56 protein-coding genes (1 of these 56 only partly in view) are annotated in these 55,221 nt (G+C 65.5%); 17 read left to right on the forward strand and 39 right to left on the reverse strand.

Features of this window, described 5'->3' with window-relative positions; all coding sequences use genetic code 11:
* Window positions 1–98: 98 nt before the first annotated feature.
* The 4 genes from QMX79_RS00650 to QMX79_RS00665 form a co-directional block, all read right to left on the reverse strand.
* Entirely contained in the window at window positions 99–1,904 is a 1,806-nt protein-coding gene (locus QMX79_RS00650; RefSeq protein ID WP_282243351.1) for a DUF885 domain-containing protein, read from the reverse strand.
* 81 nt (window positions 1,905–1,985) lie between these two features.
* On the reverse strand, window positions 1,986–2,504 hold the full coding sequence (locus QMX79_RS00655; protein WP_282243353.1) for a cytochrome c oxidase assembly factor Coa1 family protein: 519 nt from the start codon (window positions 2,502–2,504) through the stop codon (window positions 1,986–1,988).
* 37 nt (window positions 2,505–2,541) lie between these two features.
* Window positions 2,542–4,770, reverse strand: coding sequence for a S9 family peptidase (locus QMX79_RS00660; RefSeq protein ID WP_282243354.1), 2,229 nt, complete (start codon window positions 4,768–4,770; stop codon window positions 2,542–2,544).
* A 111-nt stretch (window positions 4,771–4,881) separates the two neighbouring features.
* A complete protein-coding gene (locus QMX79_RS00665) occupies window positions 4,882–5,571 on the reverse strand; it encodes a glutathione S-transferase N-terminal domain-containing protein (RefSeq protein WP_282243355.1) in 690 nt (229 codons plus the stop codon).
* A gap of 107 nt (window positions 5,572–5,678) precedes the next feature.
* Between QMX79_RS00665 and QMX79_RS00670 the strand changes: the two genes are divergently transcribed.
* Both QMX79_RS00670 and QMX79_RS00675 read left to right on the forward strand, forming a co-directional pair.
* Window positions 5,679–6,314, forward strand: coding sequence for a TIGR00645 family protein (locus QMX79_RS00670; RefSeq protein ID WP_282243356.1), 636 nt, complete (start codon window positions 5,679–5,681; stop codon window positions 6,312–6,314).
* A gap of 157 nt (window positions 6,315–6,471) precedes the next feature.
* A complete protein-coding gene (locus tag QMX79_RS00675; protein WP_282243358.1) occupies window positions 6,472–7,488 on the forward strand; it encodes an energy transducer TonB in 1,017 nt (338 codons plus the stop codon).
* A 56-nt stretch (window positions 7,489–7,544) separates the two neighbouring features.
* Here QMX79_RS00675 and QMX79_RS00680 read toward each other — a convergent pair whose 3' ends face one another.
* The 14 genes from QMX79_RS00680 to QMX79_RS00745 all read right to left on the reverse strand — a co-directional run bounded on the left by QMX79_RS00680 (window position 7,545) and on the right by QMX79_RS00745 (window position 17,527).
* Window positions 7,545–8,729, reverse strand: a complete 1,185-nt coding sequence (locus tag QMX79_RS00680; protein WP_282243360.1) for an ABC transporter permease — start codon at window positions 8,727–8,729, stop codon at window positions 7,545–7,547.
* A complete protein-coding gene (locus tag QMX79_RS00685; RefSeq protein WP_282243362.1) occupies window positions 8,726–9,472 on the reverse strand; it encodes an ATP-binding cassette domain-containing protein in 747 nt (248 codons plus the stop codon). Before QMX79_RS00685 ends, QMX79_RS00680 begins: the two co-directional genes overlap by 4 nt.
* Window positions 9,469–10,980 carry an alpha/beta hydrolase gene (locus tag QMX79_RS00690; protein WP_282243363.1) on the reverse strand — a complete coding sequence of 504 codons (1,512 nt, stop codon included), beginning with the start codon at window positions 10,978–10,980 and terminating at the stop codon, window positions 9,469–9,471. The genes QMX79_RS00685 and QMX79_RS00690 overlap by 4 nt, the downstream gene beginning before the upstream one ends.
* Before the next feature lie 262 nt (window positions 10,981–11,242).
* Entirely contained in the window at window positions 11,243–11,596 is a 354-nt protein-coding gene (locus QMX79_RS00695; RefSeq protein WP_282243365.1) for a hypothetical protein, read from the reverse strand.
* Window positions 11,597–11,897: 301 nt separating this feature from the next.
* Window positions 11,898–12,239, reverse strand: a complete 342-nt coding sequence (locus QMX79_RS00700) for a hypothetical protein (protein WP_282243367.1) — start codon at window positions 12,237–12,239, stop codon at window positions 11,898–11,900.
* Between the two features lie 552 nt (window positions 12,240–12,791).
* Window positions 12,792–13,202, reverse strand: coding sequence for a hypothetical protein (locus QMX79_RS00705; protein WP_282243369.1), 411 nt, complete (start codon window positions 13,200–13,202; stop codon window positions 12,792–12,794).
* Window positions 13,203–13,386: 184 nt separating this feature from the next.
* On the reverse strand, window positions 13,387–13,674 hold the full coding sequence (locus tag QMX79_RS00710; RefSeq protein ID WP_282243371.1) for a hypothetical protein: 288 nt from the start codon (window positions 13,672–13,674) through the stop codon (window positions 13,387–13,389).
* Between the two features lie 729 nt (window positions 13,675–14,403).
* Window positions 14,404–14,709 (reverse strand): hypothetical protein, encoded by a 306-nt coding sequence (locus QMX79_RS00715; RefSeq protein WP_282243372.1) that lies wholly within the window; start codon window positions 14,707–14,709, stop codon window positions 14,404–14,406.
* A 300-nt stretch (window positions 14,710–15,009) separates the two neighbouring features.
* Window positions 15,010–15,540 (reverse strand): hypothetical protein, encoded by a 531-nt coding sequence (locus QMX79_RS00720; RefSeq protein WP_282243374.1) that lies wholly within the window; start codon window positions 15,538–15,540, stop codon window positions 15,010–15,012.
* A gap of 1 nt (window position 15,541) precedes the next feature.
* Window positions 15,542–15,856 (reverse strand): hypothetical protein, encoded by a 315-nt coding sequence (locus QMX79_RS00725; protein ID WP_282243376.1) that lies wholly within the window; start codon window positions 15,854–15,856, stop codon window positions 15,542–15,544.
* 101 nt (window positions 15,857–15,957) lie between these two features.
* Window positions 15,958–16,446 (reverse strand): DUF3990 domain-containing protein, encoded by a 489-nt coding sequence (locus tag QMX79_RS00730; RefSeq protein ID WP_282243378.1) that lies wholly within the window; start codon window positions 16,444–16,446, stop codon window positions 15,958–15,960.
* A gap of 136 nt (window positions 16,447–16,582) precedes the next feature.
* The gene (locus QMX79_RS00735) at window positions 16,583–16,792 is read right to left on the reverse strand and encodes a hypothetical protein (RefSeq protein WP_282243380.1); all 210 of its coding nucleotides are present in this window, start codon (window positions 16,790–16,792) and stop codon (window positions 16,583–16,585) included.
* Between the two features lie 154 nt (window positions 16,793–16,946).
* Window positions 16,947–17,177 (reverse strand): hypothetical protein, encoded by a 231-nt coding sequence (locus tag QMX79_RS00740; protein ID WP_282243382.1) that lies wholly within the window; start codon window positions 17,175–17,177, stop codon window positions 16,947–16,949.
* Window positions 17,174–17,527: a SymE family type I addiction module toxin gene (locus QMX79_RS00745; RefSeq protein WP_282243383.1), complete on the reverse strand. Its 354-nt coding sequence runs from the start codon at window positions 17,525–17,527 to the stop codon at window positions 17,174–17,176. Before QMX79_RS00745 ends, QMX79_RS00740 begins: the two co-directional genes overlap by 4 nt.
* Before the next feature lie 177 nt (window positions 17,528–17,704).
* Between QMX79_RS00745 and QMX79_RS00750 the strand changes: the two genes are divergently transcribed.
* Window positions 17,705–17,989 (forward strand): hypothetical protein, encoded by a 285-nt coding sequence (locus QMX79_RS00750; RefSeq protein ID WP_282243384.1) that lies wholly within the window; start codon window positions 17,705–17,707, stop codon window positions 17,987–17,989.
* Window positions 17,990–18,433: 444 nt separating this feature from the next.
* Here QMX79_RS00750 and QMX79_RS00755 read toward each other — a convergent pair whose 3' ends face one another.
* The 5 genes from QMX79_RS00755 to QMX79_RS00775 all read right to left on the reverse strand — a co-directional run bounded on the left by QMX79_RS00755 (window position 18,434) and on the right by QMX79_RS00775 (window position 21,873).
* A complete protein-coding gene (locus QMX79_RS00755; RefSeq protein WP_282243386.1) occupies window positions 18,434–18,724 on the reverse strand; it encodes a barstar family protein in 291 nt (96 codons plus the stop codon).
* A gap of 99 nt (window positions 18,725–18,823) precedes the next feature.
* Complete coding sequence (locus QMX79_RS00760) at window positions 18,824–19,666, reverse strand: hypothetical protein (RefSeq protein ID WP_282243388.1); 843 nt, start codon at window positions 19,664–19,666, stop codon at window positions 18,824–18,826.
* Window positions 19,667–19,874: 208 nt separating this feature from the next.
* Window positions 19,875–20,189: a hypothetical protein gene (locus QMX79_RS00765; protein ID WP_282243390.1), complete on the reverse strand. Its 315-nt coding sequence runs from the start codon at window positions 20,187–20,189 to the stop codon at window positions 19,875–19,877.
* Between the two features lie 570 nt (window positions 20,190–20,759).
* Window positions 20,760–21,074 carry a hypothetical protein gene (locus QMX79_RS00770; protein ID WP_282243392.1) on the reverse strand — a complete coding sequence of 105 codons (315 nt, stop codon included), beginning with the start codon at window positions 21,072–21,074 and terminating at the stop codon, window positions 20,760–20,762.
* Window positions 21,075–21,453: 379 nt separating this feature from the next.
* A complete protein-coding gene (locus QMX79_RS00775; protein WP_282243394.1) occupies window positions 21,454–21,873 on the reverse strand; it encodes a hypothetical protein in 420 nt (139 codons plus the stop codon).
* 193 nt (window positions 21,874–22,066) lie between these two features.
* Here QMX79_RS00775 and QMX79_RS00780 point away from each other — a divergent pair, with 193 nt between their 5' ends.
* A complete protein-coding gene (locus tag QMX79_RS00780; RefSeq protein ID WP_282243396.1) occupies window positions 22,067–22,642 on the forward strand; it encodes a DUF4291 domain-containing protein in 576 nt (191 codons plus the stop codon).
* A gap of 12 nt (window positions 22,643–22,654) precedes the next feature.
* Window positions 22,655–23,212, forward strand: a complete 558-nt coding sequence (locus QMX79_RS00785) for an RNA 2'-phosphotransferase (protein ID WP_282243398.1) — start codon at window positions 22,655–22,657, stop codon at window positions 23,210–23,212.
* 359 nt (window positions 23,213–23,571) lie between these two features.
* Here the strand turns inward: QMX79_RS00785 and QMX79_RS00790 are convergent, their stop codons facing one another.
* The gene (locus QMX79_RS00790; protein ID WP_282243400.1) at window positions 23,572–23,883 is read right to left on the reverse strand and encodes a hypothetical protein; all 312 of its coding nucleotides are present in this window, start codon (window positions 23,881–23,883) and stop codon (window positions 23,572–23,574) included.
* A 407-nt stretch (window positions 23,884–24,290) separates the two neighbouring features.
* Complete coding sequence (locus QMX79_RS00795) at window positions 24,291–24,578, reverse strand: hypothetical protein (protein WP_282243401.1); 288 nt, start codon at window positions 24,576–24,578, stop codon at window positions 24,291–24,293.
* A gap of 325 nt (window positions 24,579–24,903) precedes the next feature.
* On the opposite strand from QMX79_RS00795, the gene QMX79_RS00800 reads away from it, so the two are divergent.
* Window positions 24,904–26,019: a hypothetical protein gene (locus QMX79_RS00800; protein WP_282243404.1), complete on the forward strand. Its 1,116-nt coding sequence runs from the start codon at window positions 24,904–24,906 to the stop codon at window positions 26,017–26,019.
* Window positions 26,020–26,075: 56 nt separating this feature from the next.
* On the opposite strand, the gene QMX79_RS00805 is transcribed toward QMX79_RS00800, so the two are convergent.
* On the reverse strand, window positions 26,076–26,825 hold the full coding sequence (locus QMX79_RS00805) for a ferredoxin--NADP reductase (RefSeq protein ID WP_282243406.1): 750 nt from the start codon (window positions 26,823–26,825) through the stop codon (window positions 26,076–26,078).
* 105 nt (window positions 26,826–26,930) lie between these two features.
* On the opposite strand from QMX79_RS00805, the gene QMX79_RS00810 reads away from it, so the two are divergent.
* Genes QMX79_RS00810 through QMX79_RS00825 form a run of 4 tightly spaced genes read left to right on the forward strand, consistent with a single transcriptional unit; the run spans window position 26,931 to window position 30,552 of the window.
* Window positions 26,931–27,890, forward strand: coding sequence for an ABC transporter ATP-binding protein (locus QMX79_RS00810; RefSeq protein ID WP_068854421.1), 960 nt, complete (start codon window positions 26,931–26,933; stop codon window positions 27,888–27,890).
* Complete coding sequence (locus QMX79_RS00815) at window positions 27,887–28,687, forward strand: ABC transporter permease (RefSeq protein ID WP_282243417.1); 801 nt, start codon at window positions 27,887–27,889, stop codon at window positions 28,685–28,687. Before QMX79_RS00810 ends, QMX79_RS00815 begins: the two co-directional genes overlap by 4 nt.
* 54 nt (window positions 28,688–28,741) lie before the next feature.
* Window positions 28,742–29,680, forward strand: coding sequence for a 2-dehydropantoate 2-reductase (panE, locus tag QMX79_RS00820; RefSeq protein ID WP_282243419.1), 939 nt, complete (start codon window positions 28,742–28,744; stop codon window positions 29,678–29,680).
* Window positions 29,681–29,682: 2 nt separating this feature from the next.
* A complete protein-coding gene (locus QMX79_RS00825; RefSeq protein WP_282243421.1) occupies window positions 29,683–30,552 on the forward strand; it encodes an epimerase in 870 nt (289 codons plus the stop codon).
* Window positions 30,553–30,717: 165 nt separating this feature from the next.
* Here QMX79_RS00825 and QMX79_RS00830 read toward each other — a convergent pair whose 3' ends face one another.
* Window positions 30,718–31,533: a TatD family hydrolase gene (locus tag QMX79_RS00830; protein ID WP_282243423.1), complete on the reverse strand. Its 816-nt coding sequence runs from the start codon at window positions 31,531–31,533 to the stop codon at window positions 30,718–30,720.
* Window positions 31,534–31,614: 81 nt separating this feature from the next.
* Between QMX79_RS00830 and hrpB the strand changes: the two genes are divergently transcribed.
* On the forward strand, window positions 31,615–34,119 hold the full coding sequence (gene hrpB / locus QMX79_RS00835; RefSeq protein ID WP_282243425.1) for an ATP-dependent helicase HrpB: 2,505 nt from the start codon (window positions 31,615–31,617) through the stop codon (window positions 34,117–34,119).
* A 144-nt stretch (window positions 34,120–34,263) separates the two neighbouring features.
* Window positions 34,264–34,653 carry a hypothetical protein gene (locus QMX79_RS00840; protein WP_068854427.1) on the forward strand — a complete coding sequence of 130 codons (390 nt, stop codon included), beginning with the start codon at window positions 34,264–34,266 and terminating at the stop codon, window positions 34,651–34,653.
* A 60-nt stretch (window positions 34,654–34,713) separates the two neighbouring features.
* Here the strand turns inward: QMX79_RS00840 and QMX79_RS00845 are convergent, their stop codons facing one another.
* Complete coding sequence (locus QMX79_RS00845; protein ID WP_282243429.1) at window positions 34,714–35,250, reverse strand: pseudouridine synthase; 537 nt, start codon at window positions 35,248–35,250, stop codon at window positions 34,714–34,716.
* A gap of 128 nt (window positions 35,251–35,378) precedes the next feature.
* Window positions 35,379–36,230, reverse strand: coding sequence for a methyltransferase (locus QMX79_RS00850; RefSeq protein ID WP_282243431.1), 852 nt, complete (start codon window positions 36,228–36,230; stop codon window positions 35,379–35,381).
* Between the two features lie 172 nt (window positions 36,231–36,402).
* Between QMX79_RS00850 and QMX79_RS00855 the strand changes: the two genes are divergently transcribed.
* Entirely contained in the window at window positions 36,403–37,356 is a 954-nt protein-coding gene (locus QMX79_RS00855) for an aldo/keto reductase (protein ID WP_282243433.1), read from the forward strand.
* 51 nt (window positions 37,357–37,407) lie between these two features.
* On the opposite strand, the gene QMX79_RS00860 is transcribed toward QMX79_RS00855, so the two are convergent.
* The 3 genes from QMX79_RS00860 to QMX79_RS00870 form a co-directional block, all read right to left on the reverse strand.
* A complete protein-coding gene (locus tag QMX79_RS00860; protein ID WP_282243435.1) occupies window positions 37,408–38,316 on the reverse strand; it encodes an NAD(P)/FAD-dependent oxidoreductase in 909 nt (302 codons plus the stop codon).
* Entirely contained in the window at window positions 38,306–38,758 is a 453-nt protein-coding gene (locus tag QMX79_RS00865; RefSeq protein ID WP_282243437.1) for an Rrf2 family transcriptional regulator, read from the reverse strand. The genes QMX79_RS00860 and QMX79_RS00865 overlap by 11 nt, the downstream gene beginning before the upstream one ends.
* 70 nt (window positions 38,759–38,828) lie before the next feature.
* Window positions 38,829–39,731 carry a LysR family transcriptional regulator gene (locus tag QMX79_RS00870; RefSeq protein WP_282243438.1) on the reverse strand — a complete coding sequence of 301 codons (903 nt, stop codon included), beginning with the start codon at window positions 39,729–39,731 and terminating at the stop codon, window positions 38,829–38,831.
* Between the two features lie 106 nt (window positions 39,732–39,837).
* On the opposite strand from QMX79_RS00870, the gene QMX79_RS00875 reads away from it, so the two are divergent.
* Together QMX79_RS00875 and dkgB are read left to right on the forward strand one after the other, a co-directional pair.
* Window positions 39,838–41,052: an MFS transporter gene (locus tag QMX79_RS00875; RefSeq protein ID WP_282243439.1), complete on the forward strand. Its 1,215-nt coding sequence runs from the start codon at window positions 39,838–39,840 to the stop codon at window positions 41,050–41,052.
* A 69-nt stretch (window positions 41,053–41,121) separates the two neighbouring features.
* On the forward strand, window positions 41,122–41,925 hold the full coding sequence (dkgB, locus tag QMX79_RS00880; RefSeq protein WP_282243441.1) for a 2,5-didehydrogluconate reductase DkgB: 804 nt from the start codon (window positions 41,122–41,124) through the stop codon (window positions 41,923–41,925).
* A gap of 249 nt (window positions 41,926–42,174) precedes the next feature.
* Here the strand turns inward: dkgB and QMX79_RS00885 are convergent, their stop codons facing one another.
* Window positions 42,175–42,873: an alpha/beta hydrolase gene (locus QMX79_RS00885; RefSeq protein ID WP_282243444.1), complete on the reverse strand. Its 699-nt coding sequence runs from the start codon at window positions 42,871–42,873 to the stop codon at window positions 42,175–42,177.
* Between the two features lie 178 nt (window positions 42,874–43,051).
* Here QMX79_RS00885 and QMX79_RS00890 point away from each other — a divergent pair, with 178 nt between their 5' ends.
* Window positions 43,052–43,537 (forward strand): hypothetical protein, encoded by a 486-nt coding sequence (locus tag QMX79_RS00890; protein ID WP_282243446.1) that lies wholly within the window; start codon window positions 43,052–43,054, stop codon window positions 43,535–43,537.
* Between the two features lie 233 nt (window positions 43,538–43,770).
* Here the strand turns inward: QMX79_RS00890 and QMX79_RS00895 are convergent, their stop codons facing one another.
* Entirely contained in the window at window positions 43,771–46,500 is a 2,730-nt protein-coding gene (locus QMX79_RS00895; protein WP_282243448.1) for a bifunctional acetate--CoA ligase family protein/GNAT family N-acetyltransferase, read from the reverse strand.
* A gap of 128 nt (window positions 46,501–46,628) precedes the next feature.
* The gene (gene mgtE / locus QMX79_RS00900) at window positions 46,629–47,999 is read right to left on the reverse strand and encodes a magnesium transporter (RefSeq protein ID WP_282243450.1); all 1,371 of its coding nucleotides are present in this window, start codon (window positions 47,997–47,999) and stop codon (window positions 46,629–46,631) included.
* Window positions 48,000–48,295: 296 nt separating this feature from the next.
* Here mgtE and QMX79_RS00905 point away from each other — a divergent pair, with 296 nt between their 5' ends.
* Window positions 48,296–50,098, forward strand: coding sequence for a monovalent cation:proton antiporter-2 (CPA2) family protein (locus QMX79_RS00905; protein WP_282243452.1), 1,803 nt, complete (start codon window positions 48,296–48,298; stop codon window positions 50,096–50,098).
* 66 nt (window positions 50,099–50,164) lie between these two features.
* On the opposite strand, the gene QMX79_RS00910 is transcribed toward QMX79_RS00905, so the two are convergent.
* From QMX79_RS00910 to QMX79_RS00925, 4 genes are all read right to left on the reverse strand, one after another.
* Window positions 50,165–53,506: an ankyrin repeat domain-containing protein gene (locus QMX79_RS00910; RefSeq protein ID WP_282243454.1), complete on the reverse strand. Its 3,342-nt coding sequence runs from the start codon at window positions 53,504–53,506 to the stop codon at window positions 50,165–50,167.
* Window positions 53,499–53,765 carry a YcgL domain-containing protein gene (locus tag QMX79_RS00915; protein ID WP_184126006.1) on the reverse strand — a complete coding sequence of 89 codons (267 nt, stop codon included), beginning with the start codon at window positions 53,763–53,765 and terminating at the stop codon, window positions 53,499–53,501. Before QMX79_RS00915 ends, QMX79_RS00910 begins: the two co-directional genes overlap by 8 nt.
* A gap of 197 nt (window positions 53,766–53,962) precedes the next feature.
* A complete protein-coding gene (locus QMX79_RS00920; RefSeq protein WP_282243463.1) occupies window positions 53,963–54,400 on the reverse strand; it encodes an excinuclease ATPase subunit in 438 nt (145 codons plus the stop codon).
* Between the two features lie 45 nt (window positions 54,401–54,445).
* On the reverse strand, window positions 54,446–55,221 hold the 3' portion of the coding sequence (locus QMX79_RS00925; RefSeq protein WP_282243465.1) for a beta-ketoacyl-ACP synthase. Its footprint extends 466 nt past the window's final position; only the last 776 of its 1,242 coding nucleotides appear in the window; the start codon falls outside the window, past its right edge — the gene reads right to left on this strand; it ends in the stop codon at window positions 54,446–54,448.

Below are 55,221 nucleotides of genomic sequence, written 5' to 3' on the forward strand. Positions count from 1 at the left end.
ACGAACACGCCCACCGGGTCAACGCGGGTCACGACCAACGGTCGTGACCTACCCAGTTGGTAGGCCACGACCGTTGGTCGTGGCCCACGCGGAGGCGATTACTTTGCCCTGTACCGCGGGATGAAGACCTCGTTGACCGCCTTGGCCAGCTGGTCCGGCGGCAGCAGGCCCTGGTCGAGCAGGAAGTTGTTGAACGCCAGGCGGTCGAACTTCGCGCCCAGCGCCAGTTCGGTCTGCATGCGCAGTTCCAGGATCCGGGTGTAGCCGTAGAAGTAGCTGCCCGCTTGGCCCGGCGACCGCACCATGTAGCGATCCAGTTCCTGGGTGGCCATCGCCTGCGACAGGCCCACTTCGTCGATCAGCACGCGCTCGGCCTTGGCCCGGTCGATCAGGCCCAGGTTGAGCATCGGATCGAGCATCGCGCGCGCGGCGCGCAGCAGGCGGAACTGCAGGGCGATCAGCTGCCCGTCCAGCGGCTCGTACGGCACCATCTCGGCTTCGGCATACAGCGCCCAGCCTTCCACGTTGACCGAGTTGAACGCGAACATCGTGCGCGCCAGTGAAACGCCGCGCTCCACCATCGCGGTGAACTGCAGCTCATGGCCCGGGCGGCCTTCGTGCGCGCTCAGGGTCCACGCGGCCGAGCCGAAGTTGAAGTCGTCGTACTGCGCGGCCTTGTCGCCGGCGGCGGGGTTGCCCAGCGGCAGCACGAAGGTGCCCTGCTGGCCGGTGTTGCCCACCAGCGGCGCCGGCAGGAAATGCGGGGCCGGCGAGGCAGCACTTTCGGCGGCCGAGCCCAGCCGCATCTGCATCGGGCGCTGCGGCACGTCCACGATCTTCTGCGCGCGGATGATCGGGTCGATCGCATCGATCACGCCACGGTAGTGGTGCTCGAGCTGGTCGTCGGCGATCTTGTCGCCCTTCAGCGCGCGGATCACCGCCACCGGGTCGGTCGGGTCGGCGACCTTCAGGCCCTTGGCTTTGACCACCAGCGGCGCCAGCTGGCGCATCGCCGAGCGGGTTTCCATGAACTCCAGCTGCGCCCGCTGCATCAGCAGCTTGGGGTCGATGTCGATGCCCACGCGCTTGAGCTGGAAGGCGTACAGCGGCTCGGGCAGGCGCGCATCGGCGCGTGCCTTGGGCAGCACTTCGCTCTTGGTCCAGTCGCGGTACTCGCGCAGCTGGGTGGCGATGGTCTTCAGCGCCTCGTCGGCACCGGCGACCTTGTACTTGTCGAACAGCTTTTCGATGCCGGTGATGTAGGTATCGACGTTGGCCAGCGACTGCTCGACCTCGATCTTCGTCGGCTGCAGCAGGGTCTTGTCGGCCAGGCGCTCTTCATAGCGCTGGCGCGACAGCGTGGTGATGGCGGTGCTGCCCGGGGCCAGGCCGGCATAGGCCTTCAGGCGGTCCAGCGCCTTGGCGCGACGCTCGGCCGGCACCTGGTCGGACAGCAGCAGGTTGATGCCGCTGAACACCGTCTGCGGGGTGTCGCTCCACGGCAGCAGGTACTTTTCGTTGAGTTCGCTGCCTTCGATGTTCTCGTCGGCCGCAGCGATCATGATCGCCAGGTCCTGGCGCACGTTCGGGTCGCGCTCGGTGGCCAGCTTGGCCTTGAGCTGGTCGCGTGCCTTGGCCATGGCGGCGCGGTAGCGCTTGGCGTTGTCCGGACCGAAATCGGCCACCTTGTCGTCGTAGCCCGGCACGCCGAAGAAGCCGGTCTCTTCCGGCTGGAACGGGCCCTGCGCGTCGAGCAGGATCTGCGCCAGTTCGTTGCTGCGGGTCACCCAGGCCGCACTGGCCGGGGCCTTGGTGGCGGCAGGAGCGGCAGCGAAGGCCGGCGGCGCACTGAGCGCGGCGGGGACGGAAAGGGCCAACGCGACGGCAAGGGCAAGCGGCTTCATGCAGGACTCCAGTGAGCGGTTGCCTGCGACCCTACGCACTCAGGGGGGCAGCGGCAATCGGCCGGAGGTCATGGCCGCCGCTCAGCTGCCCCAGCGCCCGCCCGGCAGCGGGCAGTGGCCCTGCTCGCGGCAGTCCTGCAGTGCGCACAGGCCAGCCGCTTCGGCATCGTCCAGCGCGGTCAGGTCGATGGCTTCGTCCTGGCCGGTGATCACGTACAGCAGCGGGTAATCCCACCGGCCCTTCTCGCGATGCGCTTCCAGGTACAGCTCGGCGGTGCCGCGCGGGCCGGACAGCGACACCACGAAGTCGCTGGAACCCCCGCCCCCGGCGCTGCGTTGCATGCTGCCAGTGGGCAGGAAGCCGTCCTGGATCGGCTCGCCCAGCACTGCCACCAGTTCGATGCTGCAGCGCGCGCGGCGCATGGCTTCCTGGTACGGCTCGCTGCTCCGGCTCCAGCGCGACCATTGACTCAGCCCCAGCCAGAGCAGCGCCGCAACCACCAGCAGCGCGGCCAGCACCGCCAACGGCATGGCCCAGCGCCAATGACGGCACCACCAGCCGGCGCGCGTGGCGCCGGGGATCGTGGGGGGTTGGGGCATCGGCGTCCTCCTTGGCAGCCCGATCAATGCAGGTGCGTTACGGCGTCAGGCAGCGACCCAGGAAGTCTTCGGCCAGGCGGTAACGGTGCAGTGCATTGCTGCCGGACAGGCCGTGCTTGGCGCCCGGGTAGGTCATCAGTTCGAACGGCTGGCCACGCTTCTGCAGCGCGCTCATCAGCGCGGTGGAGTTGGTGAACAGCACGTTGTCGTCGGCCATGCCGTGGATCAGCAGCAGGCGCGAGCGCAGGCCGTCGATGTGGGCCAGCACGCGCGCTTCTTCATAGCCCTTGGCGTTGCGCGCCGGCAGGTCCATGTAGCGCTCGGTGTAATGGGTGTCGTACAGGCCCCAGTCGGTGACCGGCGCGCCGGCCACGCCGCAGGCGTACTGGTCCGACGCCTTGGCCAGCAGCATCAGGGTCATGTAGCCGCCGTTGGACCAGCCCTGCACGCCGATGCGCGCCGGGTCCACCCACGGCTGCTGCTTGAGCCATTCCACGCCCTTGAGCTGGTCGGCCACTTCCACCGTGCCCTGCACGCCGTACAGCGCACCGCCGAAATCGCGGCCGCGGCGCGGGGTGCCGCGGTTGTCCAGCGAGAACACCACGTAGCCCTGCTGGGCCAGGTACTGGTTGAACAGGTGGTCGCCACGGCCGGGCCAGCTGTCGGTGACGGTCTGGCTGGCCGGGCCGCCATACACGTACACCACCACCGGGTAGCGCTTGGCCGGGTCGAAACCGGCCGGGGTGATCAGGCTGTAGTGCAGCGGGGTGCGGCCATCGGCAGCGGTGAGCGTGCCGAAGGTGACCGGCCGCTGCGCGTCCAGGTAGCGCGCGTACGGGTGGCTGGGATCGGCCAGGTTGTTTTCCACCAGCGTGGCGATCTTTTCACCATTGGCGCGGTGCAGGGCGATCTGCGGCGGCGTGGTGGTGTTGGACCAGCTGTCCACGTACACGCTGGCATTCTTCGCGAAGCTGGCGCTGTGCATGCCCGGTTCGCTGGACAGGCGCTGCAGTGCCCCGCCCTGCAGCGGCACCGCGTACAGCTGGCTTTCGCGCGAGGAATCCACCCCGGCACGGAAGTAGACCGTGCCGGCGTCTTCGTCCACCGCCAGCAGTTCGTCCACCGGCCAGTTGCCGCTGGTCAGCGCGGTCACCGTCTTGCCGTCATCGGACACGCGGTACAGGTGCTGGAAACCGCTGCGCTCGGACGACCACAGGAAGCCGCCCTGCGTGAGGAAATGCAGGCTGTTGTGCAGCGGCACCCACGTTGGCGAGGTTTCGGTCACCAGGGTGCGCTGCTTGCCGCTTTCCAGGTCGGCCTGGATCAGCTCCAGGGTCTTCTGGTCGCGCGACTGGCGCTGGAAGGTGAGGTGCTGCGGGTCGCGCCAATCCACGCGGGCCAGGTAGATGTCCGCATTGCGGCCCAGGTCGACCCAGCGCGCGGCGGCATCGGCGCGCGGGGCGATCACGCCCAGCTTGACGGTGACGTTGTGGTCGCCGGCGGCCGGGTAACGCTGCTCGATCATTTCGGTGCGGTCGGCGTACATCTCATAGCGCTTCTGCACCGGCACCGGCGATTCGTCGATGCGGGCAAAGGCGATGGCCGAGTCGTCCGGCGCCCACCAGTACCCGGTGTGGCGGTCCATTTCCTCGTCGGCGACGAATTCGGCCACGCCATTGCCGATGGTCTCGCTGCCGTCGCGGGTGAGCTGCAGCTGGCGGCCGCTGGCCAGGTCGATCACCCACAGGTTGCGGTCGCGCACGAAGCTGACGAAGCCGCCCTTCGGCGACAGCTTGGCATCGGTGGCGAAGCCCTCACCGTGGGTGAGCTGGCGCACGGCGGCCTTGCCCTGCTTGTCCAGGTCGTACAGATACAGTTCGCCGCCCAGCGGGAACAGCAGGGTGCGCGCGTCGGGCGACCACTGGTAATCCACGATGCCGGTCATGGCGGCAATGCGCTGGCGCTCGCGGCGGGCCTTTTCGGCATCGCTCAGGGTTTCATCGCCGGGCAGCACCACCTTGGAATCGACCAGCAGGCGGGTCTGGCCGCTGGCGATGTCATACGCCCACAGGTCCAGCTGGTTGCGGTCGGCCTCCTTGCCGCGCAGGAAGCTCACGCGTGAGCCATCCGGCGCCACCTTGGGCTTCATCAGGGTCGGGCCGGACAGCGGCAACGGGCCGGTGATGGCATCCAGGGTGAGCTTTTCGGCGTGGGCGATGGTGGTCGAGGCGAGCATGAGGGCGAGCGAGGCAACAATGTGGCGCATGGAATCTTCCGGCGGCGGCTGGGCGGTCCCGGTCCGGTGGGGCGGTTGGGAGCGGACCATCCTAACCAAAACCGGGGGGCGGGTGCCCGTGGGAGGTGCCCGCCCCGACGATTACCGCTGGCCGAACAGGTGCTTGCGCTCTTCGTCGCTGAGCGGCTTGCCGGCATCCGGGTTGACCTGGTGCTTCAACGCGTAGGCCCGCTGGGTCGCCGGGCGCGCGGCGATGGCGTCGTGCCAGCGCTTCAGGTTCGGGAACGCGGCGAAATCGGCCGGCAGCTTGTCGTACGCGCCGATCCAGGGGTAGCTGGCCATGTCGGCGATGCTGTAGTCGTCGCCGCCCAGGTAGGCGCTGCTGGCCAGGCGCTTGTCCATCACCCCATGCAGGCGCCGCACTTCGTTGCCGTAGCGCCCGATGGCATACGGAATCTGCTCGGGCGCGTACACATTGAAATGGCCCATCTGGCCGCTCATCGGGCCCAGCCCGGCCATCTGCCAGAACAGCCATTCCAGCACCGCCACCCGGCCGCGGGTATCGGCCGGCAGGAACTTCCCGGTCTTCTCGGCCAGGTACAGCAGGATCGCCCCGGATTCGAACACGCTCTGCGGCGCGCCCCCGTCGGTGGGCTGGTGGTCCACCAGCGCCGGCATCTTGTTGTTGGGGGAGATCGCGAGGAATTCGGGCTTGAACTGGTCGCCGCTGCCGATGTTCACCGGCTTGATGGTGTACGGCAGGCCCAGCTCTTCCAGCAGCAGGGTGACTTTGTGGCCGTTCGGGGTAGGCCAGTAATACAGATCGATCATGACAGGACCCAGCGGTTCAGGAATGCCGAGTCTAGTGCGTCAGTTGGGTTGGCAGGGTCATGAAGGCCCGCTACTCTGCGGCGTCCCCCGCAACGCAGCATTCCAGCATGAGCTCGACCGAAAAGCCCATCAGCCCCCTGTCGTCCCTGATCTTCGCCTCGCGCTGGCTGCAGCTTCCGCTGTACCTGGGCCTGATCCTGGCGCAGTGCGTCTACGTGTTCCTGTTCGGCAAGGAGCTGTGGCACCTGGTCCACAAGGCCAATGCCATGGGCGAGCAGGAAATCATGCTGCTGGTGCTGGGCCTGATCGACGTGGTGATGATCTCCAACCTGCTGGTGATGGTGATCGTGGGCGGCTACGAGACCTTCGTTTCGCGCCTGCGCCTGGAAAACCACCCCGACCAGCCGGAGTGGCTGAGCCACGTCAATGCCAGCGTGCTGAAGGTGAAGCTGGCGCTCTCGATCATCGGCATCTCCTCGATCCACCTGCTCAAGACCTTCATCGGTGCCGGCAACCTGGACGGCCTGCCGGCGTGCAGCAGCCCCGAGTACGTCACCGCGGTGCTGGATGCCGTGGCCAAGTACGGCCCGTCCGTGGAAGCCTCGTTCAAGTGCTCCACCATGACCGGCAGCGGCGTGATGTGGCAGACCATCATCCACGCCGCATTCATCCTGTCGGCGATCGGCATTGCCTACACCGACAAGCTGATGGCCCACACCCCCAGCAAGTCGCTGGCGCACTAAGCGCCCGCCCTGCCCGCCCCGGCCCTGCAAAGCAGGGCGCGGGGATGCTAGATTGGGCACCTGCTGCACCGCGCCGGACGCTGGGAAACGTACCGGGGCTTCGGTCGGCCTGACCGCATCAGGCCTTACGTATCGTCGTTCTTCAAAGGGGAGTTGGATGTCGCACGTCAACACGAACACCAAGGCGCGCCTGCTGGTGCCGCTGACCCTGGTGGTGGCTCTGGCCGCCTGCTCGGGCAAGGACGAAACGGCTCCGGCCGCGCCGACCGCACCGGCTGCCACGGCCGCCGCACCTGCCGCCGCGCCGCCGGCGCCGGCGGTTTCGGCCAAGGTCCAGTCAATGGGGACCGAGGAACTGCGTGACCTGGCCAGCAAGGCCCTGCGCGAAAACCGCATGTACGGCCCGGCCGGCGACAACGCCATGGAGTACTACCTGGCGCTGCGCGAGAAGACGCCGGACGATGCCTCGATCAAGAGCGCGTTGTCGGACCTGCTGCCGTACACGCTGATCGCCGCCGAGCAGAGCCTGACCCGCGAGGACTTCACCGAAGGCCAGCGCCTGGTGGCGCTGATCGAGAAGGTGGACCCCACCGCACCGGCGCTGCCGCGCCTGAAGTCGGGCATCACCAACGGCATGCAGACCGCCCTCAAGCGCACCCAGGAAGAGACCGACAAGGTCAAGAAGGACGCTGAGAACAAGGTCAAGCTGCTGGCCGACCAGCAGCGCCAGCAGCAGGCCACCGAAGCCGAAGCGGCCAAGCAGATCGCCGCGCAGCAGGATGCGGCCCGCCGCGAAAGCGAGCGCCAGGACACCGAACGCCAGGCTGCGGCCCGCCGCGAAGCCGAACAGCGCCAGCAGGCGGCCGCTGCCGCCCAGGCCGCCGCTGCCCGCCAGCCCACCGCCGCACCGGCCGCTGCCGCCGCACTGCGCCCGATCAGCACCCCGGCCCCGCGCTACCCGACCGACGCGCTGCGCGCCGGCACCTCGGGCGAAGTGCTGGTGGAAATCACCGTGGGCACCGACGGTTCGGTCACCAGCTCGCGCGTGCTGCGCGCCACCCCGGCCCGCATCTTCGACCGCGAGGCGCTCAACGCGGTCAAGCGCTGGAAGTTCGAACCGGTCAGCGCCCCGGTCACCACCCGCCGCACGCTGTCGTTCGCACCGGGCGGTTGATCCACGGTTGATGGGCAAAAGAAAAACCCCGGAGCGATCCGGGGTTTTTTGTGGGCTCAACCGGAGATCGCGAGCCGCTCCTGGTGGTAACGGCGTACTGCCGCGAACCACAGCAGTGCGGCCAAGCCAAAGCCTGCCACCAGGTACACCGCCCACATCTGCGCACTGATCGGCTCGTGGCGGATGATCTTCAGCAGCATCTGGTTCTGTGCCAGGAACGGTACCGCCAGTTGCCACAGCTCGGACTTCACCGGGTACACCATCAATGCGTAGCCGGGCAGCATCGGCAGCAGCATCAGCCACGTCATGTGGCTCTGCGCCTCCTTCATGCTCTTGGCCGCGGCCGAGAGGAAGGTGAGCAGCGAGGTGCCGATGAACAGGATCGGCATCATCACCAACAGCATCTGCAGCATCGACAGCAGGCCCATGTTGAGCTGCCGTGCCGCCGCGCCGGTGGACAGCTGCGCGCTGAGCTTGAACGCCGCCAGCGTGAGCAGCAGCGACACCACGCCCACCACGCAGGCCGCGGCGATCTTGCCGCTGACGATGGCACTGCGCCGGGCCGGGGTGGCCAGCAACGGCTCCAGCGACTGCCGCTCACGCTCGCCCGCAGTGGTGTCCATCACCAGGTACGCACCGCCCAGGAACGAGGTGATGGTGAGCAGGATCGGCAACAGCAGCGACAGCATCACACCGCGCTTGGCCTCGGCCGTGGCCAGGTCCTGGGTGGCCACGTCCAGCGGGCGTGCCACCTGCGCGTCGATACCGCGCGCCAGCAGCCGCAGCGCGCCCACCTGCTGGCTGTAGCCGCTGAGCGCCGCCTTCAGGCGTGCGGTGGGGATATCGGCATCGCGGCGGGTGCTGTCCTGCACGATCTCCACCAGTGCCGGCCGGCCCTCTGCCCAGTCCTTGCCGAACTCCGGGCTGATACGCAGCGCGATGTCGATCTTCTGGTCGCGGATCTCAGCGGTCAGGTCCTTCGGCGGGTCCACCGCGTTGAGCCCCTGCGATGCCAGGAAGCGCACCAGGTTGGGGGCGTGCTCGCGGCCGATGGTGGGAATGTCCAGGGGGGTGTCGATCTGGGTCTTGAAGCGGGTCTCGGCCAGCTTGCCCATGCCCAGGATCAGCACCGGGTACAGCAATGGCCCGAGCAGCAGGGTGAGCGCCAGGGTCCGGCGGTCCCGCGAGAGGTCGCGCAGTTCCTTGCGCATGACGGTCAACAACGTGGCAAACGCGCTCATGCGTGCAGTCCTTCTTCATTGCCGATCGCCTTCACGAAGGCATCTTCCAGGTTCGCCTCGCCGGTCAGCGCGCGCAGTTCATCGGCGGTGCCGGCCGCCATCACCGTGCCCTTGGCGATGATCACGATCGTGTCGCACAGTGCGGCCACCTCCTGCATGATGTGGCTGGAGAAGATCACGCAGCGGCCTTCGTCGCGCAGCTCGCGCAGGAACCCGCGCAGCGCGCGGGTGGTCATCACGTCCAAACCGTTGGTGGGTTCGTCCAGGATCACGTTGCGTGGGTCGTGCACCAGCGCGCGCGCGATGGCGGTCTTGGTCCGCTGCCCCTGCGAGAAGCCGTCGGTCTGGCGGTCCAGGATGTCTTCCATGTCCAGCGCCTTGGAGAGCACCTTGGTGCGCTCGCGGATGTGCGCCGCGCTCATGCCGTGCAGCTCGCCGAAGTAGGCGATGTTCTCGCGCGCGGTCAGCCGCTTGTACACCCCACGTGCGTCGGGCAGCACGCCCAGCCGGCGACGGACTTCCACCGGGTGGGTGGCCGCGTCCAGCCCGTCCACCAGCACCCGGCCCTGGTCGGGCGCCATGAGCGTGTAGAGCATGCGCATCGTGGTGGTCTTGCCGGCGCCGTTGGGTCCGAGCAGGCCGGTGATGCGGCCGTCCTCGGCCTGGAAGCCGACGTTGTCCACCGCCTTGATCAGGCCGGTCTTGGTCTTGAAGGCTTTATGCAGGTTCTCGGCGACGATCATGGTTCCCATCCGTTGAACGAGGTGAAGGCCGGCACCGCGGTGAGGGTATCCAGGCAGGAGGCGTCGAGTGCCTTGGCGTCGGCCTTGTCCATGAACTGCGCCAGCAGGCGCGGCATGCAGCCGGCGCCGAGGGTGCCATGGCCCTGGCCCTTGGCCACGATGTGGCGGCCGTTGGGCAGGTGCTTGAGCACCTGTTCGGCGTAGCGCGGCGGGGTGACCGGGTCGAACTCGCCCGACAGCAGCAGCACCGGCACGTCGGTGCTCAACGGCGCGGTGAAGTCCTTCGGCCGCGTGCCCACGTTCCACACCGGGCAGGCGGCGAAGAACATGCGCGCCACTTCCGGGCCCAGAATGCGGTCGCCGGCCGGGGCTTCCTGGTAGCGGTCGGCGTCTTCGGCGCAGATCACCGACCACTGCATGCCCTGGTTCATCTGCCCGGCCATGTTGCGGGTGGCCAGGCTGTTGAGCGACATCAGCGGCGCGTAACGGCCCTGCGCCGCTTCGTCCAGCACCACCGGCAGCAGCGAGGACAGTTCCGGCATGTACGAGAACATGAAGGCCAGGCTGGTCACGGTGTTGGCACTGACCGGGTCGCGACGTACCGCAGCGGTGCCCGGGTCGCGGTATTCCACCTCCACCGGGGCCTTGGCCAGCGTGGTCATCACGTTGCGCAGCTGGGTGCGGGTATCGACCGGGAAGCGCTTGGCGCAGGCCGGGTCCTTGCGGCACTGGGCGGACTGCAGCTCGATCGCCGATTCGAAGGTGTTGGCGAAATCGCCGCCCACCGCCAGGTCGTTCGGCGCCACCCCGTCGATCACCACCGCACGGGTGTGCTGCGGGAAGCGCGCGGCGTACTGCTGGGCCACGCGGGTACCGTAGGAGCCGCCCACCAGGTTGATCTTGTCCACGCCCAGCGCCGCACGCACGGCATCCAGGTCACCAATGGCCTGGGTGGTGGTGTAGAAGCGGGTGTCGGCACGTTCAACCAGCGCGGCGGCGCAGCGGGTGGCGAACTCGGCGATCACCTCGGGCGTGGCCGCCGCGTTCTCGTCGAACGAAAGCTCCTTGCCCTCGGCATCCACGCAGCTGAGCGGGTTGGATTTGCCGGTGCCACGCTGGTCCACCAGGATGATGTCGCGCTTCTTGCGCACATCGCGCAGCGACTGGTTGATGATGGCCGCCACCTGCGTGGCCGACTGGCCCGGGCCGCCGGCCAGGAAGAACACCGGGTCCTGCTTGCCCTCGCCTTCGTTGGCGGTATCCAGCAGGGCGATGTTGAGCCCGATCTTGCGGCCAGTGGGCGCATCGGGGTTCTCAGGCACCTGCAGGGTGGCGCACTCGGCTTCGACGTTGTTGCTGGCCTGGGCGCTGGTAAGGGTGCAGGGCTTGAACGTCAGTGTTCCGTACTGGCGCTCAGCCGCTTCCGGGGGTGCCTCCGGAGTGGCCTGGCAGGCCGCCAGTAGCAGCAACGCCGCGCTGGTGGCCAGGGGACGGCAGGAAAGTCGCATTTCGATCGCATCCTGGATTGAAGGGTCTCAGCATGCCATGACGAGTGGGCGGGCTGGATGTGACCGAAGGGATACGCTAGCCAGGCCGTGGTGCAAGCGCCGATTGCGTCAGGAAACGGGGCAGGTCCTGAAGGGCTGCATGGTCAGCCCGTCAGTTCACATGGTCGAATGATTTCTGGGCCTGTAGTTCAAGTAGGGGCAGGGGCAGGAGAAATGCTGTTCCACCGAGTCGCTCGAAGATCGTCGAGCGCGCCCGCTTCCATCACCTGAGCTTCCGAAGTTGAAGATTGTAGACCTCGAATATAAAAGTGCGACCCAGCTCCCTGTCGCCACCTTCGAAAGCAGCGAACGCAGACTCCAGACGTTGATCGATAAGATGAACCTTATCCAGGTCGCGCTTCAAATTCGGCCGCGCCGAGGTCCATGCTTCAAGAATCTGAGCCTTGTTCGCCTCGTACGCCTGCTGCACCCCACCGAAGATCTCAACCAAGAATTCCGGATATCTATCTGGAGCGTCAGCTGCGGTCGCAACTGCTCCAGCAAGATCCGCCAAATGTTCAGCCAACCTTGTCATTGACGACCTCCCCGCTTGAAAGTTATCGGCGGGATCGTACAAGACCCACCCGCTCTTGTCGGACGCATCACCATTCAGCGGTTGCTGCAGATCCCGCCAACTTCGCTCATTGATGTGTCTTGCCGTGGCACGTATGGTTTCCGCTGCCGGCGCGGCGTGCGGCGAGAAGGCACCTCGGAAGCATACAGTGGGGTATGGCTGCCCGGCCACACGGCGATGGATCCGGTCAGCCAACATCTCTGCCCAAGGGCGGTAGCGGGCCACCAGCGGGTCGCTGGCCCCGGCATCGCCTGCCCGCAGCGCGTGCCACAGATCCAGGCCTCCGAGGGATCATGAAGCTAACCTACTCGACACTAGCCCTCGCTCCCTTGAAACCTTCTCCGCCGGAGAACGGAAAATCCAATTTCAAGAATAGATTCTTCCTTCCCGCCATTGACTCGGAAACGTCCACGCTCACAACTGAAAGACGCTTTGAAGCGTGCGCGCCCTGGTTCTCGACAACTACGAAACTGCCTATCGCGGCTTCAAGATCCTCCTTATTGAAATTATCCATTTGGTGATCCGCACCTGCTATCACAATCCTGCCGTCAGACGCAGAAAATACATCGGCAACGGTCATCAATATCCTCACATCTTTCTCCTCACCAGCTGCCCACTTCATCAATCCAAAACTGACTACGGACATCCCGGATTGACAATCCTTGACTGTGCAACCGGCCGAGACCATCGCGAATCAGGGTATAACGTTCAGCACCCCTAAGTTCGGGCGTAAACCCTGCCGCCCGAAAGCTTGCTTGGGCCTGCTCCAAGAACAAAAGAGCTTGCGTCCTCCCCGCATGCCAAGGCGCTGTGCGTAAGCAATCGCTTCAGCTTCTTGCGCTGCGGTAAGCGGAAACTCATTCCGCAGCCCTCCAGTACTGACTTGCAACCTTCGGCCAGTCCCGTCTGAAATAGCAGCAAGCTCCTCGGCCTTTGCGGCCGAACGCGTGGCTCTCCCAAGCGCCCACGCCTCGTACGCCGCCTTCCCACCTACCAAGACGGCCTTGCCGGCCCTCAAAAGCTCAGGTATCTCTGCCACTCCGAAGACCAGGCTACCACCTTGGAACAGAATCTCACCGCCCCTGTCCAGCGTGCTGGTCATCTCGAACGGCTTCCACACCTCACTCCCCGTGAGTGAGCGATGAAGCATGGCCGTAGGTTACATCTCTTTAGGAGCCAGGCTAAGAACAGGGGAAGCTCAGCTCAGCAAACTCCCTTCAAGAAGCTTTAGCTTGTCGCCCCCCGACAAACTGTTCCAAACGTTATGCGCCACAAAATTTAGAGGTACATCTGCAAATTCCGGCGGCTCCTTGAACTCCCAAGATGCCATTTCCTGACTCCCGCAGACAGGACATACCGGATGCGCAGCAAGAGTGAACGGATTGCCATCAGCATCCTTGTCGCATGCAATCTCGCCATATACACGACGCAGAACTTGGGCGCGTTCAAACCCACTCAGACTACCAGTCCTTTTGTGCGCTGCCAGCAACTGATCGACTTCCTCATAAGTCTTGTCTAGAAGCGCGTCCAAGTACACAACCGCCCCGGATGGTGAGCGCAACAAGAACTCACCGTAAGAGTCCGACGCAATTTCGGGAGACTCAAACATGCTCGTACACCTTGCGCACTTGTATTTGACTAGTTCCAGCTTCATGGATTCACCGGCGTGGCCCTTACGGTCTTCAATATTTGGTTGTAGTTATCGACAACTGCATTGTTCACGCCGCATGGCGCATGGGCGGGCTGGATGTGACCGAAGGGGGATGAACGGTTTCGGCCCGGCACCCAAGCCATCAGCTGCGCAGGAACACCAGACCTACCAGATGTGCCAAGTCTTCGACGGACTGAGCATGGACACAGCGGGTATACGCTCTGGCCACTTCGGTGAACTGAGCAAGCAGCTCTCCAAGCGAGTGCTCGCAGAGCTCCTCATCGTCGTCAGTAGCAGGACGATCTACGTACCACGTCAGATACAGCGCGGAGCGCTTGCTCTCCCAAATCACCGTCGCGGCCAGAACGTGATGATCGACGTTCCTTGCCACGATCACCTTGGATGCCGACATCAGCTCATCGTTATCCATTTCCTGCACCTTTGAGTTGGATTTTCGGAAACGCTTCCTTGCTGCCCAGCACCAACCACCCATAGTTCGTCGGACCGCCGTATGAGTATTGACCAGCGCGCAGCCATGTTGGAGCGCCACGCCGCCACACGACTTTCCTGCGTCCGGAGCTATAGCTGGAGATCGCCAATCAAAGTTATGTGCCCACCGGATCGCAGGTACTCCTCCACGACAGACTGAGATGTCTCGCTGCTCTCGCCGTGCGTGCAGCATGGGCACGAATAGGTGACCTGGGGAGGCACAAACTGCTTTCGGAACTCTTGAAAGGTGACGCTGACAGGTGAACTTTGGGAATGGTGGACTCGCAGCAATTGCACAGCCCTGAGGTCCGAACGACCGAGCTGGCTGGAGAGCCTGTCCTGAAATTTGTGAGCACCCGAGCTCTCGGAGTTGTTCCATTCAGAAGTACTCATCTCGGCAATTACTACCTCATTCTTCATACAGCTTGACAAGGATCCGAGCCCCGCAGTGTCGGCATCGCCCTCCCCTTCAAAACGGAAGTGAGGGAACGTTTTATGGCAGGACTGGCAACAGAGCCTTACCACGGTGCCCGATACCCTTCGCAATTGGCTCACTACTGATTCTCCCTGCATCGATGATCAAATAGATTCCGCCTCCGGCGTGCTTACGGCGAGATGACACCTCGGAAGCATGCATTGGGGCTATGGCTGCCCACAGCGCCCTGCCTCTTCACTCTTCTGGAAGCGCCGCTACTTTCCATTGAGCATCGATGGACTCTCGGGTAGCGAAATGCCCCGCCGGTAACTGGGCGAGCGCAACCAGCGTGTCGTCGAGGCGAAGGATGTTGTCCAGTCGGACCAGCTGCATGCGCTCCATGGTGAAATCTCCATTGCCACAATGGAACTGCCACGTCTCCTCCTCCTCGTCCACTTCGCGGCACACGTACAGCACCGGCAGCCGCCCCTTGGTGATGTACTCGGAAGTCACCACCATGGCGTCGAGCATGATTGGGAAAGGATTGTTCTGGGTGGGCATGTGTGTATCCAGCTCGATAGTGGGTGAAGGCCGTGGCATTGGTCGGAGGGAATGATTCGCCGCGCTCGAGACATGCAACGCCAGCGATGTCGTTGACCAGCTGATCAAGCGGGCTGGCATCCTCTGCCGGTTGGCCCCTTCGCACCGACTGCAGCCGCTCACGTGCTGGGCCCGCGTCGTATTCGCCCCGGCCGGCATTGAACTGCTGCACCTCATTGAAGATCGCCCCGCGCACCCGCGGGATTGCGTACCCCGGAAACGGACTCCCACGTAGCGTATCGCACCGCGACATTGCTTCGCTTACTTGAAGCGCCTCGAGAAGAACTCCACACCTGTCGCGTCGTCCAGGTAGACATCCAACTCTTCCTCCCTACGCACCAGACGCATGGCAGGAGGAAGTCCTTGTTCGCCAATGAAGTGGTGACTGGCACTCAACGACCTGTCAAAACTCCAGCCATCCGGGACGACGACTGGCTGAGGCAAGTCGGCGCCCACTGCGCAAACTGAGACTTCCTTATCCGACTCCCCGTTCCATTCTGTTCGCCCAAATTCTGCCCAGCTGCAAGGAAAACAGAAGCCTGAGCGCTGATCCACAACAACAATGTCTAGAGCCCCCAACTCATCCTTGAACCTAAGACCCCTTGACTCAAGCGTCCTTACATACGTCTCAACGTCCACAGGATTCAGGAAGGTCACGGCTGCGAGCTTCCCGTCAGCACGCAGGGAATCGTTCGGAACATCCCGCTTGAACTGTGCGACACCACCTTGATAGGCGCCCAGATTCTTATCACAACGAACTACCACAGATATGCCTTCAATCAGGACTGCCATTTCAACCCCGTCGACGAGAAATAAGAAATTCTTTGCGCCAGTCAATAAAGGCTTCTCGACTGGGATCTCCTTTCAGCACCAGGTAGTAATGAACTCTTAAAGCCATTCCGGGTGCGCCCTCATGGAATAAAAACTCATCGTCTTGCACCCGCACCCCAATCGATCCACAAAAATCTGGATCGGTAAACTTCTCGTAATATTCCCTGGCCAACTCTTCTGATCGCGCAAGTGAGTAGCCAAAAGTTAAATTCAAACTTTGGGCTATCATGTCAAAATAGTCATTCACATCCTCGTCCGCGCGGATACTTTGATTCACCCTAACTCTCCACATGCCAATTAAACAGGTCCGCCGCCCTCTCGGCATGAATGCTTGTTTGGTCAGATCGCTTCGTTAGTGAGAACATCTTACCCGTCCTATCACTGTATCGAAGCGCACAGCAGGCCTTTGACCATACCATATGCCCCTCCCCCGTGAGGCTGGATACGCGTCGCATCTTGCGGTCTCTTATGGTTCCAAACGGAACTCTGCCATTCTTCGTTTGATCCATCGAACTCTAGTTTGTTGAGCTTATCCAACTGATAATTTGCAATCTTGTATACGACAACCTCGAAGGCTTCTTCCCCTACGTCAGTTTTGCGCGCAGCAGAACTGAGGGCTTCTTCCTTGGAACCCGTCAGGTAGAAGCCTTGGCCGAAATCGCTGGCATCATTGCCCTTTGCAAGGTCAATCCCCTGCGTCCGAATCGCGTTAGCGCCTTCCGGCGTTGTACCGTGATACAGCGTGGTGAAGTTGTCCGCCCCCAACCCCCACCCTTCCGTCTCACGGGCTATCAAACCGCGTGAGACGAACGGCACATGCTCAGCCACCGCGGCTGCCGCGCGAACTCCCTTGGCGATTCCATACACGAACAGGCCACCTTCAACGACGCCAGCGGTCGTGAGCTCGCCCGTAGAGTAGGTAAAGTTCGGGATGTTGGTTACCTTCCCGGTACCCCTGACGAGCCAACCCATTGGTGAGGCAAACGAAGACAGATTTACGAAGTCAATCGCAATGTCTCCCCCCCACTTCAATTGGCCGCACCACCATGACGGTATCGACACCGAGTAGGTAGCTGTTGCTGATGATGAAGAGTACAGCCAGCAGATCGCCGGGACGTACCAGTTGCCAGGGAAGCCGACATTGCTCATCGCCGACGGCGAACGGCTGTTTTTGCAATACGCGCTGTTCGGCGCGCAGCGGCTTGAACTGCATGCACAGTCCAGCACGGCCTTCATCATGACCGACCAGGAAATGGTGCTGAACGTGCAACGTGCCGGATACGGGCCCATAACCGGGTTTGCATTGGTGCGTGGTGCGAACACTTACATGGCAACGCGATCTGAGTAGAAGTGGCGTTGCTGTCGTTTCACCGCTGGCGCTGGCGGTTCGGCCGGCTCGCCGCTTCATTTTCCAGCGGGAAGGAATCGCCCCAGACCTCGATATCAAGGCCATTGAGGTTCCGATCCAAGGACACGCAGTTCTGGATCAAGGACCGGAGCACGTAGGCAGGCGATCGTTCGCTGCGCCACGCGGAGAGCTGGAAGGCGCGACGAAGACCGGGGTCCACCTTCACCCGTAAGTAGACCTGCTTCTTCATGGGATGACGTCCTCGGGAAGGAACTGCCCCAGGTCAGAGTTGATCTCGCCGTGGAAGATCGTACGTTCCACGAACCGGGGCACCCGTGGGTCTTCCACTGCCGGCGTGCCCAGCAGCTTGATGGTGATGACTCCCGCGCAGGCTTCAATCTGCAGCTTGCGGCCCACGTTGAAGCCCATCTGCCGCAGCCACTGGCCACGGATCTTGAGGTAGGGAACCTTCAGCTCTTCGTGGAAGTGCGCGGGTGGCGTGCACGGTGCGGATTGCGCCCGGCGTTCGCGTGCGCGGCGGGCAATCGCGGATTGGGAAGGGTAGTCGTTGTAGCTGTCGTCGGGTCGCTGCCTTTTCATGGTGTGCCTCCAGTAGGAAGATCCCCCGCCGGGATGGCGAGGGAGTCGGGAGGTTAGAAACCGTAAAACACGAAAAATCGGCGGGCGTATTTCCACGAGGGTGTTGTATTAGCCACCCTCCCGACGCAGGACATCCAATTCTCGTGTTTTTGGAGTTTCTACGCTCCGGAACACACCATGCGCGCCGCTGCCAACGATGGGAAATTGTTTGTGCCTCTTGATTTCCGGACTTCGGTAGGCAAAACCTTCTCGATGACGCATATGGCGCTGAAAGCGCAGCTACCAACAGACTGCGCATATGAAGAAGATGAGTTCGGTAGCAACAATCAATCAGACTGGCACTACGGACCACTGAGCGCTCCTGAGCCCCGCGGCCCAGTAAGCTGGTTCCAGCGCGGGCTCCACCAGACTACGTTCGGCGGACTTCATCGCCGTGCGTGCCCGCTCGAACCACACACGTGATCGCAACCATCGGAGGCGATTCTTCAGCATCGCAGGTACGCACTTACGTACTCCCTGCGCCAGTGAAGGTAGGCCTTTAGACTTGGATCACCGTTCAACACCAAGTAGTAGTGAAGGCTGAGCGCCAGCTCGAAGCCTCCCAGCCGACGGATCCCAATCTCGTACTGCCTGCCCTGTCAGGGGATTGAGGTCCCCGCCCGCGGTTCGAACGGGGGGAGTCAAGCTTGGATCGCGCGGCCAACCGCGAATCGGACATCAGCGACTCCCATGGAAGCAGATCAGTGGACGTTCAACTCTGGAGAATCGAGTAACTCTGAGGGCTCGTCCATGCAACCGTTCTGTACCCCTGAGAACCGCACGGCTGTCCTGCGGGAAACGAGCGGCGGAATGGGGAGGCTACCGTGGTGGCGGAGCCCGGCTGTCAGCGCCATGTGACCTCTCGGACTATGTGACGGTGAACCCAAGGCGAAGTTCCAGCGCCTGCTCCGCGTCCTGCGCTTCGACGTCATTGAAGAGCTTTGCGTATCTATCGAATGTGGCATCACCAAGGGTGAGACGACTTTGCATAGCGTTCTTCCAGATGATCTGGATGGGTCGCTCGACGTCCGTCGTCAGTCGATCCCAAAGGGCGGCCGAATTATAGCCATAGAAGTCGCCAAGCCTCAGCTTGGCGTGCAGAAGTTCGTGCAGCTCCCGCTCACTTCCGATCTTACTTCCATCGATTACTACAATCATATCCGCATCACCCCTTGTTCGATGCCTATCGGACCACTAGCAAGTTATGTTGAAGCCCCGAGTAGCCCCCTACCCTGCCTCGGTGCGGCTAATGAGGCCTCACCACAGGTCAATTCGCGCGCATTCGAACTGGATCATATCCCCGTTCTGCAGACCTCCAGGAAGATAATCTTCAACTATCAGAGTCAGGCCACCCACTGCAAGAATCTGCTTGGCGGCATCGAGCACTCTGGCAACCACATTTTGCATCAGCTCACTGTCGGCGACCTTCTTGATCACGACCTGACGCTGATCCGAGAGCATGGCGTGTCTGATGCTGAGCACGTGAAGCGGCTCAGTCACCTCATCGCCCACGCGGGCCGCGCATGGCTGGGAGAACACAACGCACGACACCTCGCCATCGCTAAGCTCTACCTCAGCTTCACACGCAGCCTCAGACAACCAACAGATGCTCACTACCTTCATCCTGCTCACGACGATGGGCTTGGCAGCTTCGTGAACATACGGTGGTCTTCCGAGTGACCAGCGGCTCTCGTCTTCGTGCAGGCGTGCAAGCAGCGCCTTCGCCAGCTCCATTTCGGCACCACCCGCTCGAACGTAGCGCTCAAGTGCACTGCAGACTCGCCCATAGAAATAGACCCCGCTCATGAACAACTCTGGGTGCGCGAGGTAACACTCTTCCTGAGGCACGTGTGCCCTGAAGCTCGCCCATGCTGGCCATGCTTCGTAGCCGGGCTCATCAATGGGACTGCTCGAATCGCGGCGCTCGATCTCCCAACCGGGATCCCCCTCAACTCCGCCAACCCTGTGTCCATCGGTCGTCAACCATGACAGCTCCTCGATTCGATTGTATGTAAGGACACAATCGAGTGCGAACCTGAAGGCCCCCTTTGGATGCTTGTAGCCGTAAGGGATGTTTGAAAGCTCGAAATAGTAGGGCATTACGTCTTTCCTTCTGCCGTGGCAGGTCCTTCCAGAGTGGCCTGCCGTCAGCGTGCAACTGCATCAGCAGGCTATGGGGCATGGCAACCAGCACTGTCCGCGGCTCCCCAATACAGACAGCAGCTGAAGCCCAAGTGCGAGCCAGTCAGCCGGAGACAATCAAGGTAATGTCGGCGCACGCTTTCGCCAGGTGCCGATAGGGGTTTCTTCAGGCTCCCAGGTACGCGCTTACGTACTCTCTGCGCCAGCGAAGGTAGGCCTCTCGACTGGGATCTCCTTTCAACACCAAGTAGTAGTGAATGCTTAGAACCATTTCGAAGCCTCCTTCATGGAAGAAGAGCTCATCGTCGTGAACTCGGAATCCTATTGATCTACAAAAAGCAGGATCGATGAATTTTCCGTAATACTCTCGTACAAGTGCCTCGGAGTGCGAGATTGGATAGCCGAAATGGCGACCAAGGGCCGTGGCAATCTCGCCGAAGTAGTCGTCGACATCCTCGTCCGGGGAAATAGGTGGGTCCATATCACTTCCTCATGCATTGGGAAATCATGCGGAGATCGCTTCAGTTCGCAGGGCTACGCGAGCCAACTCTTCGCGCTGATCTGATCTGATCTGAGATGCGCGGCATCACACCCAAGGGTTGAAGTCCCAATGACGCCATCACGTTTCTAGTTCGGCGCAGGCCTGATCGACAGGAGGGAAATGCCAGCGTTGCCCGGCAAGTACTCCAAGTGACAGTGATACTTTCCTGCAGCGAACAGATCCCAATCTCGTATTGCCTGCCCTGTCAGGGGATTGAGGTCCCCGCCTCCAGATCGAATGGGGGCGCCAAGTTTGGATCGCGCGACCGAGCACGAATCGGACATCAGCAGCGCCCATGGAAGCAGAAGTGCGCTGGCGCCATAGCCCGAACCTTCGCCATGTATCTGAACAGTGTCGATTGATTCCCCGTCCTCGGACACCAAGGAGAAGCCGAGATCACCGGCAGTTACGTAAGTACGACCTGCAATCCGGGTGGTTACTACGTCGACAGCCTCGTACCTGGTGAGGACGCTATCCAGGAATGGAGCGAGCAGGGAGCCAACCAAGGTTTCAGCGGGCAGCATATGGACCGCCACGAACGCATGCAGCCACGAATTCTTTACGCCAGTCAATGAATGCGTCTCGACGTGGACTTCCTTTCAGCACCAAGTAGTACTGAACTCTGAGCGCCATCCCGAGAACTCCCTCGTGGAAGAAAAACTCGTCATCCTGCACGCGCATCCCTATTGATGAGCAGAAGATCGGATCAGTGAACTTGCGGTAATACTCCCTTACCAGGTCTTCTGATTGCGACAAGCAGTAGCCAAAGCTCAAGCTCAAGCTTGTGACTATCATATCGAAATAGTCGTTGACATCCTCATCCATGGAAACACCAGGATTCATCTCACTGCCTCGTGTGTTGAGGAATCACGCGGGGGAAGGTCAACGCGACCCGCTCAACGTCATCAGAGAACCCTACTTCCGCGCTGCTGTGAGGCGTCGGCTCTGTCGTCCAGTGTCTCAACGACAAGAGGGATGTCCGGATTCTGAGAGCGTTGGTCAGTGGCCGCTTCATATGCACGACCTGTCGTACTTTTGTCCACCCATCTGACACGCGCAATATCTCGTTCCCTTCCGCGCTGGCAAGTTCGACGGCCCTGGCGATCTCTGAAGACATGATTCGTGGATGGTGCATGTAAGCAACCTCTTGGCCGTAAGTCTGATGAGCCGACGCTTCGGGGAAGTACCGGTGTGGTTGTTCCCGCTAGTAGCTTCTGCGAACCCGCGCGGCTGATCCATGATCGAGACTGAATTCTCCAGCGAGCTCCAGCCAGCGGGTTTCCTGGTAGCAGCCAACTACGACCTCTACGCCTCCGGCGGTTTGCGCGATAGCCCCAAAGTGCGCATCCTTGCCGAGGTCGGGCGCCTTGTAAGACCTGATGAACTCGCCGCTGTAGGAGTACAAGCGAAGATTCTCAGAGCCAAACTCAGCGTAGTTCCCAATGATCGCAACCAGATTGTGGGCTGCAAGGTGTGCCACCGCAATGGGAGGCATCTCCATGGCCACCGCTGTCGTCCCACCTCGCCAGCTCCAGGGCACCAGAGGATCGGAGTCCCAGAAAGACCACATGAAGGAGAAATCGGAAGGGCCACTTTCCGCATTTCCAGTGTTCACCATGTTCACCACGTACTGGTTTCCGTAGGGACACATTCTGTCGCCGCATTCTCATTCGCCAAGAGGATCGATGTCCAGCGTCTTTTGCCGACCGGATGTCTGAGCGAAATCAATGGCCGCGGCGCCGCCGATGATCCAATGCAAACGACCGCCCGTCGCCCGCTGGGCGATCGGCTGCGCGAGCTCGGCTATAAGGAGCGAAATGACAACGACAACGATTCCGGCGCGGCAGATCCGCGCCCAGTACGACGCTTCCACCCTTCGCGTTTACCAGGCCTACTCGGACTCCATCGCCGACAGCGCCCTCAAGCACCAGACCTTTTTCGCCCCGCCCTTCAAGATGGAGCGGATGACATGGATCAAGCCCTCCTTCCTGTGGATGATGTATCGCGCCGGATGGGGCTACAAGGATGCGGGTCAGTCCCGAATCCTGGCCATCGACATCACCCATGAGGGCTTCGCATGGGCGCTGGCTCACGGCTGTGCCAGCCACCCCGAACCGGGCATGGACGCACAGGAATGGGAGGCGCTCAAGAGCCGCTCACCGGTCCGCATCCAATGGGACCCCGAGCGTGACCTGCACCACCCGCCGCTGGAGCACCGTGCCATCCAGATCGGATTGAGTGGGGAGGCCGTGCGGCTGTACACCGGGGAGTGGATCCAGCGTGTCACCGATGTCACGCCGCTGGCCCATCGGATCTGCGGGTTGGTAAGGGAGGACAGGCTGGATGAGGCCAGAGCGGCGCTGCCAATTGAATCAGCGTACACGCCGGCTTGAGGATATAGACAGATGACAAAGCAACTCACAGAGACCAGCAAGTTCCTCAGCTACGTACTACGCCATCAGCCCGAGGCAATCGGGCTGACGCTGGACACCGAAGGGTGGGCTGACGTTGATGCACTGATCGCCGGCGCAACGTCCGCCGGCCGAGAGCTGGATCTGGCACTTATCCAGCAGATCGTGAGCACGAACGACAAGAAGCGCTTCACGCTCTCCGATGACAACAGCCGCATTCGTGCAGTGCAGGGTCACTCCACCGATAGCGTTGCCATACAGCACATTGCCAAGGTTCCCCCTGCACTGCTCTACCACGGAACGGCGACGCGGAACCTTGAGTCGATCCTGACGGAAGGGCTGCGTCCGGGCCAGCGACACCATGTGCACCTTTCCGAGGACACCACCACCGCCACGACCGTTGGCCAGCGTTACGGCAGTCCTATCGTGCTGACAGTTGATGCGCTTCGCATGCATCAACAGGGCTATACGTTCTTCCAGGCTGACAATGGCGTCTGGCTGACTGACCACGTGCCGAGGGAATTTGTAGAGCGGAGGGCAATCAAGGGCTAGGCCCCGGGTGAATGGTATGCCCTGATTTTTGATTCGTCTTTCACTGAGACTCTGCCCGCATCGGCATCGACAACGATGTTGCGGCACTTGCAAGCGACCGCATTGACCGGCAACGAGGGCAGTGATTCACCACACATCTCGCAGGTGTAGCTGATGTCGTCGCCGACAGGAAATCCCTTGGATGGATCGAACTGAATAGGTTTCTTCACTTTCAGAACTCACGGATGGGTTGGGAATCTTCCAATGCTGTGTACAACACTTCAACCTTCGGCACGGTCCAGCTCAGCCATGAGCCTGGATAACAATGCCCTGTGAACACCAGAGCCAGCTGTCTCGCTCATCACCGTCATGGAGTTCAGCTACCTAAGCTTCCGCAACTCAAGGTTGTATATCTCGAACATCTTCGCCCGCCCCAGCGCCTTGTTGCCGGCGTCGAATGCTGAGAAGGCGATCTGCAGGCTCTCGTCTATCATTGCCACCTTATCCAGATCCCGTTTGATCAGCCCCCTCACTGCCGCCCAATCCTCCAGCACCGCCTGCTTGTTCATCTTGTACGTACGCTCCATGTCACCCCACAGCTCAACTTTGTAGTCCGGGTAGTCGTCGGGCGCATTGGTCGCAGCAGATACTGATCCGGCAAAGTTCAGCAGTCTTTCGGACAAGCTGCTCATGATTTCCTCATTATTCTATTTGTTCAGGTGACGGGATAAGGACCGCGCCCATTCTTGCTGGACTCACGATTGCCGTTGCCGCGGTTGGGCTACCAAGCGCCTGGTGTTCCGTTTTGCGACCAGCAGAACGCATCCGCAAGCATCTCGTGGAGCAGGTTGCAGGCTTGGTCCTCAGTGAGTCCAGCCGCTACAGCAATGAACTCCCCTCGCTCCTTGTACAGCACGCCCCATCCGTCACCCACTCTTACGACAGAGTAGGACTCACTTTGATCCGCAAGTTTGTCGATGGAGTAGAGACATTCATTGACCTCTCTAAGCGCGAGAGCGCTCCTTAACTCATCGCGATTCATGGTAGCTGGTCCTCGATTCTCCGCTGCTCGGGTAGAGGCAATTCGTTCCGGGGCGCCTCATTCTCGAGACAGTCCGACGTTGATGCGACACCAATTTGGCAGATCTAGACAGAGCGTGCAGAAGTCGTCGACAGGGCTGAGACCAAGCGTTCGCAGGCGCCGTACGAACTCTTGAAGGGCTTCGTCTCCGAATGCAGGCCCAAACGACATCAGGTCCTCATCCATGTCCAGCGGCGCATCCACTTCCATTGCCTGCAGGACGAGGGCATCTGCGATGAACTTGGCACGCAATGCATCCCTGCGGACGATCAATCCATATTCACCGGTGGCGGAGATCGATCTCATCTCATCGGTTCCTGGAGGTTGTCGCGCTCGCTGAAGCCGCCCGGGTGTGCCCGAGCCGCCTGGATCACCTCTTCGGTTACTTCGTGCTCCATGCTCCCCTCTCGGCATCCACGCGTGGCGGCGGGTTCGCGCAAGCGTAGCGGAGTTGCGTTCGCCCCCACAGGCCAGGCTGCCGGTGCAGGCTCACTTTCTGGAACTGTGCTCTGCGTCGGGCGCTGGCGTTTCTGGCCCAGCCGTTGTGTGGGAAGGGTCACAGCACTTCTCCACGAATTATGGAATCTTATGAAGGAAATCATAATTATGGTTTTGGCCGTAAAGATCCATAATGAATACGCTCGCCGACATCCACTACTTCCCCCGCGGGGATCTGGTCCACACGGTCCATCAGGCGCTGGGCTCCGGGCTTACCCATGCCATCACCATGTTCGCCGCGCGGCGTATGGGGAAGACCCTCTTCGTGAGGAACGACCTCGTCCCGGCGGCTGAGGCGTGGGGCTGGCGGGCGTGCTACATCGACCTATGGGTCAGGCGGGACCATCCGGAAGTAGCTCTTGTGGAGGAGCTGGAAGCCGCCGCGCGGCCCAAGGGCCTTTTGTCGAAGGCCATCAAGCCTGACAAGGTGACCGCCAAGACGGCTTACGCGGGATCAGGGGTACACGCCGAGTGGACAAAGACGGGTGCGCAAGCTGACCTGCAAGGCAGGCTCAGAACCGCAATGCAGAATCTGGCGCAGGCCAGCAACAAGCCGGTTCTGCTGATCCTGGATGAGTTCCAGACGCTCGCTGCCGGAATGCACGAGGATTTCGTCGCCTGCTTCCGCGCTTCGATGCTTGAGCTGCAGCCGAAGTTGAAACTCTTCTTTACAGGCTCCTCCCGCGACGCACTCAATGAGATGTTCCGCAAGCGTAGAGCGCCGCTGTTTGACGCGGCGCTTTCATTGCCTCTGCCGCAGCTGGGCAACGACTTTGTGGCCAACCGCGCCCACATTTTTGCGCAGATGACCGGACGCAAGGTTGATCAGGTGGAGTTGGCCAGCGTCTTCGAACGCATTGCCCGGGTGCCGCTCTACCTCAACCAGATCATCCTGCACATGGTGGTTGGCATCACATCGGATCCGTGGGATGGCCTGCGCCGCTGGCAGCACGAGATAGGCGAAACCGGTCTACGCGAGCAGTGGCTGAGGTTGAAACCGATCGACAGGATCATCCTGCAGCACCTGGCAACCCACCAGCCGGAGAGCCTGTTCAGTACGGACTTCAGCGCCATGGTCACTGATCGACTGGAGGAGAAGAACGCGTGCAACCCCCAACGGGTTCAAACCGCCGTCAATCGACTGGTGAAGAACCTGGTGCTGGCACCCAAGGGTGAAAAGGGCGAGTACGAGATCGAAGACCGCGCGTTGGCAACGTACCTCGCGAGGGGGTCGATTCCAGCCCACTGAGACATCCAGCGGAGATGCCCGCACCAGGCAGACATCCGGCGAACCGCACTGCGGCGTCACTTGCTGCTGACGTACTTCTCCCGCCGCACCTGCGGCGTCGGCAAGCCCGCTTCCTTCAGGGCCTCGAAGGTCGCATCCACCATATCCGGGTTGCCGCACAGGTAGGCGATGTCGGTGGCGGGGTTGGGGGCAAACTCGGCCAGGTGCTGCTGCACGTAACCATGGCGGACGTCCGGGTGCGGGTTCTCGGGCAGCTCGCGGGACAGGCACGGTACGTAGCGGAAGCCCGGGTGGGCGGCGGCGAAGGCGTAGAAGTCCTCGCTGTAGAGCAGCTCTTCGGGGGTGCGGGCGCCCTGCAGCAGCACCACTTCCACCCCGCGTTCGGCCATGGCGGTGGCCAGCAGCGGCAGCATGGAGCGGTACGGGGTGACCCCGGTGCCGGTGGCGATGAGCAGGTAGCGGGCGTTGTGGTCGCCCGGCATCAGGCAGAACCGGCCGAACGGGCCGCTGGCGGTCACGTGGCCGCCCAGGTCCAGGCCCTCGAACAGGGCCGTGGCGGCGCCGCCGGGCACAAAGCTGACTGCAATATCAACGGCTTCGCCCGGGGCCAGGGCGTGGTCGTGGATGGTGGCCAGGGAGTAGCTGCGCTTGGTGGCGGTGCCGTCGGCGTACTCGAAATGGACCTGGATGAACTGCCCGGGCTGGAAATCCAGCGGTTGGCCGTCATCACGCAGGAACTGGTAGTGGCCGACGGTGGGGGCCAGCATGCGCCGGTCGATCAGCTTGAGGGGGAATTGAACAGGCACGAATTTGGGAAACAGTGTGTAGCCGGGGCAAACCCCTGAGGCCTTCTATAATAGCCGCTCCCCCGCCCCTATCCAGCGCCGTCCCTTGGGCGCGAAGGCAAGAGCTTGGCATCCCAGAACACTCCCGCGACCAGTACCGCCCCCGCCCTGCGGGTGCGCGACCTCCGCAAGACCTATGACAACGGCACCCAGGCCCTGAAAGGGGTTTCGCTGGACGTTGCCCCGGGCGACTTCTTCGCGCTGCTGGGCCCGAACGGGGCCGGCAAGTCCACCCTGATCGGCATCATCAGCTCACTGGTGAACCTGAGCGAGGGCCAGGTGGAGGTATTCGGCAGCGACCTGGTGCGCAACCGCAGCGCCACCATGCGCCTGATCGGCCTGGTCCCGCAGGAAATCAACTTCAACCTGTTCGAGAAGCCCTTCGACATCCTGGTCAACTACGCCGGCTTCTATGGCGTGGCCCGCGCCGAGGCCGAGAAGATGGCCGAGGAGGAGCTCAAGCGCGCCCACCTGTGGGAAAAGGCGCAGGTGATGAGCCGCACGCTGTCGGGCGGCATGAAGCGCCGGCTGATGATCGCGCGGGCGATGATGACCCGCCCGCGCCTGCTGATCCTGGATGAGCCCACCGCGGGCGTGGATATCGAGATCCGCCGCGACATGTGGCGGGTGCTGAAGGAGATCAACGCGGCCGGCACCACGATCATCCTCACCACGCATTACCTGGAAGAGGCCGAGCACCTGTGCCGCAACTTGGCGATCATCAACCACGGCCAGATCGTGACGCAGGGGCCGATGCGCGAGCTGCTGGCCAAGCTGGACGTGGAAGGCTTCCTGTTCGATATCGACGGTGAGCTGCCGGCCCAGCTGCCGGTGATCGAGGGCACCACGATGGTGGCCATCGACGGGCACACGCTGGACGTGGACATGCCGCGCGCGATGGATCTGAACCGGGTATTCGCGGCGCTGAACGCGTCGGGCATCCGGGTGCGGTCGATGCGGACCAAGAGCAACCGCCTGGAGGAGCTGTTCGTGCGCCTTACCGGCAACCAGGAGAACGCGGCATGAGCAGCACCCCGACCCCGGTCCTGACCGACGGCCAGCGCAACCGGATTGCGCTGATGACGATCGTGCGCCGCGAAGTGGCGCGCATCCTGCGCATCTGGGGCCAGACGCTGGTGCCGCCGGCGATCACGATGACGCTGTACTTCCTGATCTTCGGCGGGCTGATCGGTTCGCGCGTGGGCGAGATGGGCGGCTACAGCTACATGCAGTTCATCGTGCCGGGCCTGGTGATGATGAGCGTGATCCAGAACAGCTACGGCAACATCAGTTCGTCGTTCTTCGGTGCGAAGTTCGGGCGCCACGTGGAAGAGCTGCTGGTGAGCCCGATGCCGAACTGGGTGATCCTGTGGGGTTACGTGGCCGGTGCGGTGCTGCGCGGGTTGATGGTGGGCGTGATCGTGCTGCTCATCGCGATGTTCTTCACGCCGGTGCGCATTCCGCACCCGCTGGTGACGCTGACCACGGTGCTGCTGGGCGCGACGATCTTCTCGCTGGCCGGTTTCATCAATGCGGTGTACGCCAAGAAGTTCGATGACGTGGCGATCGTGCCGACCTTCATCCTGACCCCGCTGACCTACCTGGGCGGCGTGTTCTATTCGGTGAAGCTGCTGCCGACGTGGGCGGTAGCCGCTACGCATGCGAACCCGATCTTCTACATGGTGAACGCCTTCCGCTATGGCCTGCTGGGCACGAGCGATGTGCCACTGTGGGTGGCGTATGCGCTGATGATTGGTTTCGTGGTGGTGCTGACCGCGCTGGCGCTGTGGCTGCTGAAGCGTGGCGTGGGTATGCGGAGCTGATCTACCCCGGTAGCGTCGGCCGTTGGCCGGCCCTCGATATAGATGGAGAGAGGCATGCGCATACTTGTACTTGGCGCCGGTGGCACTGGCGGTTACTTCGGCGGTCGTTTGGCCCAGGCGGGTGTGGACGTTACCTTCCTGGTCCGTCCTGCCCGCGCGGCACAGTTGGACAGCGAAGGATTGGTGATTCGCAGCCCGCTGGGTGACGCAACCTTCCCGGTCGCGCACGTCACTGCCGATGCACTGCCTGCGCTTGCCGCGGAGCAACCCTTCGATCTGGTGATCCTGAGCTGCAAGGCCTACGACCTGGACAGCTCCATCGAGGCGATTGCACCTGCGGTGTCGTCGCGTACGACGGTGCTGCCGATCCTCAACGGGCTGCGCCACTACGCGGCACTGGATGCGCGCTTTGGCCGCGACGCGGTGCTGGGGGGGCTGTGCTTCATCAGTGCGACCAAGGCGGCCGATGGCGCGGTGCTGCATCTGGCCCCGGCGGCGAAGCTGACCTTTGGCGAGCGTGATACGCCGGGCAGCAGTGCGCGGGTACTGGCCCTGGCGGCGGCGTGCGTGCAGGCCGGGGTGGACCATGTGGCCAGCGATGCCATTGGGCAGGAGCAGTGGATCAAGTACACGTTCCTGACCACCTTGGCGGCGGCAACCTGCCTGATGCGGGCGGATGTGGGCACGATCGTGGCCACGGATGATGGCGCGGATATCGTGCGCGGGCTGTATGCCGAATGCCTGGCGGTGGCCGAGGCGGCGGGTGAACCGATTCCGGAGAAGGCGCAGGCGGTGGCACTGGCCGCGACCACGCAGGAAGGCTCGGCGCTGAAGGCGTCGATGCTGCGCGATCTTGAGGCCGGCCAGCAGGTGGAGGCCGAGCAGATCGTGGGCGACATGCGGGTGCGGGCACGCGCGGCCGGCCAGGCGGCACCGCTGCTGGCGGTGGCGTATGCGCACCTGCAGGCTTACCAGCGCCAGCGCGCGGGCTGAGCATGGCTGCCGGCGCTGCACCGACGCGGGTTCTACTGTTGGGGCTTGGGTACAGCGGGCGGCAGGTGGCGGCGCTGTTGCGGGCGCAGGGCGTGGCCTGCAGCGGCACGGTGCGGGCGCCGGAGGCGGCGCCCGATGATGGTGTTGTCCGCCACCGGTTGGTGGCGGGGCAGCCTGTTGATGATGCGCTGCGCGAGGCTATCCGCAGCGCGGAGGCCGTGATCTGCACGGTGCCGCCCGATGATGCCGGCGATCCCGCATTGCGGCTGGTGGCTGCGGCGTTGCGGGAGAGCCCGGCACTTCGCTGGGTGGGCTATCTCTCTTCAACGGCGGTGTACGCCGACCGCGATGGCGGCTGGATCGACGCGTCGTCGGTGGCCGATGCGGTGGATGACACGGCGCGGCGGCGGTTGCTGGCCGAGGCGCAGTGGCGCGGGTTCGCGCGGAACAAGGGCGTGGCGTCTGCCGTGTTCCGCCTGCCGGGGATCTATGGGCGCGGGCGCAATGCGCTGGTGCAGCTGGCGGAAGGGCGGGCGCGGCATGTGGTGAGGCCCGGGTTGGTGTTCAACCGGCTGCATGTGGAGGATCTGGCAGCGGTGGTTGTCGCGGCGATGGGTCGCCCGGGTGAGGCGCTGTATCTGCCCGTCGATGATGAGCCGGCCGCGCCGCAGGAGGTGCTGGCGTTCGCGGCGAAGCTGGGTGGGTTTGCCCTACCGCCTGCGGTGGCATGGGATGACCCGTTGGTAAGCCCGGCGTTGCGCCGGTTCTATGCCAGCAACAAACGTATCGACAGCCGGGGCACGCGCGAAGCGCTGGGCTGGAAGCCGAAGTTCGCCACCTACCGCGAAGGGCTGCAGGACGCCATCCGGTAGGGTTGGTTCCCAAACAACCGCCGATAGCGGTGATCGGTGCTTTGACGCATTGACCTTTCCGGCGACGTGCCTTCGCCACAGGTCATGCCTTCGACGGTGTACCTATGGGTATCGGCGGTCGATCGGGATGCGACCCTACCAGGGCAGCGATACGGCAGGCCCGGGTCAGCGCGCGTCTGGCAGGCGGAAGAACGCGCGCGTCGCTGCCGTCGCATTCGCTGCGGTCAGCTCCACATCCTCGCCGCGATCCCGCGCCAGCTCTTCCACTATATGCGCGAGGAACATCGGCTCATTACGCCGGTCCTTCGGCATCGGCTTCAAACTGCGCGGCAGCAGGTACGGCGCGTCGGTTTCAATCATCAGCCGCTCGGCCGGGATGTGCTTGACCAGCTCGCGCAGGTGCGCGCCACGGCGCTCGTCGCACAGCCAGCCGGTGATGCCGATGTACCAGTCCTGGTCCAGGTAATCGAACAGCTCCTGGCGCTCGCCAGTGAAGCAATGCACCACGGCGGCGCCGATGCGGCCGTCGAAGTTCTTCATCTGCGCCATGAAATCGGCATGCGCGTCGCGCTGGTGCAGGAACAGCGGCTTGCGCTGGCCATCGGCGGCGCGCACGTCACTGGCCAGCTGCAGCTGGCGCTCGAAGGCGCGGTGCTGGGCCGGGCGCGGGGCGAAATCGCGGAAATAATCCAGGCCGCACTCGCCTACGGCCACCACTTCGGCATGCGCGTGCAGCGCGCGCATTTCGGCATCGCATTCGTCGGTGTATTCCACCGCGTGGTGCGGGTGCACGCCGGCGGTGGAATACAGGAAGCCCGGGTGCTGCCGCGCCAGATCGAGGGCCATCGGCGAATGCTCGCGGCTGGCGCCGGTCAGCACCATCTGCACCACGCCGGCGTCGCGGGCGCGGGCCAGCACGGCGTCGCGGTCGCGGTCGAAGGAATCGTGGGTGAGGTTGGCGCCGATATCGATCAGTTGCATGGGGCAGCTACAGGGCAATGAATCGCGGCATTGTAGCCCGGCCGGCTCGCCGGCCCCGCCGCCGGCCCGTATCCTTGCGCCATGAGTAGGCCGAGTTTTCCGATTTCCGAGCTGCTGCCGCAGATCGCCGCGCAGCTGGCCACGCACCCGCGCCTGGTGCTGGAAGCGCCGCCGGGCGCAGGCAAGACCACCCAGGTGCCGCTGGCGCTGCTGGACGCGCCGTGGCTGGAAGGCCGGAAGATCATCATGCTGGAACCACGCCGGGTGGCCGCGCGCAGCGCTGCGCAGTTCATGGCGCGGCAGCTGGGGGAAGAGGTCGGCGGCACGGTGGGCTACCGCATCCGTTTCGAGAACAAGGTGTCGGCGCGCACCCGGGTGGAGGTGGTCACCGAGGGCATCCTGACCCGCATGCTACAGGACGACCCGATGCTGGAAGGCGTGGGCGCGCTGCTGTTCGATGAATTCCATGAGCGCCACCTGGCCGCCGATCTCGGGCTGGCGCTGGCGCTGGATGTGCAGGCGCAGCTGCGCGAGGACCTGCGTATCGTGGTGATGTCGGCCACGCTGGATGGCGAGCGGCTGGCGCAGTTCCTGGAGGCGCCGCGCCTGAGCAGCGCCGGGCGCAGCTTCCCGGTGGCGGTGAGCCATTTCCCGGCCCGCCGCGATGAATCGCTGGAAGCGCAGGCACGGCGCGCGGTGGAGCAGGCCCTGGCCGAGCACCCTGGCGACGTGCTGGTGTTCCTGCCCGGCCAGCGCGAGATCGCGCGCACCCAGGCGGCGCTGGAGCAGGCGCTGCCCGCCGATGTCCAGGTGCTGCCGCTGCACGGCGAGCTGCCGGTGGAGCAGCAGTCGCGCGTGCTGCAGCCCGATCCGCAGGGCCAGCGCCGGGTGGTGCTGGCCACCAACGTGGCCGAATCCTCGGTGACCCTGCCGGGGGTGCGCGTGGTGGTGGATGCGGGGTTGGCGCGCGAGCCGCGCTATGACCCCAACAGCGGCTTTTCGCGGCTGGATGTGGTGAACATCGCACAGGCCTCGGCCGACCAGCGCGCCGGCCGTGCCGGTCGCGTGGCTGAAGGCTGGGCGTGGCGGCTGTGGCCGCAGTCGCAGCGGCTGGAAGCGCAGCGCCGGCCCGAGATCGCGCAGGTGGAGCTGGCCGCGCTGGCACTGGAGCTGGCGGCATGGGGCAGCGCGGACCTGCGCTTCGTGGACGCGCCGCCGGTGGGCGCGATGGCCGCCGCGCGCGAGCTGCTGCAGCGGTTGGGTGCGCTGAGCGACACCGGCACGCTCACCGCACTGGGCCGGCGCATGCTCACGCTGGGCACGCACCCGCGGCTGTCGGCAATGCTGCTGGCGGCCGGCAACGGTACCGAGCAGGCGCTGGCCTGCGACCTGGCCGCGCTGGTGGAAGCGCGTGATCCGCTGCGCCAGGGCGGCGATGCACTGGCCGCGCGGTGGCGGGCACTGGCCGCATTCCGGCAGGGGCGCGTGCCGCAGGATGCCAATCGCGGCGCGCTGGCGGCCATCGATGCGGCCAGCAAGCAATGGCGGCGGCGCCTGCGCTGCGACACCGCGCCGCCGCCGTCGGTGGAGGCCCACCAGCTGGGCGACCTGCTGGCGCACGCCTTCCCGGACCGGATCGCGGCGCGGCATCCCACCGACCCGCTGCGTTACCTGCTGGCCAATGGGCGCAGCGCGCGGCTGTTCGACCCCAGCGACCTGCGCGGTGAGCCGTGGCTGGTGGCGGTGGAACTGCGCTACGAAGCCCGCGATGCGCTGCTGCAGCGCGCCGCGCCGGTGGACGAGAACCGCCTGCGCCGGGATTTCCCGCAGCGTTTCCAGCAGGAGGACGTGGTGCGCTGGGACGCGGACAAGCGGGCGCTGGTGGCGCGCCGCGAAAGCCGCTTCGACCGCATCGTGCTGGACAGCCGCTCGGCCGGGCGGGTGGATCCGGCCCAGGCCGCACAGGCGCTGACCGAGGCGGTGCGCGAGCTGGGACTGGAGGCATTGCCGTGGACTGACGGCCTGCGCCAGTGGCAGGCGCGAGCACTTTCGCTGCGGGCGTGGATGCCGGAGCTGGAACTGCCGGATGTGTCGGATGCGGCGCTGATGGAGACGCTCACGACATGGCTGACGCCGGCGTTCAATGGCAGGACGCGGCTGGATGCGCTGGATGAATCCAGCCTGGGCGAGGCGCTGAAGTCGCCGATGCCGTGGGCGCAGCGCCAGCTGATCGACAAACATGCGCCGGTGCGCATTGCGGTGCCGTCGGGCATGGAGCGGCCGATCACGTATGCGGTGGAGGCCGATGGCAGCACGCCGCAGCCACCGGTGCTGGCGGTGAAGCTGCAGGAGCTGTTCGGGCTGGCCGATACGCCGCGCATCGCCGATGGGCGCGTGCCGCTCACGCTGCACCTGCTCTCGCCGGGTGGGCGCCCGCTGCAGGTCACCCGGGACCTGCGCAACTTCTGGGCCAACACCTATGCCGAAGTCAAAAAGGAAATGAAGGGGCGCTACCCGCGGCATCCGTGGCCCGATGATCCGTGGACGGCCAGCGCCACCCATCGCGCCAAGCCGCGCGGGACCTAACGCCGGCTGACCGCACGACGGCTGCCCACCTGAATGGATCGCGCGGATTGGTTATCGTCGTGACCAGACCGTGGCTGGCGGATAACACGCCCTACACGGCCTCCGCGCGACACTGGATTCCGAACCGAGGCAAAGGACCCCCCAATGAGCAGACTGACCGTGATTACCGACCGCGCCCTGGAGCGTGCACTGGATCTGGCAAGCAGCGCCGGCGACGGCCTGAAGCACGCCGGCAGCAACCTGCGCCACCTCGGCCCGCAGGCAACGGACTGGATCAAGACCGGTGCGGCGCTGGGCGCGGTGAAGACCGGCAGCAAGGTGGCGGCCAAGGCCGTGCGCCGCAATCCGGCAGCGACCATTGCCGTGGCGGCAGTCGGCGTAGGCCTGCTGGGCTATGCGCTGTACCGCAAGCAGCAGAAGAAGAAGCTGGCCAACGGCAGCGTGGTGAATGGGCAGGCCGAGCGCATCAGCGCGCGCAACCGCCGCAACACCACGGTGGTGGATGAGCACAGCGATATCGGCAGCGACGCCTGATCCATCAGGTACGTTGCAGTTGACGAAAACCGCCGGCATGTCCGGCGGTTTTTGTTTGGATCAATCGATCCGCCGCCACTGGCCCGGCTGCAGTTCCTCCAGGCGGTGCGGGCCCATCGCCACGCGCACCAGCCGCAGCGTAGGCAGGCCCACCGCCGCAGTCATCCGCCGCACCTGGCGGTTGCGCCCTTCGCGCAGGGTGATGGCCAGCCAGGCATCGGGCACGGTCTTGCGGAACCGCACCGGCGGCGTGCGTTCCCACAGGGTCGGGGTTTCCAGATGGTCCACGCGCGCGGGCAACGTCGGGCCGTCGTTCAACTGCACGCCCCTGCGCAATGCCTGCACCTGCTCGTCGGTCGGCGTGCCCTCCACCTGCACCCAGTAGGTCTTGTCTTCCTTGTGGCGCGGATCGGTCAGCCGATGCGCGAGCCTGCCGTCGTCGGTGAGCAGCAGCAGGCCTTCGCTGTCGTAGTCCAGCCGCCCGGCCGCGTACACATCGGGTGGCAGGCCGAACCCGGCCAGGGTCGCGCGTGGCGGCTGGCTGCTGTCGGTGAACTGGCACAGGACGTTGAAGGGCTTGTTGATGGCGATGAGCATGGGGCGGGACGTGGGTGACGAGGTGTCATTGTCCCATTACACGGCTTCGGACGCCGTGGTACCGACCAACGGTCGGTACCTACCGGGTGTGGCGACCAACGGTCGCCACACACCGCGGTGCGACCGGGTTACTTCACGAAGCGGAGGGTCATGCGGTCGCTTTCACCGATCGCCTTGTACTTGGCATCATCGGCGGCGTCATGGTTGTTCACCGGCGGCAGGGTCCACACGCCGTTCGGGTGGTCCTTGGTATCGCGCGGGTTGGCGTTGATCTCGCTGCTGCCCGCCAGCTTGAAGCCGGCCGCTTCGGCCATGGCGATGACCTGGGCCTGGCCCACGTAGCCGCTCTTGTCGTCGGCCGGCACGTCGGCCTTGGCGCGGTGTTCGACCACGCCGAGCACGCCGCCCGGCTTGAGCACGCTGTAGAAGCCCTTGAACATGCCTTCGGCCTGGTTGGCGCTGCGCCAGTTGTGCACGTTGCGGAAGGTCAGCACTACATCGGCGGAGTTGTCGGCGCCGAACTTCGGCGCGTTCGGGTCGTAGCCCACGACCTTTGCCTTGTCATACAGGGCCGGGGCGGCGGCGAACTTCTTTTCCAGCCCGTCTTTGCCGCGCTGCTGGTAATCGCGGCCCTTGCCTTCGGCCACGGCCTGCGGATCGACCACGGCGGCCACGTAGGTGCCCTTGTCGCGCAGCAGCGGGGCGAGGATTTCCGAGTACCAGCCGCCGCCGGGGGTGATTTCCACCACCGTCTTACCCGGTTCCACGCCGAAGAACGACAGCGTCTGCGCCGGGTGGCGGTAGGCATCGCGCTTCACGTTGTCCGGGGTGCGGCCCTTGCCGTCGACCGCAGCCTGGACGGCGGCGGTGATGGCCGGCTGGGCATTGGGGCCGGCCGGCTTGATCGCCATGGCGGGAGCGGCAAGCAGCAGCGTGGAGACGGTAAACAGGCAGGCACAGCTGAGCGAACGGGCTTTCATCGGATCACCTACGGTGGCGGGATGCGGCGAGCCTAGCAGCCGCGATGTCAAAGGTGTTCACAAAACGTTAGTGCAGTGCAGCGAAGCGGAACACTGTTTTGTGGCCCGCGCCGCAGCGGTGTCATGGACAGGGACTTATGCTGTGGCATTGGATTTGACTGGAGGATTGCCCATGACTGCACCGCGCGAACTCGGCCGTTCCGGCCTGAAAGTGCTTCCCATCGCGTTCGGCGGCAACGTGTTCGGCTGGGGCGCGGACGAGAAGACCTCGTTCGCCCTGCTCGATGCGTTCGTCGATGCCGGCTACAGCCTGGTCGATACCGCAGACGTGTATTCGGCCTGGGTGCCGGGCAACCAGGGCGGCGAATCGGAAACGATCCTGGGCCGCTGGTTCCAGCGCAGCGGCAAGCGCGACAAGGTGGTGCTGGCCACCAAGGTGGCCAAGTGGGCCGAACACCCCGGGCTTTCCGCCGACAACATCAACGCGGCGGTGGAAGATTCGCTGCGCCGCCTGCAGACCGATGTGATCGATCTGTACCAGGCGCACGAGGATGACGAGTCCACCCCGCTGGAAACCACGCTGGCCGCGTTCGGCCGGTTGATCGAACAGGGCAAGGTGCGCGCGATTGGCGCCTCGAACTACAGCGCCGAGCGCCTGCAGGCTGCATTGAAGGTATCGGCGGACTACAAGCTGCCCCGCTACGAGACGCTGCAGCCGGAGTACAACCTGTATGACCGCGCCGGTTACGAAAGCGGATTGGAAGCGGTGGCGCGCGAGCATGGGCTGGGCGTGATCAGCTACTACTCGCTGGCCAGCGGCTTCCTCAGCGGCAAGTACCGCAGTGCCGACGATGCGGCCAAGAGCAGCTCGCGCGGCAGTAGCGTGGTGGCCAAGTACGTCAATCCGCGCGGCCTGCGCATCCTGCAGGCGCTGGACGACGTGGCCGGCACGTACAACGCGACCCCCGCCCAGGTTGCCATTGCGTGGTTGATCGCCCGCCCGGGCATCACCGCGCCGATCGTCAGCGCCACCCGCGTGGAACAGCTGCACGACGTCCTCGCTGCCGCCCAGGTGGGCCTGACCGCCGAAGACATCGCGCAGCTGGAAAGCGCCAGCGCCGCCTGATTCGACGCGGACACCTCAACGAACGGCCACCCCGGGGTGGCCGTTTCCGTATCACCCCAGTGCAGCGCCATCCTCGGCGACCAGTTCGTGATGCAGGCTGACCCCGGCGCGTACACCTTCCGCGCTGGCCAGCGTGATGTTGCCCATCAAGGTTGCATCGCCTGCGGCGTAGACGCCGGGAACGCTGGTCTGCTTCTGCGCATCCACCCGCACCAGCACGCCCACCGGGCTTTCCTCCAGCTCACAGCCGAGCTGCTTCACCAGCGCCGAGCCCATCTCCTGGCGCGCACTGACGAACAGCGCGCGCAGGTCGATGTGGCGTCCATCGGCCAGCAGCGCCCCACTCAACTGCGGTGCGTCGCCTTCCAGTGCCACGACCCTTTCGGTTTCGATCTGCACGCCGCGCCGCTGCAGCGTGCCCAGCTGCTCGTCATCCAGCGCCATGCCCTGCGTGAAGAAGGTGACCTGGCCCCAGTCGGCGATCAGCCCGGCCATGATCGGCGACATCGGATGCCCCCCCAGCAGCCCGATCGCACCACCGCCCACTTCGTAGCCGTGGCAGTACGGGCAGTGCAGCACGCTGTGGCCCCAGCGCTCGGCCAGGCCGGGCAGCTCGGGCAACACATCGCGGATGCCGGTGGCCAGCAGCAGCTTGCGCGCCGCCCACGTATCACCGGCGGCAGTGCTCACCGCGAAACCATCCACGGTGGGCTGCGCGTCGGTGGCCGTGTCATTGGCCCAGCGCACGCTGGGGTAATCCAGCAGCTGTGCCTTGGCCTGGCGCAGCAGGTCGCCGCCGGAGATGCCGTCCAGGCCCAGCACCCCGTGCGAGTGGCTGGAGAAGCGGTTGCGCGGCAGGCCGCTGTCGATCACCAGCACGCTGCGGCGCGCGCGCGCCAGCATCATGGCGGCGGAGAGGCCGGCGAAACTGCCGCCGACGATCACGGCATCAAAGGTCATGCGGAACTCCCGTGGTGTGCTGGGCCAGGTGCTGGGCAAAGGCGTCACCCAAGGTGGCCAGCGTGGTGGCATGCAGGCGTTGTTCGAGCAGCGCCTGCGCCTGTTGGTAGCTTTCGTCCAACGCGGCGTTGACCACCTTCTGCACCGGGCAGCCGCGCCCGGTTTCGCGCGCGCCGGTGTGCAGCAGCGCCGGCGAGCCGATGGCGAGATAGACGTCGTGCAGGGTGATGGTCGCCGGGTCGCCCGCCAGCTGGCTGCCGCCGCCATGGCCGCGCGCGGTATGTACCAGGCCGCCCTTCTGCAGCGCGGCCAGCAGGCGGCGGATCACCACCGGATGGGTCGGCAGGCAGGTGGCGAGCTGTTCGGAGGTGCGCGGTCCGTCCTGGCCGACCAGGTGGGCCATGATGTGGAGCGCGTCGGAGAACTGGTTGCTGGATTTCATGTAACACCAATAGTTACATACTTAGCCGGCGAGGGGTAGCGCCGGCCGTTGGCCGGCCCATGCACGGATCTCAGCGGAGGAACGCCTGCCCGGTCATGGATTCGGCGAGGTAATCGAGGAAGCTGCTGATGCGCGCCGACACGGCGGTGTTGCGGTAGTACACGGCGTGGATCGGCTGGCGCACTTCCACGGTCAGCGCCGGCAGCACCTGCACCAGCGTGCCCGCGTCGCGGTCGCGATGGGTCATGAAGTCGGACAGGCAGACCACGCCCGCCCCTTCCAGCGCCAGCCGGCGCAGGGTTTCGCCGCTGGACACCGCCACCGCCGGGCGGATGTGCAGCAGCGCGTCGGTGCGCCCGGGTAGCGGCCAGTGGTTGAGCGAGTCGGGCTCGTTGAAGCCCAGCAGCGCGTGGCCGTCGAGGTCCTCCACTGTTTTCGGGGTGCCGTGTTCGGCCAGGTAGGCCGGGCTGGCCAGCACCCGCAGGCGGCTGTGCGCAAGCGGGCGCGCATGCAGGGTGGAGTCAGCCAGCGGGCCAATGCGGATGGCCACGTCAGTACGGCGCTCGAGCAGGTCGATGTAGCGCTCGCTGCTGTTGAGCTCCAGCTGCACGTCCGGGTAGCGCGTGCGGAAGCCGGCCACCAGCGGGGCGATCACATGCAGCACGAACGGGGTGGCCGCATCCACGCGCAGGCGGCCGGCCGGGCGCTGGCGCCGCGCGGTCATCTGCTCTTCGGCCGCCTCCACCGAGGCCACGATGGCGCGGGCCTGGGCCAGGAAGGCGTCGCCCTCCTCGGTGAGCTGCAGCCGCCGGGTGGTGCGGGTCAGCAGCGTGGTACCCAGCTTTTCCTCCAGCCGGCCCAGGGCCCGGCTGACCCCGGAGGTGGTCTGGCCGAGTTCTTCGGCGGCGGCGGTGATCGAACCGCTGTCGATCACGGCGATGAACGCCTGCATTTCATCGAGGGTGGTCTTCATGGGCCCATTATTGACCATGAAGCAAGAGTCATTGGCGTGAAGACCGGTTTTTCAGCAAGAGTGCGGCGCGCAGACTGCGCACCTTCTTCTTCCACCGGTAACGCTCATGTCCCGTGGCATCCCCTTGGCCCTGTTGGCGCTTACGCTGGGTGCGTACGCCATCGGCACCACTGAATTCGTCATCGTCGGGTTGATCCCGACCATTGCCGCCGATCTCGGCGTCTCCCTGCCTTCCGCGGGCCTGCTGGTCTCGCTGTACGCGCTGGGCGTGGCAGTCGGCGCGCCGGTGCTGACCGCCCTGACCGGCCGGGTACCGCGCAAGACCCTGCTGGTGGCGCTGATGGTGCTGTTCACCCTGGGCAATGTGATTGCCTGGATGGCGCCCAGCTACGGCTCGCTGATCGTGGCGCGGGTCTTGACCGGGCTGGCGCATGGCGTGTTCTTCTCCATCGGCTCGATCATTGCCACCTCGGTGGTGCCGAAGGAGAAGGCGGCCAGCGCGATCGCGATCATGTTCACCGGGCTGACCGTGGCACTGGTGACCGGGGTGCCGCTGGGTACGTTCATCGGCCAGCACCTGGGCTGGCGCGCCACCTTCCTGGCCGTAGCGGCGCTGGGCGTGATCGCGCTGATCGGCAGCCTGCTGTTCGTGCCGCGCAACCTGCAGCGCAGCGAGCCGGCCACGTTCGGCCAGCAGCTCTCGGTGCTGGCGCAGCCACGCCTGCTGCTGGTGTATGCGATCACCGCGCTGGGCTATGGCGGTACGTTCCTGTCCTTTACCTATCTCGCCTCGATCCTGCAGGACGTCACCGGTTTCTCGCCGAACGCGGTGAGCGGCGTGCTGCTGGTGTATGGCGTGTCGGTGGCGATCGGCAACCTGTGGGGTGGCCGCCTGGCCGACCGCCGTGGCCCGATCCCGGCGCTGAAGCTGATCTTCGGGCTGCTGGCGCTGGTGCTGTTCGCGCTGGCCTTCACCGCGCACAACACCTGGCTGGTGCTGCTGACGGTGCTGGCGCTGGGCGCAGTGGCGTTCGGCAATGTGCCGGGGCTGCAGGTCTATGTGGTGAAGCAGGCGCAGCGGTTCGCGCCGCAGGCGGCGGACGTGGCCTCTGGCCTGAACATCGCCGCGTTCAACGTGGGCATCGCAATGGGTGCTTCGCTGGGCGGGCTGGTGGTGGATCACCTGGGCCTGATGCACACGCCGTGGCTGGGTGCGCTGGTGGTGCTGGGCGCGCTGGGGCTGACCGTGCTGAGCGGGCGGCTGGACCGGCGCGACGGGATCGAGGACCGCGCCGAGGGCGTGGTGGCCGCCGCCCATTGAGCCTTCTCATTTGATTCGTTTAACGGTGCACGGCGTAGCCTGCACTTCCCCCACCGAAGGAGTTTTTTCATGAGCATTCCCGCATTTGGCCTCGGCACGTTCCGCCTGAAGGACCAGACCGTCATTGATTCGGTCCGCAACGCGCTGGACGTGGGCTACCGCGCCATCGATACGGCGCAGATCTACGGCAACGAGGCCGAGGTCGGGCAGGCCATCGCCGAGTCGGGCGTGGCGCGTGAGGACCTGTTCCTCACGACCAAGGTCTGGATTGCCAGCTTCCAGCACGATGCGCTGCTGGAGAGCCTGCGCGAGAGCCTGCGCAAGCTGCGCACCGACCATGTGGACCTGACCCTGATCCATTGGCCGTCGCCGAATGACGCGGTGCCGATGGCCGAATACCTGGGCGCGCTGGCGCAGGCCAAGGCCGAGGGCCTGACCCGGCAGATCGGCATTTCCAATTTCACCATCGACCTCACCCGCCAGGCGATTGCGATCCTCGGTGCCGATTCGATTGCGACCAACCAGATCGAGGTGCATCCGTACCTGCAGAACCGTGCATTGATCGCGTTCCTGCGCGAGCAGGGCATCCATGTGACGGCCTACATGAGCCTGGCCTATGGCGAGGTGTTGAAGGACCCGGTGATCCAGGCCATTGCCCAACGCCACGATGCCACCCCGGCGCAGGTCGCGCTGGCCTGGGCGCTGCAGCAGGGCTTTGCGGTGATTCCGTCGTCGACCCGTCGCGAGAACCTGGCCAGCAACCTGCTGGCGGCGGACCTGCGGTTGAGCGATGAGGACATGGCACAGATCGCCACGTTGGATCGCGGTCAGCGCCTGGCGAACCCGGAAGGTATCGCACCGGCCTGGGATTGATCGATCGCTCAGTGAACGTCGGACGCCAGGATTGGTAGGGTTGGATCCCGATCAACCGCCGACCACGATGATGGGCGCGGCGAACGCATGTCCTCTGCCGAAGCGCGCTTCTTCGACGGAGGTCATGCCACAACAGAACGTGGCACCGTTATCGGCGGTCGATTGGGATGCGACCCTACCGCCGAGAGCGGCAACAGCATCCAGACCGGATACCCGGCGCGCGGTGCAGGATGGGCCCGCGCCCGCCGCTCAGGCCAACAACCACTCGCGCATGGCAGCGCTTACTTCCTCGGGCTTTTCCATGGGGGCGAGGTGGCCGCAATCGGGCAGCACCACCAGGGTTGAGCCGGGGACCAGGGCATGCATCTCCTTGCTGATCGCCAGCGGGGTGATGCGGTCGTTGGCGCCGCAGAGGATCAGCAGCGGGTCGCGGTAGCCGGCCAGTACGTCGTGGCCGTCAACGCGATCCAACGCGCTCTGGCGCAGGAATACGTCGGCGCCCAGACGCGCGGTCATGTCACGCACGCGCTGGACCAGCACGTAGTCGTCCAGCCGCGAGGCATCGATGTAGCTGCGCATAAGCTTGTCGCCGAAGCCATGGAAGGTGCCGGGCAAGCGCACGCTGGATCGCTGCGACTGCCGTTGGGCGGCGCGCTCGGGCGAGTCGGCGTGGATCGAGGTGTCGATCAGCGCCAGCCGCAGTACCCGCTCCGGGGCCGTGCGCAGGATCTGCTGGGCGACGAAGCCGCCCAGTGAGAAGCCGGCCAGGGCGAAGCGTTCCGGCGCGTTGGCCAGTACGTCGTCGACCACGGCCTGCATCGTTTCGCCACGGGTCTGGTCGCCGACGCTGCAGTCGGCAATATTGGAGAGCGCGGCGATCTGCCCGCGCCAGAGCTCGGCGTCGTTGAGCAGGCCGGGCAACAGCAACAGCGGTACACGATCGGTCATGCCGTTATTGTCCGCGATCCGGGTGGCCTTGGAGTGTCGTGTGTGGCCCGGTGTGTTGCAGGGTCGAAAAGCAGGGGCGCCCCATGAAACAGGCACTTGGGGCAGTAGCGTGACTCAGTACCAGTCCGGTGCACCCGGCTGGCTAGGCTCAGGCCCTTCCCTTTCCAGTGAGCCCTGAATGGATTCCATTCCCGGTATCACCGCCGCTGCCACGCCCACCACGACGTCCACCAGCACCCCGGGTGCGCCCAGTGCACCGGCGAAAGCTGCCGCGCTGCCGCTGGAAACCATCGTGCAGCGGGAGCTGGCCTATTACGGCGGCGTACACACGACGCTGGTGCCGAGCATCCTGGAGATGGATACCGGTGAAAAGCGGTTCCAGGCATTGGGCCAACAGCTGCTTTACATCACCAGCCCGTGCACCATCGGCAAGACCCCGTTGCAAGCGTTCATTGCCCAGCATCCCGAGACAACCGAGCGCGGGCAGGCGTTGATCGCAAGCCTTCCTGCACCTGACGATGCGAAGTTCAACGCAGGCTTGCTGGCCTACGAAACGATGCTGACCAACGCCGCTCTCGCGCGAGATCCGGAGGACCCGAGGATTTCCCAACACGCGGCGATCTTTCTGACCCGAGGGACTGACACACCGCCGCCGACACCCTGACATGCACGCGGCACCGTGCATCGCGCACGGTGCCGTTTGGTCGTGCGTACGGTAGGGTCGGTTCCCGAACGACTGCCGATACGCACGCAACGTTCGGTAACGCATGACCTCCAACGAAGGCGTCTCTCCGGTGCAGGTCATGCGTCACCGTGCCGATCACATTCATCGGCGGTCGTTTGGGAACCGACCCTACCGCGCCAACCCATTCGGATGCGTTGGCGCGGTTCCGGTTGTCAGTGGGTGACGCCTTCGGGCGGCAACGCGACCTTGGCGTCCTGCACCGGCAGGGTGACCACCATGACCGTGGGGTCGTCGGGGTCAAGTTTTGTCTTGAAGCCCAGGCTCTGGCACATCGCCAGCATGGTGCTGTTCTCACGCAGCACCTGGCCTTCGACGATGTTCAGGCCCAGCCACTGGGCGTATTCGATCATGATGGTCATCAGGCGCCAGCCGATGCCGTGGCCCTTGAGGTCGGAGCGGATCAGGATGCCGTACTCGCCGCGGTCGTAATCCGCATCCGCATGCAGGCGCACGGCGCCGAGCATGTCGCCGCTGCGCGGGTCGATCGCCACCAGCGCGATGGAACGGGCGTAGTCGAGCTGGGTCAGGCGCGCGATGAACTCGTGGCTGAAATGCTTCACCGACTGGAAGAAGCGCAGGCGCAGGTCGTCGTCGGTGACGCGAGCGAAGAAGGCGCGGAACAACGCGTCGTCTTCCGGGCGCACCGGGCGTACGAAGGCAGGGGCACCGTCAGAGAGGGTAATGGTGCGTTCCCACTCCTTGGGGTATGGGAACACCGCGAAACGGGGATGGCCACGGCCTTTGTGCAGCTTGCGCGACGGCGCGATGGCCACGCGCGCGTCCAGCGCCATCACGCCCTCGCGGTCGGCCAGCAGCGGGTTGATATCCAGCGTGCGCACTTCGGGAATGTCGGCCGCCAGCTGCGCCAGTTTGACCAGGATCAGCGCCACGGCACGCTCGTCGGCGGCGGGCACGTCGCGATAGGCCTTGAGGATGCGCGACACGCGGGTGCGGCCGATCAGCTCATGGGCCAGGCGCAGGTCCAGCGGCGGCAGCGCCAGCGCCTTGTCATCGATCACTTCCACGGCGGTGCCCCCGCGGCCGAACACCACCACCGGGCCGAAGGTCGGGTCGTCGGCGATGCCAGCGATCAGTTCGCGCGCCTTGGGCCGCACGATGGTGGGCTGCACCAGCACGCCGTCGATGCGCGCGTTGGGGCGCATCTCATGGGCGCGCGCAAGGATGGAGCTGGCGGCGGCCTGTACTGCCTGCAGGCTGCCCAGGTTGAGGCGCACGCCATCGACATCGGACTTGTGCGGGATGTCGGCTGAGAACACCTTTACCGCCACCGTGGCGCCCTGCTCCAGCAGCGGCTGGGCCAGGTCCATGGCTTCATGCGGGTCGCGCGCCTGCATCACCGGCGCGGAGGGAATGCCGTAGGCCGAGAGCAGCTGGTGGGTGGCGATGGGATCCAGCCACTGCTGGCCGGCAGCCAGCGCTGCATCCACGATGGCGCGCGCGGCGGCGGTATCCACCACGAAATCCTGCGGCAGGCTGGGCGGGGTTTCCATCAGCGCCGCCTGCGCATCGCGGTAGCGCACCAGGTGCTGGAACCCGCGCACGGCCTCGGCCTCGGTCGGGTAGGTCGGCACCCGCGCGGCGTTGAGGGTGGCAGTGGCACGGTCGTCGTTGCCCAGCCACACCGCGAACACCGGCTTGTCGCGGTGGTGGCGCGGGCGCAGGCCGAGCGTGCGGGTCAGCGCCTGTGCGGCGTCTGCCGATGAGGTAAACGCAGTCGGGACGTTGACCACCAGCACCGCGTCGTTGCCGGTGTCGGACATCAGCGCGTCGATGGCGGCGGCGTAGCGATCACCGTCTGCGTCGACCACGATGTCGACCGGATTGCTGCGCGACCAGCCTTCGGGCAACACGGCATCGAGTTCGGCGATGGTACCGGGCGAGAGTTCGGCCAGGCTGCCGCGCAGCGCCAGCAGCTGGTCCACGGCCAAGCGCCCCACCCCGCCGCCGTTGCTGAGGATGGCCAGCCGGCGCCCCGGGAACGTACCGAGGCGGCCAAGCGTTTCGGCGGCGGTGAACAGTTCGTCCAGCGCGCTCACCCGCAGCAGGCCGGCGCGGTTGAACGCGGCGCCGTACACCGCGTCGGAGCTGGCCAGCGCCTGCACGTGGGTGTCGCCGTCGGGATCGATGCGGATGTGGCGGCCGGATTTGACCACCACCACCGGCTTGGCGCGCGCGGCGGCACGCGCGGCGGACATGAACTTGCGCGCGTCGCGGATGTGTTCGACGTAGAGCAGGATGGCGCGGGTACGGTAATCGGTGGCGAAGTAGTCCAGCAGGTCGCCGAAGTCGACATCCAGCGCGTCGCCCAGCGAGACCACGGCGGAGAACCCGACCGAGCGCGCTACGCCCCATTCGACCAGGGCAGCGGCAATGGCGCTGGATTCGGAGATCAGTGCGAGGTCGCCGGCCTGGGGGAAGTGCGCAGCGATGCTGGCGTTGAGCCGCGCGTGCGGGGCGATCACGCCCAGGCAATGCGGGCCGAGGATGCGCAGGCCCTTGGGCCGTGCGGCGGCTTCGACCTGTTCGCTGAGCGATCCCGGGCCATGGCCGAGGTTGGCGGTGAGGATGATGGCGGCGGCCACGCCGCGTTCGGCGGCGGTGGCCACCACCTGCGGCACGATGCTGGCCGGGGCGGTGATGACGATGAGTTCGGGCACCCAGTCGAGGTCCTTGAGCCGCTTGACCGTGCTGATGCCGTCGATTTCGCCGTAACGCGGGTTGATCCAGGCGACCTTGCCGGGAAAGCCGGTGGCGCGCAGGTTGCGCATGACCGCGCGGCCGGCGGAACGCTCACGCGGGCTGCCGCCGACGACGGCCACCGACTGCGGGCGGAATACGGATTGCAGGTGGTAGGTGCTCATGGGGTCGAACAGTCACCGGGACACGTGGTGACACGGTACACGGCTGGCGGTCGCGTTGGGATGATCTGGCGCAAGCGATCGGTTACGGCCGCAACGCCACGCCGCATGCGGCGTGGCGACAGGGCCATTTACAACAGCGTGCCGCCCAGGATCATCGCGGCGATGCTGAAGTAGATCACCAGGCCGGTGACGTCGACCAGGGTGGCCACGAACGGCGCCGAGGCACTGGCCGGGTCGAAGCCCAGGCGCTTGAGGATGAAGGGCAGCATCGAGCCGGACAGCGAGCCGAACGTGACGATGCCAACCAGCGCCGCGCCGATGGTGAGCGCCAGCAGCTGCCAGTGCTCGCCGTAGTCGTGCAGGCCGAGCAGCTGCCAGGACACGATGCGGATCATCGCCAGCACGCCGAGGATGGCGCCCAGGGTGATGCCGGTGGGCACTTCGCGCAGGGCGACCTTCCACCAGTCGCGCAGGCGCAGTTCACGCAGCGCCAGGCTGCGGATCAGCAGCGAGGTGGCCTGCGAACCGGAGTTCCCGCCCGAGCTCATGATCAGCGGAATGAACAGCGTGAGCACCACGGCGCGGGCCAGCTCGTCCTCGTAATGCTGCATGGCGCTTGCGGTGAGCATCTCGCCGAGGAACAGCACGCTCAACCAGCCGGCTCGCTTGCGCAGCATCTCGAAGAAGCCGATCTGCATGTACGGCTTTTCCAGCGCTTCCATGCCGCCGAACTTGTGCGCGTCTTCGGTGGATTCGTCGATCAGCGCATCCAGGATGTCATCCACGGTGACGATGCCCAGCACCTGCTGGCGGGCATCGACCACCGGAATGGCGAGCAGGTCGTGGCGGCGGATCAGCTGCGCCACTTCTTCCTGGTCGAGCATGGCATCGACGGTGACCGGCGGGTTGACCTGGGCCACCTCCAGGATCGGCTCGTCCGGCAGGCCGGTGATCAGCCGGCGCATGGTGACCACCTGCTGCAGGGCCTGGGTGGCCGGGTCGAGCACGTAGATGGCGTACACGGTCTCGCGGGTGCGCTCGACTTCGCGGATGTGCTGCAGGGTGCGGCCCACGGTCCAGTCGGCGGGCACGCTGACGAATTCGGTGGTCATCAGCGCGCCGGCGGTGTGCGCCGGGTAGCTGAGCAGCTGCTGGATGGCCTGGCGCGAATCGGCGCTGAGCAGCGGGATCAGGCGTGCGCGTTCGTCCTCGTCCAGCTCATGGACGATGTCGGTGGCACGGTCGTCGGCCATCAGGCCCAGCAGCGCGGCGGCCTTGGCCACCGGCAGCGTGGCGACCAGGTCGCCGCTGCGGGTGAGCTCGGGCTGCTCGAGCATTTTCACCGCGCGCGGCAACGGCAACGCGGCCAGGGTGTCGGCGGCGCGCGACAGCTCCAGGGTGTTGAGGTATTCCACCGCGTCGGCGGTGTTGAAGTCCTGCAGGGGTGCGCTCAGGGCGGCGGCATCCGCCACCGGGCGCAGGAGGTCTTTCTGGTTCATGGGGTTCGCCTTGTGGATCGCGTTCGCGCGACGCCAACGCTGGCGAACCGTCCCGTGTCAGGCGGTGGCCATCGCTGGCGTCGAGCAAGGTCGACTTCTACTGTCGCTGGACATGGGTTGAGGACTCCGGATGGGTGTTTGCGCCACCGAACGGCGCCGGCGGAGTCTGGACCCGTGGGCAGGCGGGGTCAACCCCTGCCCCGCCGGCATTCGGGTGAGGTTGAAGGTCATTGACGCGCGCGGCCGCATAATGAGCCGCCGGCGACGGGCCGACGCTTCGACACACGGGATTCCCCATGCATAGCGGTGCCCTGGAACTGGCCCTGGTGCTGCTGCTGGCCGCGGTGATCGCGGTGCCGGTATTCAAGAAGCTCGGGCTGGGCGCGGTGCTGGGCTACCTGGCCGCCGGCGTGGTGCTGGGCCCGGATGGTCTGGGTTTCGTGCAGGACGCGGACCGGATCCTGGGCGCGGCCGAGATCGGCGTGGTGATGCTGCTGTTCGTGATCGGCCTGGAACTGTCGCCCACGCGCCTGAAGGTGATGCGGCGTTCGGTGTTCGGCGCGGGTGCGGCGCAGGTGGCGCTGAGCGCGCTGGTGCTGGGCAGCCTGCTGATGCTGGACCACTTCCAGTGGAAGGCCGCGCTGATCGTGGGTATCGCGTTGGCGCTGTCGTCCACCGCGGTGGGCCTGCAGCTGCTGTCCGAACACAAGGGCATCAACAGCGATTACGGGCGGCTGGGCTTTGCCATCCTGCTGTTCCAGGACCTGATCGCCATTCCGCTGCTGGCCGCCATTCCGCTGCTGGGCGGGGCCAAGAACCAGACCCTGCAGTGGGATGACGTGGCGATCGCGCTGGGCGCGCTGGCGGTGGTGATCCTGTGCGGGCGGCCGGTGCTGCGCCGGCTGTTCAACATCATCGCGCGCACGCGCAGCCCGGAAGTGTTCACGGCCATGGCGCTGCTGGTGGTGCTGGGCACGGCCTGGTTCATGCAGGAGGTGGGGCTCAGCCCGAGCCTGGGCGCGTTCCTGGCCGGGGTGCTGCTGTCGGATTCGGAGTTCCGGCACGAGCTGGAATCGCAGATCGAACCGTTCAAGGGCCTGCTGCTGGGGTTGTTCTTCATCGCGGTGGGCATGGGCATCGACCTGGACCGCGTGGTGGCCGAACCGGCGCTGATCGCCATTGGCGTGACGGCGCTGCTGGTGGTCAAGTTCGGGCTGCTGTTCGGGATCGGCAAGGTGGCGCGGCTGAGTACGCGGCACGCGCTGATGCTGGGCAGCGTGCTGTGGCTGGGCGGCGAGTTCGCGTTCGTGGTGTTCAACGAGGCGCAGCGCGTGCATCTGCTGGGTGACGCCAACCACGACCGGCTGGTGGCGATCGTGGGCCTGTCGATGGGGCTCACGCCGCTGCTGATGATCGCGTTGCTGCGCCTGCTCGGCAGAGAACATGCGCCGGCCGGTGACAAGCCGCCGGCCGACAAGGTGGACAACGGCGGCGACGGGATCACCGTGATGATTGCCGGCATGGGCCGTTTCGGCCAGGTGGTGGCGCGCCTGCTGACCGCGCAGAAGATTCCGTTCGTGGCGCTGGAGGCGAACCCGGACACCGTGTCGGACCTGCGCCGCTTCGGCAACAAGCTCTACTACGGCGACCCGACCCGCCCCGAGATGCTGCGCGCGGCGGGCGGCGAGAACGTGCGCGTGTTCGTGATCACGCTGGACGACCCGGAGGCGAACATGCGCGCTACGCGGTTGATCCGGCGCATGTACCCCAATGCGGTGGTGCTGGCCCGGGCGCGCAACCGCCAGCATGCGTGGCGCTTGATGGACATGTCGGCCGAGCCGTTCCGCGAGGTATTCGGCACCAGCCTGGATATGAGCGAGCGGGTGCTGACCGCGCTCGGGATCCCGACCGAGACCGCGCGCGCCCACGTGGAGCGCTTCCGAGAACATGACGAGAAACTGCTGCGCGACCAGTACCTGGTCTACGACGACGAGGCGGCGGTGATCCAGACCTCACGCGATGCACGTGCAGACCTGATGCACCTGTTCGAGGCTGATGCGAGTCGCGACGGAAAGGAAGAGGGCGAACGCCGCGATTGACCCGATGACGACCAACGGTCGTCACCTACCGGCGGTAGCGCACGACCGTTGGTCGTGCGCCCCGTATCAGCCGTTATCGCGCAGGAACCGGGCCATCGACGAAACGCCCGGCACGCGCGGTTCGAACTCGCCGGCCACGTCGATGAAACCGCGCATCACCGCGATCTCGCGCGGGCTGCGGTTGAGCGCATCGCGTACGTCCGGGTCCGCACCTGCACGGAGCAGGCGCTGCACCAGCAGCGGCAACCCGTGCAATGCGGCCAGGTGCAGCGGACCGAAGCCACGCGGGTCACGCGCCTCCAGCGACACGTCTTCATCCAGCAGGCGTTCCACGGCGGCCAGCACGATCTGCTCGTCGCAGGCCGTACCCGGCTCGGCGCGCGCGCCCAGCAGCAACAGCAGCGGGGTGACCGAACCGGCCGCGGCCTGGTCCGGCTCGGCACCGGCCAGCAGCAACGTATCCAGCAGTGCCAGCAGGCGCGAACGATCGCGTGCACCAAAGCCGTACAGCGCCGCGCAATGCAGCGGCCCCAGCTGCTGCGCATCACTGGCGTGGACATCGGCACCGGCGGTGAGCAGGCGCGCGGCGATGTCCGGCAGGCCCAGCGCCGACGCCAGCATCAGCACGGTCACGCCACCGGGCAGCTTGTATTCCAGCTCCGCACCGGCATCCAGCAGCGCCGACACGATGTCGATCTGGCGCATGCTCACTGCTGCCGACAACGGCGTGGCGCCACTGGCTGCAGCGTGCTGCGGGTTGGCGCCACGCGCCAGCAGCAGGTCGACCACGGCCAGGTGGCCGCCACCGGCGGCACGCAGCAGCGCGGTGCAGCCCTGCGCATCCACCACGTCCACGGCGAAGCCCAGGTCGTTCAGGCGGCGCACCGCGTCGGCATCGCCGGCCATCGCGGCCGCGGGAAGATCGGCGGCACGCAGCGCGCGGCGCGGCAGCTGCCACACGCGCCAATCCAGCCAGTCGGCCAGGTCGCGGCGGCCGATCGACAGCGCCACGCCCAGCGGGGTCTGGCCATCGGCAGCGCGGGCTTCGGGCGAGGCGCCCTGCTGCACGAGCAGCTTCAGCGAGCCTTCGCGGGCCAGCGCGGTAGCCAGGTGCAGCGCGGTCATGCCGTGGCTGTCGCGCGCTTCGCGGTCCACGCCGAGGGTGAGCAGGGCCTGCTGCAGGCGCAGCCAGCCCAGTCGCACGGCCAGCGACAGCGGCGGATCCCCGGCCGGCGATGGCGCGAAGGGATCGGCACCGCGCTCCAGCAGTTCCAGTGCAAGCTGTTCCAGCCCGCGCGCGGCCTGGTCGTGCTGGGCGCAGGCGCTGAGCAGGCGCGCCAGGCCACCGACGCCGGTCGGCGATACGCCCCGGCGCAGCAGCACCTGCAGCGCGGGCACCGCATCGATGCCGCGCGCCAGCAGCGCGAACATCGGGGTATCGCCGCAGGCATCCAGGACTTCCGGCGCGGCGCCATGCGCCAGCAGCCAGTCCACTGCGTGCGGGTCCAGCGCCAGTTCGCCATCGTGCAGCAGGCCACCCAGTTCGTCCGGGCTGCACAGGCGGGCCAGCGAGGCCATGCCATCCACGTTGCCGAAGCCCAGCGCTTCGCGCAGAAGGTCCAGCGGCGGGCGGTCCGGCAGTGCCGGGCTGCCCTGGCCGCTGTCGTCATCGCCGGCGCTGGCCAGGCCATCGCTCACCGCGGTGGGCAGCGGATAGCTGCGGTCCAGCAGCGAGACGATCGCCCAGCGCCCGGCGGCGGCCGCGATATCCACCGCGCGGCGGCCCTGCGGATCCGGCACGTCGGCGGCAATGCCCAGGTCCAGCAGGCGGCGGACCAGCAACGGCGAGACGTTGTCGGCCATGCAGGCCAGCAGCACTGCATTGCGGCCTTCCACGTCGACCGCATGCAGGTCGGGCTTGTGCGGCAGCAGGTGTTCGACCACGCCGGCACGGCCGCCGCGCGCGGCTTCCAGCCACGGCGTGCGCGATAGCGCATCGCGCGATTCGAGGTTGGCGCCGGCGGCCAGCAGCACATCGATGATGTCCACGTGGCCGGCCAAGGCCGCTTCATGCAGGGCGCTGCGGCGCTGGCGGTCGCGCGCATCGGCGCGTGCCTTGTGCTTGAGCAGCAGCTGCACGCCGGCCGGATCGTCTTCTTCGGTGCCGGCTGCAGCCAGCAGCACCGGGGTGCCTTCGGCCGGTTCGGTACGCGCGCCGCGCTCGAGCAGGAACCGCGCCAGCCGCCAGTTGCCGACCTGGCAGGCCACCGCCAGCGGCGACCAGCCGTCATTGTTCAGCGCATCCACTTCAGCCGCGGCATCGCGCAGCAATGCGGCCACGCCGGGGTCGGAGCTGCGCGCAGCGTGGTGCAGCGGGGTGTTGCCGTCGCTGTCGACCGCGCGCGAATCGGCGCCGTTGGCCAGCAGGGTCATCACCGCTTCCGGGCGGCCGTGCCAGCTGTCGCGGGTGGCGGCCAGCAGCGGGGTCATGCCCTTGTGCGGGGTGTTGACGCCTACGCCACGCGCGATCAGCTCGCGCAGCAGGCGCAGGTCGGGCAGCACGGCGGCCAGCACCACCAGGCTGCGCTGGTCGCGCCAGGACGGGTCGGGCAGGCCCTGCGGGTCTGCCCCGGCGGCCAGCAGCTGCAGGGCGCGGTCGACCCGGCCGCTGCGCGCGGCTTCGTACAGCGCCGGCAGGCGTTCGTGCTGGGCTAGTGGTTCCAGCGGTTGGGTCGGATCGTCGGGCTGCGCGGCGGCGGCGAACGGATCGCGGCCCAGGTCCGTCACGCTGCGGCTGCCCAGCAGGTCGGCCGGCGCGATGCGCTGCAGGGCCAGGTGGGCCAGCGGCGAACCGATCAGCACCGCCAGCGCGAAGGTCCAGCGCATGCCGTCGGGCACCAGCCCTGGCCACGCCGGCACCACCACCAGCGCGCAGATGGCCACCACCAGCGCGGCCACGACCAGCCCGCGCCAGGCGCTGAGATCGCGACCGGCCAGGGTGCGCCAGTGGCGCGCCAGGCTGCCGTCGCTGCGTTCGATTTCATTCCACAGTGGCCACGTGCGCCAGACACCGAGCAGCGCGGCACTCACCGCCACGCTCAGGCCAAGCACGGCGGCCAGGCTGCCGCTGTCGTGCAGCGCGGCCAGCGGCCAGGCCACGAGCAGGGCCAGCAATGCCGGGCCCACCGACCACAGCGCGAGCAGCGCGGGCAGGTCCTGGCGGCCCAGTTGGGGCATCGCCGGCACGGCACGGCTGCGCCGCCACCACGACACCCCCAGCGCGAACGCCGGCTGCGCCAGTGCGGCACCCAGCGCAGCCGGCACCCCGCCCAGCACCGCGGCCAGCGACAGCAGGCCGCCCGTGGCGAAGGCGATGGCGGCAGCGCGGGTGCGCGGAATGTCAGTCATCGCGGCGCGGCACCTTCACGGGCGCGACCGGCGGCGGTGGCATCTGCAGGTGGAAGCCGCGCTCTTTGAGGTTGGCGCGCACTTGATCGGCGTCAGCCAAGGCGAGGCGACGGTCGGGGGTCAGGGCGACTTCCAGCACGAATGCGAACGGCGCCAGCGTGGCCTTCAGCGCATCGGGGATGGCATCGAAGGCGTCGCGGGCGGCGAGGTAGACGTAAGTGTCCTGCTTGCGTTGGCTTTTGTAGACGTAGGCTTGCATTGCCCGCGGGGCTTGGCCCTGGGAATAGATACGCCGATTGTGGAGTAAAGCAGGCAACTACGAAAGCCGGGCAGGCGCCAAGGTGTCGGTTTACTGGCGCGCGGCAGATTCAGGTTCATCAATGTCGCGGCGGTGTTCAGCTAGAGCGGCCACCGTGGAGTGCACGGCGACCGCCCCCCGTGAAGTGCCGCGAAGCGTCACTTCACCTTTGCGTAGGTGCCCTTCAGGGCGACGCCGGCCAGGATGGCGCCCGCGTAGCATTCGAAGTTGGTGGTGCTCTTGAATTCGTTCTTCTTGTAGTAGCTGACCACGTCGACCACGGCGTTGGCGCCGCGCGACTTGGCGCCGTCCTGCAGCGCCTTCAGCGCCGACAGGGCGACCCAGTTGCAGGCCACGGCATCGCTCTTGTTGGCGGCGTTGGTCTTCTTGTTGGTCACGTCTTCGCCAAGGCGCTGCTGGACGTTGACCTTTTCGCCGGCGAGGAAGAAGCGGACGCTGCCGTCGATACCGGCGGCCTTGGCTTCCGGGGAATTGATCAGCTCATGCAGCGGCAGCTCGACCCGGGTTTCACGGGCGTTGGCGGTGCTGGCAACGGCGAGCAGGGCGGTGGCGGCAATCAGGGCAAAACGACGCATTCAAACATCTCCTTGTTGGTAAGGCGGGTGTTGCTCGGGGGAAAGTCAGTCCTGCCAGCGGCGGAAGATCAACGAGGTGTTGATGCCGCCGAAGGCGAAGTTGTTGCTCATCACGTACTCGGGCTGCATCTGCCGGCCTTCGCCGCGGATGAAGTCGAGCGCGCCGCAGCGTGGGTCGACCTCGTGCAGGTTCAGGGTCGGGGCGAACCAGCCTTCGCGCATCATTTCGATGGTCACCCAGGCTTCGAACGCACCGCAGGCGCCGAGCATGTGGCCGACGTAGCTTTTCAGCGAGCTGATCGGCATGCCCGGGCCGAACACCTGGGCGGTGGCCTGGGTTTCAGCGATGTCGCCGTGTTCGGTGGCGGTGCCGTGCGCGTTGACGTAGCCGATCTGCTGCGGTTCCAGCCCGGCGTCTTCCAGCGCCAGGCGCATGGCCTGGGCCATGGTGTCGGCGGTGGGCTGGGTGACGTGCTGGCCGTCGCTGTTGGTGCCGTAGCCGACCACTTCGGCCAGGATGGTGGCGCCGCGCGCCTGCGCGTGTTCGAGCTCTTCCAGGATCAGGGTGCCGGCGCCCTCGCCCAGCACCAGGCCGTCGCGGTGGGCGTCGAACGGGCTGGGCGTGGTCTTGGGTGCGTCGTTGCGCACGCTGGTGGCGAACAGGGTGTCGAACACCGCCGCCGCCGTGGCGTCTAGCTGTTCCGCACCGCCGGTGACCATCACCGTCTGCTTGCCGCTGCGGATGGCTTCGTAGCCCGACCCCACGCCCTGGCTGCCCGAGGTGCAGGCGCTGGAGGTGGTGTAGACCCGGCCGGACAAGC

Source organism: Stenotrophomonas sp. PS02300, from assembly GCF_029959395.1.
GTDB lineage: Bacteria > Pseudomonadota > Gammaproteobacteria > Xanthomonadales > Xanthomonadaceae > Stenotrophomonas > Stenotrophomonas maltophilia_AD.

Coding starts and splice junctions, on each gene's coding strand:
- QMX79_RS00895 (WP_282243448.1), bottom strand. CDS start 46,500: ATGAGCACCTACCACCTGCAATCCGTATTCCGCCCGCAGTCGGTGGCC.
- QMX79_RS00690 (WP_282243363.1), bottom strand. CDS start 10,980: ATGCGACTTTCCTGCCGTCCCCTGGCCACCAGCGCGGCGTTGCTGCTA.
- QMX79_RS00905 (WP_282243452.1), top strand. CDS start 48,296: ATGCATAGCGGTGCCCTGGAACTGGCCCTGGTGCTGCTGCTGGCCGCG.
- QMX79_RS00890 (WP_282243446.1), top strand. CDS start 43,052: ATGGATTCCATTCCCGGTATCACCGCCGCTGCCACGCCCACCACGACG.
- QMX79_RS00670 (WP_282243356.1), top strand. CDS start 5,679: ATGAGCTCGACCGAAAAGCCCATCAGCCCCCTGTCGTCCCTGATCTTC.
- QMX79_RS00860 (WP_282243435.1), bottom strand. CDS start 38,316: ATGACCTTTGATGCCGTGATCGTCGGCGGCAGTTTCGCCGGCCTCTCC.
- QMX79_RS00815 (WP_282243417.1), top strand. CDS start 27,887: ATGAGCAGCACCCCGACCCCGGTCCTGACCGACGGCCAGCGCAACCGG.
- QMX79_RS00885 (WP_282243444.1), bottom strand. CDS start 42,873: ATGACCGATCGTGTACCGCTGTTGCTGTTGCCCGGCCTGCTCAACGAC.
- QMX79_RS00680 (WP_282243360.1), bottom strand. CDS start 8,729: ATGAGCGCGTTTGCCACGTTGTTGACCGTCATGCGCAAGGAACTGCGC.
- QMX79_RS00830 (WP_282243423.1), bottom strand. CDS start 31,533: ATGCAACTGATCGATATCGGCGCCAACCTCACCCACGATTCCTTCGAC.
- QMX79_RS00920 (WP_282243463.1), bottom strand. CDS start 54,400: ATGCGTCGTTTTGCCCTGATTGCCGCCACCGCCCTGCTCGCCGTTGCC.
- panE (WP_282243419.1), top strand. CDS start 28,742: ATGCGCATACTTGTACTTGGCGCCGGTGGCACTGGCGGTTACTTCGGC.
- QMX79_RS00655 (WP_282243353.1), bottom strand. CDS start 2,504: ATGCCCCAACCCCCCACGATCCCCGGCGCCACGCGCGCCGGCTGGTGG.
- QMX79_RS00825 (WP_282243421.1), top strand. CDS start 29,683: ATGGCTGCCGGCGCTGCACCGACGCGGGTTCTACTGTTGGGGCTTGGG.
- QMX79_RS00850 (WP_282243431.1), bottom strand. CDS start 36,230: ATGAAAGCCCGTTCGCTCAGCTGTGCCTGCCTGTTTACCGTCTCCACG.
- QMX79_RS00665 (WP_282243355.1), bottom strand. CDS start 5,571: ATGATCGATCTGTATTACTGGCCTACCCCGAACGGCCACAAAGTCACC.
- QMX79_RS00735 (WP_282243380.1), bottom strand. CDS start 16,792: ATGCAGTTCAAGCCGCTGCGCGCCGAACAGCGCGTATTGCAAAAACAG.
- hrpB (WP_282243425.1), top strand. CDS start 31,615: ATGAGTAGGCCGAGTTTTCCGATTTCCGAGCTGCTGCCGCAGATCGCC.
- QMX79_RS00790 (WP_282243400.1), bottom strand. CDS start 23,883: ATGAGCAGCTTGTCCGAAAGACTGCTGAACTTTGCCGGATCAGTATCT.
- QMX79_RS00760 (WP_282243388.1), bottom strand. CDS start 19,666: ATGCCCTACTATTTCGAGCTTTCAAACATCCCTTACGGCTACAAGCAT.
- QMX79_RS00685 (WP_282243362.1), bottom strand. CDS start 9,472: ATGATCGTCGCCGAGAACCTGCATAAAGCCTTCAAGACCAAGACCGGC.
- dkgB (WP_282243441.1), top strand. CDS start 41,122: ATGAGCATTCCCGCATTTGGCCTCGGCACGTTCCGCCTGAAGGACCAG.
- QMX79_RS00765 (WP_282243390.1), bottom strand. CDS start 20,189: ATGGACCCACCTATTTCCCCGGACGAGGATGTCGACGACTACTTCGGC.
- QMX79_RS00700 (WP_282243367.1), bottom strand. CDS start 12,239: ATGTCCGTAGTCAGTTTTGGATTGATGAAGTGGGCAGCTGGTGAGGAG.
- QMX79_RS00715 (WP_282243372.1), bottom strand. CDS start 14,709: ATGCCCACCCAGAACAATCCTTTCCCAATCATGCTCGACGCCATGGTG.
- QMX79_RS00750 (WP_282243384.1), top strand. CDS start 17,705: ATGCGCGCCGCTGCCAACGATGGGAAATTGTTTGTGCCTCTTGATTTC.
- QMX79_RS00795 (WP_282243401.1), bottom strand. CDS start 24,578: ATGAGATCGATCTCCGCCACCGGTGAATATGGATTGATCGTCCGCAGG.
- QMX79_RS00660 (WP_282243354.1), bottom strand. CDS start 4,770: ATGCGCCACATTGTTGCCTCGCTCGCCCTCATGCTCGCCTCGACCACC.
- QMX79_RS00785 (WP_282243398.1), top strand. CDS start 22,655: ATGACAAAGCAACTCACAGAGACCAGCAAGTTCCTCAGCTACGTACTA.
- QMX79_RS00875 (WP_282243439.1), top strand. CDS start 39,838: ATGTCCCGTGGCATCCCCTTGGCCCTGTTGGCGCTTACGCTGGGTGCG.
- QMX79_RS00855 (WP_282243433.1), top strand. CDS start 36,403: ATGACTGCACCGCGCGAACTCGGCCGTTCCGGCCTGAAAGTGCTTCCC.
- QMX79_RS00755 (WP_282243386.1), bottom strand. CDS start 18,724: ATGATTGTAGTAATCGATGGAAGTAAGATCGGAAGTGAGCGGGAGCTG.
- QMX79_RS00910 (WP_282243454.1), bottom strand. CDS start 53,506: ATGACTGACATTCCGCGCACCCGCGCTGCCGCCATCGCCTTCGCCACG.
- QMX79_RS00865 (WP_282243437.1), bottom strand. CDS start 38,758: ATGAAATCCAGCAACCAGTTCTCCGACGCGCTCCACATCATGGCCCAC.
- QMX79_RS00870 (WP_282243438.1), bottom strand. CDS start 39,731: ATGAAGACCACCCTCGATGAAATGCAGGCGTTCATCGCCGTGATCGAC.
- QMX79_RS00780 (WP_282243396.1), top strand. CDS start 22,067: ATGACAACGACAACGATTCCGGCGCGGCAGATCCGCGCCCAGTACGAC.
- QMX79_RS00800 (WP_282243404.1), top strand. CDS start 24,904: ATGAATACGCTCGCCGACATCCACTACTTCCCCCGCGGGGATCTGGTC.
- mgtE (WP_282243450.1), bottom strand. CDS start 47,999: ATGAACCAGAAAGACCTCCTGCGCCCGGTGGCGGATGCCGCCGCCCTG.
- QMX79_RS00650 (WP_282243351.1), bottom strand. CDS start 1,904: ATGAAGCCGCTTGCCCTTGCCGTCGCGTTGGCCCTTTCCGTCCCCGCC.
- QMX79_RS00845 (WP_282243429.1), bottom strand. CDS start 35,250: ATGCTCATCGCCATCAACAAGCCCTTCAACGTCCTGTGCCAGTTCACC.
- QMX79_RS00770 (WP_282243392.1), bottom strand. CDS start 21,074: ATGGATGAGGATGTCAACGACTATTTCGATATGATAGTCACAAGCTTG.
- QMX79_RS00710 (WP_282243371.1), bottom strand. CDS start 13,674: ATGGATAACGATGAGCTGATGTCGGCATCCAAGGTGATCGTGGCAAGG.
- QMX79_RS00720 (WP_282243374.1), bottom strand. CDS start 15,540: ATGGCAGTCCTGATTGAAGGCATATCTGTGGTAGTTCGTTGTGATAAG.
- QMX79_RS00745 (WP_282243383.1), bottom strand. CDS start 17,527: ATGAAAAGGCAGCGACCCGACGACAGCTACAACGACTACCCTTCCCAA.
- QMX79_RS00915 (WP_184126006.1), bottom strand. CDS start 53,765: ATGCAAGCCTACGTCTACAAAAGCCAACGCAAGCAGGACACTTACGTC.
- QMX79_RS00675 (WP_282243358.1), top strand. CDS start 6,472: ATGTCGCACGTCAACACGAACACCAAGGCGCGCCTGCTGGTGCCGCTG.
- QMX79_RS00840 (WP_068854427.1), top strand. CDS start 34,264: ATGAGCAGACTGACCGTGATTACCGACCGCGCCCTGGAGCGTGCACTG.
- QMX79_RS00740 (WP_282243382.1), bottom strand. CDS start 17,177: ATGAAGAAGCAGGTCTACTTACGGGTGAAGGTGGACCCCGGTCTTCGT.
- QMX79_RS00705 (WP_282243369.1), bottom strand. CDS start 13,202: ATGTTTGAGTCTCCCGAAATTGCGTCGGACTCTTACGGTGAGTTCTTG.